This is a genomic window from Cupriavidus sp. FW305-3-2-15-C-LB2 (genome assembly GCF_058787575.1).
In genome coordinates, this window is sequence record NZ_JBYSZW010000043.1 from 1 (window position 1) to 57,095 (window position 57,095).

General features: G+C 67.8%; 51 protein-coding genes (1 of these 51 running past the window's edge). 30 read left to right on the forward strand and 21 right to left on the reverse strand.

Features of this window, described 5'->3' with window-relative positions:
* The 4 genes from AC3WRR_RS25820 to psrA form a co-directional block, all read right to left on the reverse strand.
* A partial coding sequence (locus AC3WRR_RS25820) for an acetyl-coenzyme A synthetase N-terminal domain-containing protein (RefSeq protein WP_492298521.1) occupies positions 1–212 on the reverse strand: 212 nt, incomplete at its 3' end.
* Between the two features lie 204 nt (positions 213–416).
* A complete protein-coding gene (gene phnY / locus AC3WRR_RS25825; RefSeq protein ID WP_010813478.1) occupies positions 417–1,862 on the reverse strand; it encodes a phosphonoacetaldehyde dehydrogenase in 1,446 nt (481 codons plus the stop codon).
* 85 nt (positions 1,863–1,947) lie between these two features.
* On the reverse strand, positions 1,948–3,252 hold the full coding sequence (locus AC3WRR_RS25830) for an MFS transporter (RefSeq protein WP_010813479.1): 1,305 nt from the start codon (positions 3,250–3,252) through the stop codon (positions 1,948–1,950).
* Between the two features lie 79 nt (positions 3,253–3,331).
* Entirely contained in the window at positions 3,332–4,423 is a 1,092-nt protein-coding gene (psrA, locus tag AC3WRR_RS25835) for an iron-containing alcohol dehydrogenase PsrA (RefSeq protein ID WP_492298523.1), read from the reverse strand.
* Positions 4,424–4,667: 244 nt separating this feature from the next.
* Here psrA and AC3WRR_RS25840 point away from each other — a divergent pair, with 244 nt between their 5' ends.
* Positions 4,668–5,534, forward strand: coding sequence for a LysR substrate-binding domain-containing protein (locus AC3WRR_RS25840; RefSeq protein WP_492298525.1), 867 nt, complete (start codon positions 4,668–4,670; stop codon positions 5,532–5,534).
* 172 nt (positions 5,535–5,706) lie between these two features.
* Here the strand turns inward: AC3WRR_RS25840 and AC3WRR_RS25845 are convergent, their stop codons facing one another.
* Together AC3WRR_RS25845 and AC3WRR_RS25850 are read right to left on the reverse strand one after the other, a co-directional pair.
* Positions 5,707–6,543, reverse strand: coding sequence for a DUF2182 domain-containing protein (locus AC3WRR_RS25845; RefSeq protein ID WP_492298526.1), 837 nt, complete (start codon positions 6,541–6,543; stop codon positions 5,707–5,709).
* Positions 6,544–6,551: 8 nt separating this feature from the next.
* On the reverse strand, positions 6,552–7,328 hold the full coding sequence (locus AC3WRR_RS25850) for a DUF899 domain-containing protein (RefSeq protein ID WP_010813483.1): 777 nt from the start codon (positions 7,326–7,328) through the stop codon (positions 6,552–6,554).
* A gap of 98 nt (positions 7,329–7,426) precedes the next feature.
* On the opposite strand from AC3WRR_RS25850, the gene AC3WRR_RS25855 reads away from it, so the two are divergent.
* The 6 genes from AC3WRR_RS25855 to AC3WRR_RS25880 all read left to right on the forward strand — a co-directional run bounded on the left by AC3WRR_RS25855 (position 7,427) and on the right by AC3WRR_RS25880 (position 12,163).
* Positions 7,427–8,647 carry a hypothetical protein gene (locus AC3WRR_RS25855; RefSeq protein ID WP_010813484.1) on the forward strand — a complete coding sequence of 407 codons (1,221 nt, stop codon included), beginning with the start codon at positions 7,427–7,429 and terminating at the stop codon, positions 8,645–8,647.
* Between the two features lie 34 nt (positions 8,648–8,681).
* The gene (locus tag AC3WRR_RS25860; RefSeq protein WP_492298528.1) at positions 8,682–9,350 is read left to right on the forward strand and encodes a Vgb family protein; all 669 of its coding nucleotides are present in this window, start codon (positions 8,682–8,684) and stop codon (positions 9,348–9,350) included.
* Positions 9,351–9,459: 109 nt separating this feature from the next.
* Positions 9,460–9,654 carry a lipoprotein gene (locus AC3WRR_RS25865; protein ID WP_010813486.1) on the forward strand — a complete coding sequence of 65 codons (195 nt, stop codon included), beginning with the start codon at positions 9,460–9,462 and terminating at the stop codon, positions 9,652–9,654.
* Between the two features lie 124 nt (positions 9,655–9,778).
* Entirely contained in the window at positions 9,779–10,312 is a 534-nt protein-coding gene (locus AC3WRR_RS25870) for a hypothetical protein (protein ID WP_010813487.1), read from the forward strand.
* 110 nt (positions 10,313–10,422) lie between these two features.
* A complete protein-coding gene (gene serA / locus AC3WRR_RS25875; RefSeq protein ID WP_011616822.1) occupies positions 10,423–11,640 on the forward strand; it encodes a phosphoglycerate dehydrogenase in 1,218 nt (405 codons plus the stop codon).
* A gap of 175 nt (positions 11,641–11,815) precedes the next feature.
* Entirely contained in the window at positions 11,816–12,163 is a 348-nt protein-coding gene (locus AC3WRR_RS25880) for a hypothetical protein (protein ID WP_011616821.1), read from the forward strand.
* Positions 12,164–12,228: 65 nt separating this feature from the next.
* Here AC3WRR_RS25880 and AC3WRR_RS25885 read toward each other — a convergent pair whose 3' ends face one another.
* Positions 12,229–13,233: a Bug family tripartite tricarboxylate transporter substrate binding protein gene (locus AC3WRR_RS25885; RefSeq protein ID WP_492298529.1), complete on the reverse strand. Its 1,005-nt coding sequence runs from the start codon at positions 13,231–13,233 to the stop codon at positions 12,229–12,231.
* A 332-nt stretch (positions 13,234–13,565) separates the two neighbouring features.
* On the opposite strand from AC3WRR_RS25885, the gene AC3WRR_RS25890 reads away from it, so the two are divergent.
* Positions 13,566–16,271, forward strand: a complete 2,706-nt coding sequence (locus AC3WRR_RS25890; RefSeq protein ID WP_492298530.1) for a winged helix-turn-helix domain-containing protein — start codon at positions 13,566–13,568, stop codon at positions 16,269–16,271.
* A gap of 40 nt (positions 16,272–16,311) precedes the next feature.
* Here the strand turns inward: AC3WRR_RS25890 and AC3WRR_RS25895 are convergent, their stop codons facing one another.
* Both AC3WRR_RS25895 and kbl read right to left on the reverse strand, forming a co-directional pair.
* On the reverse strand, positions 16,312–17,268 hold the full coding sequence (locus AC3WRR_RS25895) for an L-threonine 3-dehydrogenase (protein WP_010813492.1): 957 nt from the start codon (positions 17,266–17,268) through the stop codon (positions 16,312–16,314).
* Positions 17,268–18,467 (reverse strand): glycine C-acetyltransferase, encoded by a 1,200-nt coding sequence (kbl, locus tag AC3WRR_RS25900; RefSeq protein WP_010813493.1) that lies wholly within the window; start codon positions 18,465–18,467, stop codon positions 17,268–17,270. The genes AC3WRR_RS25895 and kbl overlap by 1 nt, the downstream gene beginning before the upstream one ends.
* Positions 18,468–18,571: 104 nt before the next feature.
* Between kbl and AC3WRR_RS25905 the strand changes: the two genes are divergently transcribed.
* Entirely contained in the window at positions 18,572–19,168 is a 597-nt protein-coding gene (locus tag AC3WRR_RS25905; RefSeq protein WP_010813494.1) for a helix-turn-helix domain-containing protein, read from the forward strand.
* 35 nt (positions 19,169–19,203) lie between these two features.
* Here the strand turns inward: AC3WRR_RS25905 and AC3WRR_RS25910 are convergent, their stop codons facing one another.
* Genes AC3WRR_RS25910 through AC3WRR_RS25945 form a run of 8 tightly spaced genes read right to left on the reverse strand, consistent with a single transcriptional unit; the run spans position 19,204 to position 27,918 of the window.
* On the reverse strand, positions 19,204–20,373 hold the full coding sequence (locus AC3WRR_RS25910) for a xanthine dehydrogenase family Fe-S subunit (RefSeq protein ID WP_454749140.1): 1,170 nt from the start codon (positions 20,371–20,373) through the stop codon (positions 19,204–19,206).
* 9 nt (positions 20,374–20,382) lie between these two features.
* Complete coding sequence (locus tag AC3WRR_RS25915) at positions 20,383–21,210, reverse strand: FAD binding domain-containing protein (protein WP_010813496.1); 828 nt, start codon at positions 21,208–21,210, stop codon at positions 20,383–20,385.
* Between the two features lie 3 nt (positions 21,211–21,213).
* A complete protein-coding gene (locus tag AC3WRR_RS25920; RefSeq protein ID WP_492298532.1) occupies positions 21,214–23,610 on the reverse strand; it encodes a xanthine dehydrogenase family protein molybdopterin-binding subunit in 2,397 nt (798 codons plus the stop codon).
* Positions 23,611–23,643: 33 nt separating this feature from the next.
* The gene (locus AC3WRR_RS25925; RefSeq protein WP_010813498.1) at positions 23,644–24,270 is read right to left on the reverse strand and encodes an N-carbamoylsarcosine amidohydrolase; all 627 of its coding nucleotides are present in this window, start codon (positions 24,268–24,270) and stop codon (positions 23,644–23,646) included.
* A gap of 2 nt (positions 24,271–24,272) precedes the next feature.
* Positions 24,273–25,328: a 2,5-dihydroxypyridine 5,6-dioxygenase NicX family protein gene (locus tag AC3WRR_RS25930; RefSeq protein ID WP_010813499.1), complete on the reverse strand. Its 1,056-nt coding sequence runs from the start codon at positions 25,326–25,328 to the stop codon at positions 24,273–24,275.
* Positions 25,329–25,344: 16 nt separating this feature from the next.
* Entirely contained in the window at positions 25,345–26,172 is an 828-nt protein-coding gene (locus AC3WRR_RS25935) for an alpha/beta fold hydrolase (protein ID WP_062804643.1), read from the reverse strand.
* A 9-nt stretch (positions 26,173–26,181) separates the two neighbouring features.
* A complete protein-coding gene (locus AC3WRR_RS25940; protein WP_492298534.1) occupies positions 26,182–26,934 on the reverse strand; it encodes a maleate cis-trans isomerase family protein in 753 nt (250 codons plus the stop codon).
* Between the two features lie 21 nt (positions 26,935–26,955).
* A complete protein-coding gene (locus AC3WRR_RS25945) occupies positions 26,956–27,918 on the reverse strand; it encodes an amidohydrolase family protein (protein ID WP_010813502.1) in 963 nt (320 codons plus the stop codon).
* A gap of 439 nt (positions 27,919–28,357) precedes the next feature.
* Here AC3WRR_RS25945 and AC3WRR_RS25950 point away from each other — a divergent pair, with 439 nt between their 5' ends.
* The 10 genes from AC3WRR_RS25950 to AC3WRR_RS25995 all read left to right on the forward strand — a co-directional run bounded on the left by AC3WRR_RS25950 (position 28,358) and on the right by AC3WRR_RS25995 (position 38,368).
* Positions 28,358–29,962: an MFS transporter gene (locus tag AC3WRR_RS25950; RefSeq protein ID WP_010813503.1), complete on the forward strand. Its 1,605-nt coding sequence runs from the start codon at positions 28,358–28,360 to the stop codon at positions 29,960–29,962.
* Positions 29,963–30,127: 165 nt separating this feature from the next.
* A complete protein-coding gene (locus tag AC3WRR_RS25955) occupies positions 30,128–31,345 on the forward strand; it encodes an ABC transporter substrate-binding protein (RefSeq protein WP_058698605.1) in 1,218 nt (405 codons plus the stop codon).
* Positions 31,346–31,352: 7 nt separating this feature from the next.
* On the forward strand, positions 31,353–32,159 hold the full coding sequence (locus AC3WRR_RS25960) for an ABC transporter ATP-binding protein (RefSeq protein ID WP_058698595.1): 807 nt from the start codon (positions 31,353–31,355) through the stop codon (positions 32,157–32,159).
* Complete coding sequence (locus AC3WRR_RS25965; RefSeq protein ID WP_010813506.1) at positions 32,156–32,893, forward strand: ABC transporter ATP-binding protein; 738 nt, start codon at positions 32,156–32,158, stop codon at positions 32,891–32,893. Before AC3WRR_RS25960 ends, AC3WRR_RS25965 begins: the two co-directional genes overlap by 4 nt.
* Before the next feature lie 11 nt (positions 32,894–32,904).
* Positions 32,905–33,789, forward strand: coding sequence for a branched-chain amino acid ABC transporter permease (locus tag AC3WRR_RS25970; protein ID WP_010813507.1), 885 nt, complete (start codon positions 32,905–32,907; stop codon positions 33,787–33,789).
* Positions 33,789–34,835, forward strand: a complete 1,047-nt coding sequence (locus AC3WRR_RS25975; RefSeq protein ID WP_011616808.1) for a branched-chain amino acid ABC transporter permease — start codon at positions 33,789–33,791, stop codon at positions 34,833–34,835. Before AC3WRR_RS25970 ends, AC3WRR_RS25975 begins: the two co-directional genes overlap by 1 nt.
* 82 nt (positions 34,836–34,917) lie before the next feature.
* Entirely contained in the window at positions 34,918–35,223 is a 306-nt protein-coding gene (locus AC3WRR_RS25980) for a non-heme iron oxygenase ferredoxin subunit (RefSeq protein WP_010813509.1), read from the forward strand.
* Positions 35,224–35,234: 11 nt separating this feature from the next.
* On the forward strand, positions 35,235–36,515 hold the full coding sequence (locus AC3WRR_RS25985) for an NAD(P)/FAD-dependent oxidoreductase (RefSeq protein ID WP_010813510.1): 1,281 nt from the start codon (positions 35,235–35,237) through the stop codon (positions 36,513–36,515).
* A gap of 12 nt (positions 36,516–36,527) precedes the next feature.
* Positions 36,528–37,817, forward strand: coding sequence for an aromatic ring-hydroxylating dioxygenase subunit alpha (locus tag AC3WRR_RS25990; RefSeq protein ID WP_492298537.1), 1,290 nt, complete (start codon positions 36,528–36,530; stop codon positions 37,815–37,817).
* Between the two features lie 35 nt (positions 37,818–37,852).
* Positions 37,853–38,368, forward strand: coding sequence for an aromatic-ring-hydroxylating dioxygenase subunit beta (locus tag AC3WRR_RS25995; protein WP_011616805.1), 516 nt, complete (start codon positions 37,853–37,855; stop codon positions 38,366–38,368).
* A 41-nt stretch (positions 38,369–38,409) separates the two neighbouring features.
* On the opposite strand, the gene AC3WRR_RS26000 is transcribed toward AC3WRR_RS25995, so the two are convergent.
* Entirely contained in the window at positions 38,410–38,883 is a 474-nt protein-coding gene (locus AC3WRR_RS26000; protein WP_010813513.1) for a MarR family winged helix-turn-helix transcriptional regulator, read from the reverse strand.
* Positions 38,884–39,015: 132 nt separating this feature from the next.
* Positions 39,016–39,690, reverse strand: coding sequence for an ankyrin repeat domain-containing protein (locus AC3WRR_RS26005; protein ID WP_454749137.1), 675 nt, complete (start codon positions 39,688–39,690; stop codon positions 39,016–39,018).
* Between the two features lie 257 nt (positions 39,691–39,947).
* On the opposite strand from AC3WRR_RS26005, the gene AC3WRR_RS26010 reads away from it, so the two are divergent.
* The 11 genes from AC3WRR_RS26010 to AC3WRR_RS26060 all read left to right on the forward strand — a co-directional run bounded on the left by AC3WRR_RS26010 (position 39,948) and on the right by AC3WRR_RS26060 (position 54,337).
* The gene (locus AC3WRR_RS26010) at positions 39,948–40,415 is read left to right on the forward strand and encodes a nucleoside deaminase (RefSeq protein ID WP_010813515.1); all 468 of its coding nucleotides are present in this window, start codon (positions 39,948–39,950) and stop codon (positions 40,413–40,415) included.
* Between the two features lie 363 nt (positions 40,416–40,778).
* The gene (locus tag AC3WRR_RS26015) at positions 40,779–40,988 is read left to right on the forward strand and encodes a hypothetical protein (protein WP_010813516.1); all 210 of its coding nucleotides are present in this window, start codon (positions 40,779–40,781) and stop codon (positions 40,986–40,988) included.
* A 66-nt stretch (positions 40,989–41,054) separates the two neighbouring features.
* Positions 41,055–41,750, forward strand: coding sequence for an intradiol ring-cleavage dioxygenase (locus AC3WRR_RS26020; protein ID WP_010813517.1), 696 nt, complete (start codon positions 41,055–41,057; stop codon positions 41,748–41,750).
* A 389-nt stretch (positions 41,751–42,139) separates the two neighbouring features.
* Entirely contained in the window at positions 42,140–43,183 is a 1,044-nt protein-coding gene (locus AC3WRR_RS26025; protein WP_010814223.1) for a TRAP transporter substrate-binding protein, read from the forward strand.
* Between the two features lie 25 nt (positions 43,184–43,208).
* Complete coding sequence (locus AC3WRR_RS26030) at positions 43,209–43,838, forward strand: TRAP transporter small permease subunit (RefSeq protein WP_011616803.1); 630 nt, start codon at positions 43,209–43,211, stop codon at positions 43,836–43,838.
* Entirely contained in the window at positions 43,835–45,754 is a 1,920-nt protein-coding gene (locus AC3WRR_RS26035; RefSeq protein WP_011616802.1) for a TRAP transporter large permease, read from the forward strand. The genes AC3WRR_RS26030 and AC3WRR_RS26035 overlap by 4 nt, the downstream gene beginning before the upstream one ends.
* 44 nt (positions 45,755–45,798) lie before the next feature.
* Positions 45,799–47,265, forward strand: coding sequence for an MFS transporter (locus tag AC3WRR_RS26040; RefSeq protein ID WP_010814226.1), 1,467 nt, complete (start codon positions 45,799–45,801; stop codon positions 47,263–47,265).
* Positions 47,266–47,783: 518 nt separating this feature from the next.
* A complete protein-coding gene (locus tag AC3WRR_RS26045; protein WP_010814227.1) occupies positions 47,784–49,166 on the forward strand; it encodes an HlyD family secretion protein in 1,383 nt (460 codons plus the stop codon).
* A gap of 27 nt (positions 49,167–49,193) precedes the next feature.
* Positions 49,194–50,546: a hypothetical protein gene (locus AC3WRR_RS26050; protein ID WP_058698591.1), complete on the forward strand. Its 1,353-nt coding sequence runs from the start codon at positions 49,194–49,196 to the stop codon at positions 50,544–50,546.
* A 2-nt stretch (positions 50,547–50,548) separates the two neighbouring features.
* A complete protein-coding gene (locus tag AC3WRR_RS26055) occupies positions 50,549–52,510 on the forward strand; it encodes a glycosyltransferase (protein ID WP_010814229.1) in 1,962 nt (653 codons plus the stop codon).
* Positions 52,511–52,549: 39 nt separating this feature from the next.
* Positions 52,550–54,337, forward strand: a complete 1,788-nt coding sequence (locus AC3WRR_RS26060; protein ID WP_492298539.1) for an efflux transporter outer membrane subunit — start codon at positions 52,550–52,552, stop codon at positions 54,335–54,337.
* A 28-nt stretch (positions 54,338–54,365) separates the two neighbouring features.
* On the opposite strand, the gene AC3WRR_RS26065 is transcribed toward AC3WRR_RS26060, so the two are convergent.
* Together AC3WRR_RS26065 and AC3WRR_RS26070 are read right to left on the reverse strand one after the other, a co-directional pair.
* Positions 54,366–55,583, reverse strand: a complete 1,218-nt coding sequence (locus AC3WRR_RS26065; RefSeq protein WP_492298541.1) for an acetyltransferase domain-containing protein — start codon at positions 55,581–55,583, stop codon at positions 54,366–54,368.
* A 2-nt stretch (positions 55,584–55,585) separates the two neighbouring features.
* Positions 55,586–57,095: the 3' portion of a TonB-dependent siderophore receptor gene (locus AC3WRR_RS26070; RefSeq protein WP_492298543.1), read on the reverse strand. It continues 674 nt past the right edge of the window; only the last 1,510 of its 2,184 coding nucleotides appear in the window; its start codon lies off the right edge, out of view; it ends in the stop codon at positions 55,586–55,588.

A 57,095-nucleotide genomic window follows, 5' to 3' on the forward strand; every position in this document is an offset into this window, starting at 1 on the left:
GGTGCGTTGCTTTGGTCCAGCACCTTGGTGAAGGGCTTGGTCCAGTGCAGCAGCTCGCGCGCGTGGCGCGCCCAGAAACCTTCATAGTCACGCTCGGCTTCGTCGCACAGCGCCTGGTAGACGTCCATGCCGGGGATCGCGGCCTTGGCGCTGGCGTGGCGGGATGGCGGGAACATCCGCCCTTCGTGCACAACGGATTGAATGCTTGTCATGAAAGCTCGGAAACAGGGATGCGGCGCAGGACAGCGCCGCCTGAAAACAAAGCAGCCGCCTGCTCAGGCGGCCAAATCCGGGGTGGCGGTGCCGGAGACCCCACCTGGCCCCGGCTACCGGAGACACCAGCAGAAACTACGCGCCGGGGCAGGCAGCGCAGGGACGAACTGCGCTGCCGCCCCCGGCGCACGGGCCACCGCCGCTTACCACGGCAGCGAATACGTCTTGGTATTGGTAAAGCTCTTCATCGCCTCCAGCACGCCTTCCTTGTAGCCCAGTCCGGAATCCTTGATGCCGCCGAACGGCGTCAGCTCCAGGCGATAGCCCGGCACCTCGCGCACATTGACGCTGCCGACCTTCAGCTCCCGCACGAAGCGCGTGATGTAGTCGAGCCGGTTGGTGCAGACCGACGACGACAGCCCGTACGCAGTGCCATTCGAGATGCGGATCGCATCTTCAATGTCCCTGAAGCGGATCACCGGCGACACCGGCCCGAAGGTCTCATGCCTGGCCACGGTCATTTCGGGATCGACATGATCGAGCACCGTCGGCGAGTACAGCGCACCGCGGCGGATATTGCCGTAGCGCAGCGTGGCCCCGGCGGCAATCGCTTCATTGACCACCGCCTCGAACTGGATCGCCGCGGCTTCGTCGATGACCGTGCCCATGTCCACCTTCGGGTCCATGGGGTCGCCATAGTTGAGCGCTTCGGTCTTCGCCACCAGCAGGTCGACAAAGCGGTCCGCCACCGACTCATGCACCAGCATGCGCTTGATCGCCGTGCAACGCTGCCCGGAGTTCTTGTACGAGCCGCTGGCGGCCAGCGTGGCGGCCTCTTCCAGGTCGGCGTCTTCCATCACGATGATCGGGTCATTGCCGCCCAGCTCCAGCACCTGGCGCTTGTAGGTGGCCGTGGCGGCGATGTACTTGCCGATCGGCACGCCGCCGGTGAAGGTCACCAGGTCCACGTCCGGGTGCGTCAGCATCTCGTCGGCGATCTCGCGCGGGTCGCCGGTGATGACCGACAGCATCTGCGGCGGCAGCCCGGCCTCATACAGGATATCGGCCAGCAGGTAGGCCGCCAGCGGCGTCTTCTCGCTGGGCTTGAGCACCATGCGATTGTTGGTGGCCACCGCCGGCGCCACCTTGTGGATCACCTGGTTCAACGGGTGGTTGAACGGCGTGATCGCGGTGATCACGCCCAGCAGCGGCTCGCGCAGCGTATAGACCTTGCGGCTCTTGCCGTGGTGGGTCAGGTCGCACGAGAACACCTGGCCGTCGTCGACCAGCGCCTGGTTGGCGGCAAACAGCAGCACGTCGGAGGCGCGGCCCACCTCGTACAGCGAATCCTTGCGGCACAGGCCGGATTCCAGCGTGATGGTGCGCGAGATCTCGTCCAGGCGCGAGGCGATGATCTCGCCGGCGCGCATCAGGATCTTGTAGCGTTCATAGCGCGTCAGCGTGGGCTGGTAGTCGCGCGCGATGCGGTAGGCGCGGCGCACTTCGTCGAGCGTGGCCTTCGGCACGGTGGCGATGACTTCGCCGGTGTACGGATAGGTCACCTCGATCACGTCTTCGCGGTAGATCTTCTCGCCGGCGATGCGCAGCGCTTCGTGGCGGATTTCGGCAATGGCTTGCAATGCGGTCATGAGCTTGCCCTCTCGGGTCTTGAGCAGTGTGTGGAAGGAGATGCAGCCGTCGCGGGCGGGCCGGCAAGGCGCCGGCCCGGCGCGCTCAGCGGCGGATGAAGGCCGCGATCACGGCGCTGATGATGCAGCTGGTTGCCACGATCGGGAACACCAGCGAGGTATTGCCGGACTGGTCCAGGATGCGGCCGATCAGGGGTTCGCCCAGGCCTGCGAGCAGGTACGAGAAGAAGTTCAGGATACCGGTGGCGGTGCCGGCCCGCTTGGCGCCGACCAGGTCCGGGCACAGCGCCCAGAAGGACGAGGCGGGGCCGTACACGAAGAAGCCGGCAAGGAACAGCGCGACGATCGCGCCCATGCCCGTGGGCAGCTGGTACATGATCATCGAGGCAATCGCACCCAGCACCATGTAGAGCATGATGGCCTTGCTGCGGCTGGAGCCGAACAGGCGGTCGGAAATCCAGCCGTTGGACAGCGCGCCGAAGGCCATGCCCACCGGCAGCGCCACCGAGATCCAGGCCGGGTCGATCAGGGTCTCGGCGCTCTTCCAGTTCTTGCCCAGGAAGTGGACCGGCACCCAGACGATCAGGCCATAGCGCGCGGCATTCTGGAAACCGATCGACAGGCCCGCGATCAGAAGCCGCGGGTTGCGCAGCACGGCCTTGTAGCGCGACCAGGAGCTTTCGCCGGCATCGGTCTCGACTGCGGTGGCCTTCTCCGCACCCTCGGCCTTGGCAACGCCGGTATCGGGCGACTTGAAGCCAAGGTCTTCCGGCCGCTCGCGCACGATCAGGAAGAAGGTGATGCCGCCCACCAGCATCAGCAGCACCGGCAGGCGGAAGATCCAGCGCCAGTCCAGGTGCAGGATATTCACGACCACGATCGAGGTGACGAACGACAGCACCGAGGCGCAGCCGGCCGCGAACACGTAGAAGCCGTAGACTTTGCCGCGCTCTTCGGCGCCCCACCAGTTCGACAGCAGCCGGCTGCCGGGCGCCCAGCCAAGGGCCTGGAAGTAGCCGTTGATGCCCCAGGGAATCGCCAGGCTCTTGAAGCCGACGGCGAAGCTGACCACCCAGTTGGCCGCGCACGACAGGATCGCGCCGGCGGTCATCACGCGGCGGCCGCCGAACTTGTCACCCAGGTTGCCGTTGATGGCCTGCCCGATGGCGTAGCACCACAGCAGGCAGGTGGAGGCCCAGCCCAGCGCTTCTTTGGAAAACCCGAATTCCTGCTGGATGCCGGGAATGGCGAAGCCAAAGGTCTGCCGCCCCGTGTAGAAGAAGAAGTAGCAGAACATCGCGGCCAGCAGCATGCGCCACTGGGCGCGCCGGAACGAATGCTCGGCTGGAGCGACGAACGCCCCTGCCTGGATGCGATCGGCAGTTTCCATTTTTTTCTCCTCTTGTATTGTCGGCCCGTATTGCGGGCTCGTGTTGGCCGGCTGCACCCGTCGGCCGGGGGTCGTGCCACTAGGCCGGCACAGCGCCGATGAAGTTCTTGCCCCGGGCGCCGTCCAGCGCACGCGCGATCATGGCGCCGGCCTCGTCGTCGGAGACGCCGTAGTCGGCAAACTCGGTCTTCACGCCCAGGTCCTGCAGGAAGGCGCGCAGCCGCTGCTGCCCGTCGCCCAGCACCGGCCCGAACAGCCGCTGCAGCGTGCGGTCGCGGTCGGGCCGGCGTGCCCACGCCTTTTCAAGTACCATCGGCAGCGTGAACGAGCACGCGATGCCGTGCGGCAGGCCATGGCGCAGCGTCATTTCGTAGGAGATGGAGTGCGCAAGTGCCGTCTTGGTATTGGAGAACGCCAGTCCGGCCTTGAGGGCGGCCAGCGCCATGCGCTCACGCAGGCCAATGTCGTCCAGGTTGCGCACCAGTTCCGGCAAGGTGTCGAAGATGTCCTCCACCGCCGAAATCGCGAAGGTGTCGGAAACCGGGTTGGCGTTGACGTTCCAGATCGATTCCAGCGCGTGGGACAGGGCATCGAGCCCGGTGGAGATCGTGGTGTCCCGCGGCACCGACATCATCAGCTCCGCATCCACGATGGCCGCTTCGGGCCAGGTTGCCTGCAGGTGAAGCGAGTACTTCTTCTGGTTCGCGGCGTCCCAGATGGTGGCCCAGGGCGTCACTTCGCTGCCGGTGCCGGCAGTCGTCGGCACCGCGATCAGCGGCTTGACCTGCGCCGGCGTGAACGCCTTGCCGGTCGCCAGCAGGCTGATCAGCGAATCGAACCGGCCCGACCTGGTCCCTACCATCAACGCCTTGGCGGTATCGATCGCGCTGCCGCCACCGACCGCAACGATGGCGTCGCAGGCGTCGGCGGCTTCCCAGAAGCGGTTGTACAGGCCGGACAACTGGGCGACATCCGGGTTCGGCTGCACGTCTTCGATCAGCCCGGCAAGGTCTGCGCCCAGCAGGGCTTCAAGCCGCGCCACCAGTCCCAGCGCACGCGCTTCGGGAAAGGTCACGACGACGACGCGCCGGCCGTGCAGCAGGGCCGGGAGCCGGTCAAGGCTGCCAGCCCCGCAATGGATCGACACGGGGTTGTGGTAGGCATGGTTCATGGGGTCTCCTCACTTCTTTTCTGGGTAGCCTGGGCGGCGGCTTGAGCCGCGTTTCCTGGTGGCTGAAGTTTGGGAGACGCCAAACCCCCGGTCCAATCGCATCTTTGACGGCGAGGTGCGCCAAAACCGATGGATCGCCGGCACGCTGCCGGCCTCGGGGAAACCCTGTACGCAACGGCACGCGTCTGTGGGAGACTCGCCGCACACGCCGCGCAGAACGGCGGCCAGCTCCCATCGAGACCCCATGTTCCACCAGTACTACAAGTCGATCCGCTGCTTCCATGCGGTCGCCCGGACGGGCGGCTTTACTGCCGCGGCGCAATACCTGCATATCGGGCAGCCGACCGTGACCGACCAGATCAAGGCGCTGGAGACGCGCTTCGGCGTGGAGCTGTTCCTGCGCGCAGGCCGCACCGTGCGCCTGACCGACACCGGCGAGCGGCTCTACGCCATCACCCAGGGCTTGTTCGGGCAGGAAGCAGAGGCCATGCAGTTCCTGCAGAGCGCGCACAAGCTCAAGACCGGGCTGGTGCGCGTGGGCGCGGTGTCACCGCCGATCGCGCTGGGGCTGGCGCGTAGTTTCCGTTCCACCCATGCTTCGCTGGAACTGACGGTCACCATCGGCTCGGAAGCCTCGGTGCTGCGCTGCCTGCAGGATTTCGATATCGACGTCGGCATCCTGGCCGAGCCCGATCCGGTCGATGGCCTGCATATCGCGCCGTATCGGAGAGAGCGCATCGTTGCCGTGATGCCGGCCGGCCATCCGCTGGCCGCGCGCGCTTCGATCACGGTGCAGGAGGTCGCCGGCGAAGCCGTGATCCTGCGCGAGCCGGGCTCGAAGACCCGGCTCCGGGTTGAACGCGCGTGCGCACAGCATGGCGTGGCGCTGAACTGCGTGATGGAGATCAACAGCCGCGAGGCCATCCTGCATGCAGTGGCCAATGGCATGGGCATCAGCTTCGTCACGCAGATCGAATGCATCCCGCTGCCGGGCCTGCAGGTGGTGCCGGTCGACGAGCCGCTGCTGTCGATCGATTACTCGCTGTGCTGCCTGGAGGTGCGCAAGGAGCGGCCGCTGATTGCGGCGCTGTTCGCGGTCGCGCTGGGCTAGTGTCCTGTTCCGCGGATAGCTTGCCAACGTGAAATCGTCCAGTTGGTCGTCAGGCTAGGCGCGAGGAGGCGCCATAGCCGTAGCTATGGCAACGACGAGCAGCGACGCATGGCGGCCAACTGGGCGATTTCATGGCAAGGTATCTGCGGAACAGGACACTAGTACCCCGCCGTCATCCGCCCCAACCTGCCTGCACAAGCGTAGCCACGCCCACGCCGACCAGGACGGCCCCGGTAAGCCGTACCGCAAGCCTGGCCACGCGCGCACCTGCCGGCACCCATCGTTCGAGCGTCATCGCCAACATCACCGCTGCCATCACGCGCAGGTCCATCACGCCCATGACGAGCAATGCCGCGGTCAGGCCCGCACAGCACCGGGTGCAGTGCAGGCCCAGCCGCAGGCCATGGCGCCACGCCGAGCCGGCATCCGCCGGCAGTGCGCGCGTGCGGCCCGCTGCGTTGGTGCAGCAGGCAAGCTGCCGTGCTTTCCACGGGGTGAACTGCAGCACGCCTGCCATCACCAAGACCACCGCCGTGGCGAGCGGAACCGCGCGCGCCAGGCCCTGCGCCTGCACGGCTATCGCCGCCAGCGCAGCGCCAACCGGGAAAACGGCGAGGCCCACCATGCCCCACACGAAGAAGTAGCCGGCGCCCGCCAATACCGTCGACATGCCCGGGCGCACCTGCCCTGCCGTCGCCAGGGCCTGGCGGTAGCGCCACAGCATCGGTGCCAGTGAGGGCAGCATCATCGGCACCATCATGGCGATCCACATGCCGAGGAAGGCCATTGCCGTGCGGGCCCAGGTCTGGCCGCACATCCGCATCCACGCCATCGACATGGTCCAGCCGCCGGGCATCGGCATCGCGCTCATCGCCGGCATGGATGCATGCAAGGCGAGTGTCGCCGCCCCGCCGGCGATGAATAGCACGGCCACGATGCCAAAGAAGGCAAGGCGCGGGCCGGCGCCGCGTGAGCGCGCCAGCCTGTGCGTGGTGAGTACGATGGACATGGAATGCCTCAGCCCTGCTCGTATTCATCGTGCCGGCGCCACCAGACCCCGGCCTCGTTGCGTCCGCGCGGTGCGCGATCCAGCCACTGGTACATGCCCCACAGGCCATCCAGCCCGCGCGCATAGGTGGAATAGGTGTGGTACACAACGCCATCTTCCAGCGCGAAGGCGCTCATGCCCGGTCGGTCGCGCTGGTACGTTGCGGCATCGGTGCCGCACATGGCAGCAAACTGGGCCTCGGCCGCTGCGCCGCCGGCCTCCAGTTCAGGTCGCCAGGCGAATGCCGCCTCGCGCCGGTAGTTGTAGTCGATATCGCCCTGGCGTTGTTGCGCTTCGCTGAACCAGACGTTGAAGTCCGTGTTGAAGTCACTGCCCTGCGACGATGCCCACGGGAAGGTCCAGCCCATGCGCCGCTGGTACGCCTGCAATTTCGCCAACGGTGCCCGCGACACCGCGGCCAGCGTGACGTCGTGATGCGCCAGGTGGACGGCAAAGCCGTCAAACCCGTCCGCAATCGCGGAGCAGGACGGGCACCCTGCCTGGTAGTCCGGGCCGAACATGAAGTGGTAGACCAACAGTTGCGAACGTCCCTGGAACAAGTCTGCCAGCGAGGCGCTGCCCGCCGCGGTCTCGAACCGGTAGGGCTTGTCGATTCGAACCCACGGCAAGGCCTGGCGCTGCCGTGCCAGTTCATCGCTGCGTCGGGTGAGATCCTTCTCGGCCTCGAGCAGTTCACGCCGCGCGGCCAGCCATGCTTCACGGGTTCCGGTGCTGTGTGTGGTCATCGTGCATCCCTCCGTTGGTTGGTGTTCGTGTGCTAGATTAGGCGCCGGCTTCCAACGGTGGGAGTGACAAGTGTGGCGGGATTTCTGGCGGGATTCGGATGGACTCACGCATTGCCGCCGCGGCGCTCGCGCTTGCCGCGGGTGATCCGCTTGGCGCGCTGAACCGGGTTGCCCTGCGCGACGATCCGCCGGCGCTGGCGTTGCGCGGCATCGCCATGGCGCAACTGGGCGACTTTATCCGCGCCCGGGCACTGTTGCGCAGCGCGGCGCGCGCCTTCGGTCCGCGCGAAGCCGTAGCGCGCGCCAGGTGCGTGGTGGCCGAAACGGAAATCGCCTTTGCCTCGCGCGACCTGGGCTGGCCGGCAAAGACGCTGGACCGTGCGCGCGCCACCCTTGAAGCGCACGGCGACTGGGTCAACGCCGCCCATGCGCGGTATCTCGCGATCCGGCGGCTGCTGCTGATCGGCCGCATCGACGACGCCGAGCAGGCGCTTGCCGGGCTTGACCCCACTCCCTTCCCGCCCGCATTGCGCACAACCCATGCCCTGATCGTGGCGGGCATCGCGATGCGGCGCGTGCAGACCCGGCCGGCGCGCACCGCGCTGGCACAGGCCGCGCACGCGGCGCAGCGCGCCGGCATTCCATCCTTGCGCGCCGAGGTCGAAAGCGCGGCCCAGGCGCTGCACAGCCCCGCGGCACGCCGCATCGCGCGCGGCGAGGAACGGCCGCTGCTGCTTGAGGAAGTCGAAGCGCTGCTGGCATCGAAAGCGCTGGTCGTGGACGCGTGCCGCTATGCCGTGCGCTGCGCAGGCACCACGGTCCCGCTCGCCAGGCGGCCGGTGTTGTTCACGCTGGCGCGCGCGCTGGCCGAGGCCTGGCCCGCCGACGTGCCCCGGGACACGCTGATCGCGCACGCCTTCCGCACCAGGCACGCCGATGCATCGCACCGCGCGCGGCTGCGTGTCGAGATCGGGCGGCTGCGCGCGGTGCTTGGCGCATTTGCCGGCGTCACGGCAAGCGGGCGCGGCTTCGCGCTGGTGCCGCACCGCGCGCGCGAGGTGGTGGTGCTGGCGCGGCCGGTGGAAGAGAAGCACGCGGCAGTGCTCGCCTTGCTGGCCGATGGCGAGTCATGGTCCAGCTCCGCTCTCGCGCTGGCGCTGGGTGCCAGCCAGCGCTCGGTGCAGCGGGCACTGGAAACGCTGGCGGCAGCCGGCAAGATCCAGTCCCTTGGCCACGGGCGTGCGCGCCGCTGGATGACGCCGCCGGTGCCGGGATTCACGACGACCTTGTTACTCCCCTCGCCGCTGCCGGTTGACTAGCATGTAGCCATCCCCAAACCAAAAGGATGACAGCATGAAACGATCACAAGCCGAAGTGCTTCGCGAGTATGGTCCCTTCCCCGGCGTCGAGAACGTCCACGGTGTCAGCTATGACGGCCAGCGGGTCTGGTTTGCCAGCGGAGACAAGCTCAATGCCCTGGACCCGGTCACCGGCAGGACGCTGCGCTCGCTCGATGTCGCCGCCCATGCCGGTACTGCTTTCGACGGCCAGCACCTGTACCAGATTGCCGAGGACCGGATCCAGAAGATCGATCCGCAAAGCGGCCGCGTGCTGGCCACGATCCCCGCGCCGGGCGGCGGCGGCGACTCGGGGCTTGCCTGGGCCGAAGGCACGTTGTGGGTGGGCCAGTACCGGGAGCGGAAGATCCACCAGGTCGATCCGCAGACCGGTGCGATCCTGCGCACCATCACGTCCGACCGCTTTGTCACCGGCGTCACCTGGGTCGATGCCGAGCTCTGGCACGGCACCTGGGAAGGTGACCAGAGCGAGCTGCGGCACATCGACCCGCAATCGGGCGCGGTGCTGGAATCGGTCACCATGCCGGCCGGCGCGAGCGTGTCGGGGCTGGAGTCCGATGGCGGCGAGCAGTTCTTCTGCGGCGGCGGCAACAGCGGCAAGATCCGTGCGGTGCGCCGGCCCCGGCCAGCCGGGAAGCGCCCCGCCGGCGGCGCGGGCAAGTAGCCGGCATTCACCCTGAGCGGACCCGTTTTCACTATTCCTTACAGACAAAGGCGCTGCCACCATCTATTCTCCTGTCGCAAACGGAATCCCCCACAACAAGGAGAATGCGATGAAATCCGCTCTGGCCCTTCTGGTCGCCTGCAGCGCACTGCTGGGTGGCTGCGTGGTAGCCCCTTATGACACCTACGGCAGCGGCCCCCAGGGCTGCCCGCCGGGGCAGGCAAAGAAGGGCAACTGCCGCGTCGACCCGTACGGCAACGAGTCCTTCTGCCCGCCGGGACAAGCCAAGAAAGGACGCTGCTGAGCCAGCGCCGGCGCAGCACTGACCGGCCGGCCCCGGCTGCCCCCGGCACCAGCCGGTGTTGCACGGGCCGGCCTGGCGGACGGAGAATGGCCGGATGCGGGCATCTCGTCCGCAGGAGAGCGCCATGCAATCACGCACGCCATCCCGGTGTATCGGCGAACTGTGCGTCGCCGCTGTCGTGCTCGGCTCGCTCGGAGCCTGTGCGACCTTGCAGCCGGAACAGACCGGCAAGCAAATGATCGGCAGCCCGGAAAGTGCCGTACGCAGTACATTCGGATCCCCCACCGAGACCTACCGCCTCGCCGACGGCACCAGCCGCTGGATCTGGTCGCGCCAGCCCCTTGGCCATCAGGTCTATGCCGCCGATTTCGACGCCGGCGGCAAGCTCACCAACTATCGCCAGATGCTGACCGAGACGGAGATCTACCGCGCCCAGGTCGGGACCTGGACCAAGAAGGACGTGCAGGAGCACTTTGGCCTGCCGCGCGAGCCCATCCAGTACTACCCCCTGATGAAGCGTGAAGCCTGGTCCTGGCGCATGTACAAGGATGGCTTGCAGACCGCGCATTTCAGCTGCTACTTCGATGATGCCGGCGTGCTGCGCCAGACCATGATCATCGTCGACCCGCTCGGCGGCGACGCGCGCCACTCGCGCTGAAGCGACGCCAGCGAGGCAGCCGGTGCCATTGCCGGCAGCAGGGACTCCCCGGTCCACGGGCTTTTTTGCGCGCAGAATGGTGGCGATGCGGCAAGCGCCGCCAACCCTCCATGCGGAAAACAAACGTGACCACTGCGATCCTGCTCGAGAACATCCACCAGAGCGCCAATGCCCGGCTGGCTGAAGCCGGCCTGCAGGTCGAGCGCCGTACCGGCGCCCTGGCCGGTGCCGAACTGCGCCAGGTGCTGGCCAGCCACGACGTGGTCGGCATCCGCTCTGCCACCCACCTGCGCGCCGACGACATCCGCAGCGCGCCCGAGCTGCTCTCGATTGGCTGCTTCTGCATCGGCACCTCGCAGGTGGACCTGGAAGCCGCCACCACGGCCGGGATCCCGGTGTTCAACGCGCCCTTCTCCAACACCCGCTCGGTGGCCGAGCTGGTGGTGTCGGAAGCGGTGATGCTGCTGCGCCGGATTCCGGAGAAGAACACCCTGGCACACGCCGGCAAGTGGGCCAAGGGCGCCGCCGGCGCGTTCGAGGCGCGCGGCAAGACCATCGCCATCGTCGGCTACGGCAATATCGGCTCGCAGGTGGGCGTGCTGGCCGAATCGATGGGCATGCGCGTGGTCTACTACGACGTGCTGGCGCGGCTCTCGCACGGTTCCGCGCGCGCCGCGGGATCGCTGGAAGAGGCGGTGTCGCAGGCCGAAGTGGTGACCCTGCATGTGCCAGCCACGCCGCGCACGCGCAATATGATCGATGCGCGCATCCTGGCCGCCTGCAAGCCGGGCGCGATCCTGATCAATGCCTCGCGCGGCAGCGTGGTGGACATCGCCGCGCTGGCCGCGGCGCTGCGCGAGAAGCGCCTGGGCGGCGCCGCCATCGACGTGTTCCCGGAGGAGCCGAAGACCAACAACGATCCTTTCGTCAGCGAACTGCAGAACATGCCCAACGTACTGCTGACCCCGCACGTGGGCGGCAGCACCGAAGAGGCGCAGGAGAATATCGGCACCGAAGTGGCGGCCAAGCTGGCGCACTTCCTGGCCACCGGCGGCACCATCGGCGCCGTCAACTTCCCCGAGGTCGATCCCGGCCCGCTGCACGCGCCGGCGCGGCTGCTCAATGTGCACGGCAACGCGCCGGGCGCCCTGGCGGCACTGAACACGCTGCTGGCGCAGGAAGGCGTGAATATCACCGGCCAGCACCTGCAGACGCGCGGCCACACCGGCTATGTGGTCACCGACCTCGACCGCGTGCCGTCAGACCAGCTGATGCAGGCGCTGCGCACCCATGCAGGCTTTGCCCGCTCGCGGCTGATCCTGCGATAGGGCAGCGGCCGTCCCCAGGCTCAATTGTCACAGAAGTGTCATAACTCTTAAGAATGTTCTGAAACCGTCGCTATGATGAATATGGCCCACGCGCGGATCCGTGGGCCTGCACTGTGCCGGTTCTCAGAGGCGCCCTGTCTCGGCGCCACGCTGACAATAAGAGAGAGGGGTAGTCATGAAAACGGTCGAACTCAGCAGGAAGGCCGCCGGCGTTGCCGGCCGGCTGGTCGCAGTGGGCGTTCTGGCAGCCGCGGGTATCGGCACCGCTGCCGCGCATACCGGCACCATTACGTTCCTTGGGGGAATCTCGTACCCGTCCTGCGGCTTCCGTCCGTCCGCCGGACAGTTGCAGGCGAGCTGCCAGCAGCCGTCGGGGCAGATCGTCTCGGCGCCGTTGCCGTTGTCGCCTGCCCGGATGACCGGGCAAGCCCGCATCGGCGTGGCAAGGCTGGACGTCGAGCCCGCCCGTGCCGGGCAACGCGGCACGCCGGACGCGTACGTGGTGGTAGTGACCTACCAGTAAACGCGCGGCAGGCAGGCGCCCGCACCAGCCGGCCCTGCCTGCCGCCATGCCCTGCCGGGGCCGCATCAGTCCAGGCGGATATTGGACGCCCGGATCGCTTCAGCCCAGTAGGTCTGCTCCACCTTCACGACATCGGCAAAGGCCGCGGGCGAGCTTCCCTTGACGATGATGCCGAGATCGACCAGCCGTGTGTGCAGCTCGGGGTTGGCCAGCACGCGGTTGACGTCGGCGGACACCTTGTCGACCACGGCGCGCGGCGTCGCCGCCGGCGCGAACAGGCCCAGCCAGCCCTGGCGCTCCAGCCCGGGCACGCCCGCCTCCTGGAAGGTCGGCACCTCCGGCAGCAGCGGCGAGCGCGACTGCCCGGCCACGGCGACCACCTTGAGCTTGCCGGCGCGCGCATGCGTGCGCGCGGTGACCGCGGCCACGACGCCGGCGGGCAGTTGTCCGCCAAGCAGGTCGTTGACCAGCGGGCCCTCGCCCTTGTAGGGCACGTGGGTCAGTTCAACCCTGGCGTTGCGGCCGAAGACCTCCATCTGCAGATGCCCGCTGGAACCCAGCCCGTAGCTGCCATACGGCAGCGGCTTGCCCAGCTTGCGGATGTAGTCGATCAGTTGCTTCACGTTGGCCGCCGGCACGTCGGGCTGCACCACCAGCGCCAGGTTGGAGGTCGCCAGCTCAGAGATCGGCGCGAAGTCACGCACTGCGTTGTAGTTTGCCTTGCTGTACAGCAGCGGCGCCTGGACCAGGCCGGTCAGCGCGAACAACAGCGTATAGCCGTCCGGCTCTGCCTTGGCCACCATGTCCGCGCCGATCATGCCGCCGGCACCCGGCCGGTTGTCCACCACCACGGCCTTGCCCCATGCCTTGGCCAGGCCGTCCGCGACCATGCGCGCGACCACGTCGCCGGTCCCGCCCGCGGCGTATGGCATCACGACGCGCACCGTGCGTGCCGGGAAATCCACCCCCGCACCACCCTGCGCGCGCGCACCCAGCCCAACCCCTGCCAGCGCCGCACCCGCGACGCCCAGACCCATTTGCTGCAGAACCCTGCGCCTGCCTTGCTGCATACCTTGTCTCCTGTGTCTCGTCTCCGGCAGCCGGCCTCTTGCCGTGCCGGCATCCCGCCGTGTCATACCCGGCCAGCCTCTGCGGGCCGCTGCCGGAAGCGCGTGCGGGTCAATGTAGGAGGCTCGGGCACCGCTGTCGTCCATCGAAGGGAGGAAATTCGGCAAGCCGGCAGAATCGTCCAAACGAACTAGGACGCAACACTCAGGGCCGTGGAACAATCGCCCGGACCTGATGCCCTCCCGCCAAAATATTCCCAATACAGCACTTATGATCTTGTCTGCCACAGGCGGGCCAGGGTGGCGGTGACGGGCATCGCCCCCAGGAGAGTGCATTGCATCCCTTTGCCAACCACGCCGTGAGCGGCGGCCCGCTGCCGACGGTGCTCGCCTCCAAGCTCGCGCCCCCCGTGGCGCACCCCGCCACGATCGGCCGGCCGCACCTGGTCGCGCGCATGGCGCAGGACCGCGCTGCGCGCGTGATCCTGGTGCGGGCCGCGGCCGGCTTTGGCAAGACCACGCTGATGCAGCAATACGCGGAGCATTGCGCAGCGCAGCAGCAAGCCACGGTGTGGCTGCGCCTGGATGCGGGCGACAATGACCTGCAACGGCTGCTGGTCCACCTGGACGCCGGCCTGGACGCGCTGCGCGGCGGCAAGCGGCGCGGCGCGGCAGCGCCGGAGCCGGCCAGCGGACCGCGCCTGGCGCAGCGCATCCTGGGGCTGGTGGGCGCCACGGCGCAGCCGTTCGCGATCATGCTGGATGATTTCGAGACCTTGCAGAGCCTGCCGGCGCTGGACCTGGTGCAGCAGCTGATCGAGGCGATGCCGCCCTGCGGCATACTGGTGATCGGCTCGCGCACCGCGCCGGAAATCGGCCTGGGCCGGCTGCGCGCGCGCGGGCAGTTGCTGGAGATCCCGCCCGCCGCCCTGCATTTTTCCGTCGACGAGGCCGCGCAGCTGCTGCGCAGCCGCTGCGGCCTGCCGCTGCGCGACAGCGACATCGCCACGCTGCATCGCCGCACCGAAGGCTGGGCCACCGCGATATACCTGGCCGCGCTGTCGCTGCAACAGTGCAGCGACCACGCCGCCTTCGTCGCGGTGTTTTCCAGCACTCACCTGGAGCTGGGCGAATTCCTCGCCGAGGACATCCTGGCGCGGCAGTCCGACGCGTGCCGCGCCTTCCTGCTGGAAACCAGCGTGCTGGGGCAGCTGAGCGCGCCGCTATGCGACGCCCTCACCGGCCGCGCCGACGCGCGCGCGATGCTGGATCACCTCGAACGCGCCAACCTGCTGCTGTTCCCGCTCGATGCCGAACGCACGTGGTACCGCTACCATCGGCTCTTTGCCAGCTTCCTGCAGCACCGGCTGGCCGTGCAGGCGCCGGAGCGGGTCGCGCCGCTGCACCTGGCCGCCGCGCACTGGTACCTGGAGCACGGCTACCCGATCCCCGCAGTGGACCACCTGCTGCAGGCGGGCCGTCATGACGAGGCGCTCAGCGCCATTGCCAGCCAGTCCGACTCGCTGCTGGGCACGGGCCGGGTGCGCCTGCTGTTGCGCTGGTTCGAGCAGATCCATCCCGCAACGCTGGCGCGGCAACCGGCGCTGGCGCTGACGCGCGCGTGGGTGCTGCTGCTCAATCGGCGCCACGCCGAAGCCATGGCCGCACTGGCGTCATTCCAGCCCGAACTTGAGCAACCCGGCGACGACAACCAGCGTGCGCGCCTGGGGGTGGAAGCACAGACCATCCACTGCGTGCTGCTGGCCATGACCGACCAGGTCGAGGCCTGCCGCGATGCCGCCGGCGCGCACCTGCGCCGCCTGGCGCCCGACGAGCCCTTCCAGTACCGCATCCTGGCCAATTCGCTGGCCTACGCGCTGATCTGCACGCACCGCTACGACGAAGCGCGCAGCGTGCTGTCGCGGGCGACGCTGCGCGCGCAGCAGCCCCAGCCGGTACGCAGCCTCAGCGACACGCTGGAGGGCGTGATCGACCTGGTGCAGGGGCGCCTGGGCAACGCGCTGGCGCGCCTGCGCGCCGCGTCCGGCGACAGCCCGGGCAGCGACGTGTTCTGGGCACTGGCGCTGTATGAGCACGATGCGCTGGAAGAGGCCGGGCGCCTGCTGGCCAATGCGCTGCCCTATAGCAAGGGCAACGGCCCGCCCGATTCGCTGATCGCCTGTCACGTGCTGAGCGCGCGGCTTGCGCTGGCGCGCGGCGACCGCGGCCAGTGGCTGCAGCGCCTGGCTGAACTGGAGCAACTGGGACAGCAGTCCGGCACCGCGCGCATCGTGTGCTCGGCCTGGCTGGAGCGGGCCCGCGTCGCCACGCTGGAAGGCAAGCTGGAAACCGCATCGCAGGCGTTGCAGGCGGCCGACCTGTACGGCGGCTGGGAAGCGCTGGACGCCACCGGCCATGCCAACGACATCGACCGGCCTTCCATCGCGCGCTGCCGGCTCGACATAGCGCGCGGCAATATCGCGCCGGCGCTGTCCGCGCTGGATGCCGCCATCGACGCCGCACTGGCACGCCAGCGCTACTGGCGCCTGATCCGGCTGCGCGTCCTGCGCGCCACCGCGCTCGACGGCATGCAGCAGCGCGATGCCGCCCTGCAGGAAATGACCGAAGCCCTGCGCCTGGCCAGCCATGAAGGCTTCCTGCGCTCCTTCCTGGAAGAAGGCGAACGCGTTGCCGTGCTGCTGCGGGCCTGGGCAGGTGTCCATCTGGCACAGGCAGCAGCGCTTGGCGTGGCCGAGCCCTTTGTCGCCAGCCTGCTCGAGCGGCGTACCGACGCAGGCTCGACCAAGCCGGCCGCAGAACCGCCGGCGGAACCGGCGCACCAGCCCGACCCGCTGACCGGGCGCGAACTGGAAGTGCTGCGCATGCTGTCCGCGGGTTACCGCAATCGGGTGATCGCGCAGAAGCTGTTCCTGTCCGAGCTGACCGTCAAGTCGCACCTGCGCCGCATCCATGCCAAGCTGGGCGCGCAAAGCCGTACGGAAGCGGTGGCTCTGGGGCGCGCGCGCGGCCTGATCCCGTGAGCCACTGCGCGCACGCGCTTCCCATTGGGGCCATAGCGCTTCAGCCCGCCAGCGTGGCCTTCAGGTTGGCAAGCATGTCCGCGACCATCTCCTTCAGTCCATACTGGGCCTTCCACCCCCAGTCCGCGCGCGCGACCGAATCATCGATCGAATCCGGCCAGCCCTGCGCAATCGCCTGGCGATAGTCGGGTTCATAGCGGATCTGGAAGCCCGGCACCTGCTCGCGGATGGCCGCGGCGATCTGCGCGGGCGTGAAGCTCATGCCGGCGATGTTGTAGCTGCCGCGCTCGCTCAGCTTGTCCGCCGGGGCTTCCATCAGTTCGATGGTGGCGCGGATCGCATCGGGCATATACATCATCGGCAGGGCTTCGTCTTCCTTCAGGAAGCAGGTGTAGGGCTCGCCCGTCACCGCCGCATGGAAGATGTCGACCGCATAGTCGGTGGTGCCGCCGCCGGGTGGCGTCTTGTGCGAGATCAGGCCCGGATAGCGCACGCTGCGCACATCCACGCCGTGGTTGGCGTGATACCAGCGGCACCAACCCTCGCCCGCCTGCTTGGAGATGCCGTAGACCGTGGTGGGCTCCATCACGGTCTTCTGCGGTGTCTGTCCGGCAGGCGTGGTCGGGCCGAAGGCTGCAATCGAGCTTGGCCAGAACACCCGCTCCAGCCCGGTCTGCCGCGCCAGCTCCAGCACATTGAGCAGGCTGGTCATATTGAGGTTCCAGGCCCACTGTGGCGCCTTTTCGCCGGTGGCGGACAGCGCGGCGGCCAGCAGGTAGACCTGGGTGATGCCATGGCGCTCGACCACGGTGGCCAGCTCGCCGCGGTCGGTGGCGTTGAGCATCTCGTGCGTCAGGTGCACATGGCGGCCGGTGGGCACCACGTCGGAGGTGATCACGTTGGTGCGCCCGTAGCGCTCGGCCAGCGCCAGTGCCAGTTCAGACCCGATCTGGCCGTTGGCGCCGACAATCAGGATCTTCGGTTTGCCAGCTTCCATCAGATCAGCCCCAGTTCACGGCCAGCCTGGCCGAAGGCATCCAGCGCCGCCTGCAGCGCGGCCTCGTCATGCAGCGCGCTCATCTGCACGCGGATGCGCGCCTGGCCCTTGGGTACCACCGGGTAGAAGAAGCCGACCACGTACACGCCCAGCTCCAGCAGGCGCTGCGCCAGTTGCTGCGCCTTGTCGGCGTCGTAGACCATGATCGGGATGATCGGGTGGTCGCCCGCCTTGACGTCGAAGCCCAACCGGTCCAGTCCCGCGCGGAAGAACCTGGTATTGCCCTCCAGCCGGTCGCGCAGCTCGGTGCTGGCTTCCAGGATATCGAGCACCGCGATCGACGCGCCCACGATGGCCGGCGCCACGGTGTTGGAGAACAAATACGGCCGCGAACGCTGGCGCAGCAGTGCCACCACTTCCTTGCGCGCGCTGGTGAAGCCGCCGGAGGCGCCACCCAGCGCCTTGCCCAGCGTGCCGGTAATGATGTCGATCTTGCCGAACACGCCGCGCGCCTCATGCGTGCCGCGCCCGCGCTGGCCCATGAAACCGGTGGCATGGCATTCATCTATGCCCAGCAGCGCGCCGTACTCGTCGCAGATCGCGCGCATCTCGTCGAGCCGCGCCACGGTGCCGTCCATCGAGAACACGCCGTCGGAAAACACCAGCGTGTAGCGCGCGCCGTCGGCCCGCGCCTGCTCCAGTTGCACGCGCAGGTCGTCCATGTCGTTGTGCTGGTAGCGGTAGCGGCGCGCCTTGGACAGGCGGATGCCGTCGATGATCGAGGCATGGTTGAGCGCATCGCTGATGACCGCGTCTTCCGCGCCCAGCAGCGTTTCGAACAAACCGCCATTGGCATCGAAGGCCGAGCCATAGAGGATGGTGTCCTCGGTGCCGAGGAAGGCCGACAGCCGCGCCTCCAGCGTCTTGTGCAGGTCTTGCGTGCCGCAGATAAAGCGCACCGAGCTCAGCCCGAAGCCATGCGTGCGCAGCGCTTCATGCGCGGCCTCGATCACCTGCGGGTGCGACGACAAGCCAAGGTAGTTGTTGGCGCACAGGTTGATGACCTCGCGGCCGTCGGTGGTGCGCACCCGCGCACCCTGCGGCGTGGCGATCACGCGCTCGTTCTTGAACAGCCCCGCCGCGCGGATGCTTTCGAGTTCGGTACGGATGGATGCATAGAATGCCTCGGCATTCGACATGGCTTGGCTCCCGTTGGTGTGCGAGGGATATGCTAGGATTCGATCGATAAATCGAACACGTTCTGTATATCGAACATTTTGCGCAATATAACGAACATTAATCCATGACGCAAGCCCTCGCCCAGACCCCGCAGGCCGATGGCCCGCCCGCCGTCGGCATGGCGCTGCAGGCGCTGCGCCAGCAGCAACGGCTGTCGCTCGATGAACTGTCGCGCCGTGCCGGGGTTTCCAAGTCGATGCTGTCGCAGATCGAACGCAACCTGGCCAACCCCACTGTGGCGGTGCTGTGGCGCCTGGCCAATGCGCTTGGGGTGAACCTGACGGACTTCCTCGCCGGAGGCGCCGCTGAGCGCCCCGCCGGCGGCATCACCGTGGTCCAGCCGCACGCGATCCCGTCGCTGAAAAGCCCTGATACCCGCTGCGACCTGCGCATCCTGGGCCCGATCGACCTGGCCGGGCGCTTCGAGTGGTATGAGCTGACCATCCAGGCCGGCGGCGTGCTGGCCTCCGAGCCACACGAGGCCGGCACCCAGGAACACCTGTCTGTGCTGAGCGGATCGATGACAGTGCGCGCGGGTGCCGATGAAAAGAAGCTGAGGCACGGCGAGACCGCGCGCTATGCGGCCGATGTCGCACATGCGATCTCCAATGGCGGCAAGACCACTGCCACCGCACTACTGGTTGTAGTGCATCCGGGCTGACGCGGGCAAGGGTTGCGACAGCCCGGAGGGCGGGTTCAGCGGGCGCCGAACCACCGTTTGACCCGCTCCCACAGCACGCCGAAGAACATCGCCGCGGGATTGAGGCGTACCGCCTGGTTGCGTTCGGCATCGCTCAGCGTCGGGTCCATCCGGCGCGCCACCGACTTGCCGAAATCCGCAATCATGCGCCGCACGAAATCGCGCACCAGCCCCGACCGCGAGAACTGCGCCAGCGGCCCCTGCAGCGAATACTGCAGGTCGACCGCAACCTCGGTCTCGTGCGCGGCAAGCGCCTTCAGCTGGTAGGCGATGTCGCCCGCGGCCTTGGAATTGCTGAGCGAGTCCTGCCCCGCCCCCTTCAGCACGCCGCGCTTGTTCGCGTCGTCGCGCTGCAGGCGCGCGGCGCCTTCGAACCTGGCGGACATCGGGCCGAACTTGATGGCGATATGGCCCTTGACCTTCTCCCCCTCCATTTCAGTGAGCACCGCACCCGGCAGGCAGCCTGCCACGGCCGGCAGGTCGGCCATGAAGGCCCATACCGCGTCGAGCGTATAGGGGACGGTGAAGCCGCCTTCGATGCGCGACCAGCCCTTGCGGTCGGCTGACCGTTCCGCCTCGACGCCGGTGCCCGCGGCCAGGTGAGGCAGCGTGCCGAGCGCTTCGTCCGCAACGGCAAAACCGGTGAACGGCGCTTCGGCCGGCGCCGCGCCCGCGGCGTGCCGCGCAATCACGCCGGCTGTCGCGCGGCGTGCGTCCAGCACCGAGCGGATGGCGGCGACGATTCCCATATAGCCGGTGCAGCGACACAGGTTGCCCGACAGCTCGTGACGGATGGTGGCGTCGTCGGCGTCGGGCAGGCGCAGCACGATGTCGCGCGCGGTCGCCAGCATGCCCGGCGTGCAGAAGCCGCACTGCAGCGCGTGGTGCTGGTTGAACGCCGCGCGCAGGCCGGCCATCACGGCATCGTCCTGGTAGCCTTCGACGGTGACGATGTCGGCGCCCTGGCAGGCAGCCGCGAAGGTGATGCACGAACGCACCGGCTTGTCGTCGAGCAGCACGGTGCAGGCGCCGCACACGCCGTGCTCGCAGCCGAGGTGGGTGCCGGTCAGCCGGTGCGTGTCGCGCAGGAAGTCGCCCAGGTGCGTCCGGTCCGCGCACGCGCCGGAAACCCGGCGGCCGTTGACATTGAATTCGATGGTCTGCACGGGCGCTCCTCAGTTCAGCATTTGCGTGACGCAGCGCATCACGACGGTACGGTAAAGCTTGCGGTCGATGGCGTCCTTGCCGGGCGCGGCCTGCGCCACCGCTTCGTCCACGGCACCGGCGGTGAGCGCCGCGGCGCCTTGCGCGGCGACCGCGCGCGTGAGGCCGGGCAGCACCACCGGCGGTCCGTCCAGCGCGCCGAGCACGATGCGTGCGAAGCGGCGGCTGGCATCGAAGTACGCGGCGCAGCTGGCTTCGGCAAACTCGCCGGTCTTGCGGCACAGCTTCTGGTAGCCCCAGCGGCTGTGCGCGGTGGCGTGCGGCACGCGCACGGCGGCGATCAGCTCGCCATCGGCCAGCACCGTGGTGTAGGCGCCGATCATGAAGGCTTCCATGGGCACCTCGCGCGTGCCGGTGCCTGATGCAATCTCGATGCGCGCACCCAGCGCGGTCATCACCACGACCCAGTCCGCGGCCGGGTCCGCATGGGCCAGGCTGCCGCCAACGGTGCCGCGGTTGCGGATCGCGCGGTAGGCAATGCCGCCCGCCACGGCCTGCAGCATGGTGCCCTGCAGCGGCGCGAACACGCCGTCCTCGATCTGCGCATGGGTCACGCAGGCGCCGATGCGGATGCCATCGGGGGTGGACGCGACTTGCCGCAGTTCGGCCAGCCCCGACACATCGACCACCGTGTCAGGACGGGTCAGCCGCAGGTTCAGCATCGGGCCGAGCGACTGGCCTCCACCCATGGTCTTGGCCACGTCGGTGCCCGCGCCAAGGCGGGCCAGCGCGTCCGGCAGCGAGCCGGGCGCATGATAGGAAAAGGCGACGGCTTTCATCGGTCAGGCTGCCTTCTTGCTCTGTGCGCCGGCCACTGCCGCATCCAGCGCTTCAAGGATCTTTCTCGGGGTCAGCGGCGTCTCCTGAAGTTCGACGCCGAAGCCGCGCAAGGCGTCGTTCACCGCGTTGAAGATCGCCGCCGGCGGTGCGATGGCACCGCCCTCGCCCATGCCCTTGGCGCCGAATTCCGTATGCGGCGACGGCGTCTCGAAATGATGGATGCGGATCGACGGAATCTCGGTCGGCCCGGGCAGCATGTAGTCCGCCAGCGTGGAAGCCAGCGGCTGCCCGTTGCCGTCATAGCGCATCTCTTCGAACATCGCGGTGCCGATGCCCTGCGCCACGCCGCCATAGGTCTGGCCCTCGACCACCATCGGATTGATCATGGTGCCGCAGTCCTCCACCACCACGTAGTCCAGGATCTCGACATGGCCGGAATCGGTGTCGACTTCCACCGCGACCGCATGCGTGGCGTAGGTGAAGCTGCCGGTGTCGACCGCGGGCTTGAAGCCCATGGTGACCTCCAGCCCTTGCGCATCCACATCGGGCGGCAGCAGGTGGGGATTGATGTACCAGGCGTCGGCAATACGGCCGATGTCGATGGCGTCGGCATCGCCCGCACGAACCGCGCCGGCTGCAAACGTTACCGCCTCCACCCGCTGCCCCAGCATATGCGCGCCAATCTTCTGCAGCCGCGGCAGCAGCGCCTTGCACGCCCGCGACACCGCGCCGCCCGACATCACCAGCGAGCGCGAGGCATAGGTACCGGTGGAGAACGGCGTGAGTCCGGTATCGCCGTGCACCAGCTTGATCCGTCCGATGTCGATGCCCAGGATCTCGTGGGCAATCTGCGCGAAGGTAGTCTCCATGCCCTGCCCGTGCGAGTGCACGCCGACGCGCACCTCCAGCCCGCCGTCCGGCGTGATGCGCACCGTCGCCGAGTCGAAGCCGGGGATCACCGGCGTGCCCCAGGCCGCGAACACGGAAGTGCCGTGCGCCGACTGCTCGGTGTAGGTGCCAAAGCCCACGCCGACATAGCGGCTGCCCTGCGGACCCGCCTGCTGCCGCGCGCGGATCGCGGGCAGGTCGATCATCTCCATCGCCTGGCGCACGCTGGCCGGGTAGTCGCCGCCGTCGAAGTGCTTGTTGGTCACGTTGACGTAAGGCATGGCCTGCGGCGGCACCAGGTTTTCAACGCGCACTTCCCACGGCTCGCGTCCCACCTCGCGCGCGATCGCGTCGATCATCAGCTCCATGGCGAAACAGACGCCGGTCCGGGCCACACCGCGATACGGCACGAAACCCGGCTTGTTGGTGGCCACGCAGGTAGTCTCGCAGCGGTATCCGTCGAAGGCATAGGGACCGGGCAGGTTGCCGATCGCCTGCCCCGGCTCCAGCCCGATGGTGAATGGCCAGACCGAATAGGCACCGCCGTCGATGGCAATGTTCGCGTCCAGCGCCAGCAGGCGGCCGCGCTTGTCGGCAAAGGCGGTAAGCTCGTAGTGATGCTCGCGCGAGTTGGCGCCGGCGGTCAGGTGCTCGCGCCGATCCTCGATAAAGCGGAACGGCCGCTTGTAGGTCAGCGCCAGCCAGGCGATACAGAGCTCTTCCTGCTGCAGCACGCATTTGTAGCCAAAGGCGCCGCCAACGTCCGGCGAGATCACGCGCACGCGCGCCTGGTCCAGGTCCAGGCAATGGCTCAGGATGGTCCGGATCATATGCGGCACCTGGGTGGCGCTGTACACCACCAGCTGGTCGAACTGGTGGTCCCAGTAGGCCAGCACCGCCTTGCCCTCCATCGGTACCATGCACTGGCGCGCCAGGTTGACCTTGCGGTGAACGACGACGGAGGCCTCGCGCTGGCGCGCCTCGAAGTTCTTGTCGAGATTCAGCGTCAGGAAGGTGTTGTCGCGCCAGTGTTCGTGCACGCGCACCTCGCCTGCGAGCTGGCGGGCCTGCGCCACGTCCGTCAGCGCGGGCAGCTCGTCGAACTCGGCCACCACCTGCTCGGCGATGTCCTCGGCTTCGGCGCGCGTGGGGGCAAAGGCCATGGCAACGGGCTCGCCGACAAAGCGCACCTTGCCGCTGGCCAGCGGCGCCTGAGCCGACGGCTGGTAGGACGGGAACGCCGAATCCGCGACGATGTCCCGCGCCGCCGCCATGTCCTCGCGCACGATCACCGCTTGCGCGTGGCGCGCGGGCTTGGTCACGGACAACAGCCTGGCATGCGCCACGGGGCTGCGCAGGAAGGCCACCTCCTGCAGGTCCGGCATGGCGATGTCCGCGACAAAGCGGCCCTTGCCGTGCAGGTGCCTGGCGTCTTCCTTGCGCGCCACCCGGGCTCCCACGCCCTGGCCGCGCCCTCCTTCCGAATGATCCGGTTCCATCGACGATGTCATTGTTTTATCCGTCCCGATGATTCATGCAAGCGCTCATTCGCGCACCCCGATGGCCGCCAGCCCTTCCGCGCGTGTGGTGACCGTCGCATATTTCTGCTCCATGTCGAACAGGTTGGCCTGGTGCGGTCCAAGCGCGCGGTCGCCGACGCAATCCGACAGCACCAGCGGCCGCAAGCCGTACTGCATGGCGTCCACCACGCTGGCGCGCACGCAGCCGCTGGTCACCGCGCCGGCCACCACCAGCGTGCGCACGCCGCGCTGCGTCAGCCAGGCGGCCAGCGACGTACCGAAGAACGCCGACGGCACGGTCTTGCGCACCACCAGCTCGCCCACCCGCGGCGCCAGTTCTTCGACGATGGCGCTGTTGCGTTCGCGCTCCTTCAGCGACAGCATGTTCGGCACCTTCATGGAAAAGATGTTGTGGTCCGAACCATCGTCCGCAAAGACGATGCGGCTGTGCGCAATCGCCCAGCCTTCGCGCCGTGCCACGGCCAGCAGCGGCACGGTGTTGGCGATGGCCTCGCGGATATTGCCGCCGCCGAACACCTCCGGGTCGGCAAAGCCGTTGACGAAATCGACCACCAGCAGCCCGAACGGGCCCGCCAGTTCCAGGTCGTTGCCGAAGCCCTGGCGCTGGTACGCGCCGATCTCCTTGTGCATGGCTACTTCTCCTCCGGGTAGCGGAACCCGTCCATGACCTTGCCGCGGCTCACCACATCCACGCCGTCCAGGCGCACGGTGCAGTTGCGCACGGGAATATCGATATGGCAGGCCGTGGTGCGGCTGCCGCCGGCTTCGTTATTGGGGCCGAGTGAGAACAGGAAGTTGCCCTCGAACGCGCGCGCGTCCATGCCGATGGTGGCCTCGCGATCGTACAGCCCCAGCGTGGACCAGTGCGCGCGCGGCTGCAGCCCCCAGCCGATATGCGAGATGGCATAGGCCTGCGGGTCGTTGAAGGAGGCCATGTACTCGCTCAGCAGTTCGGCGTGCAGGCCGCCTTCGATGCGCGTGGCAAAGCCGCCCTCCACCGTCAGCATGACCGGCTCGGTGACGTAGGTCTTCTGCGGCAGCAGGATGTCGCCGCGCTCCAGCACGATGGTGCCATTGGCAGCGCCCTCGTTGGGCCAGGTCAGCGCGAAGCCGCTGGGCCAGTGGTCCCAGCGCCCGGGCTCGTCGACAAAGCCATACTCGCTGATGGCCGGGAACTCGCCCAGCGGGCAGCGCAGGTCGGTGCCGGCCGGCGACACCACATGCATCTCCTTGGCGCGGGCCAGCCGCTCGGAGGCGGCCTTGACGCGCTCGCGGTCGGCCTCGCAAGGCACCAGGCGCGTCAGCACCTCGGGCGGCTCGGCGGCCAGCAGGATTTTGGTGCCGCCCTTCAGGATGTCGTGCTGTTCGGGGGAGAACAGCAGCGTCATCAGGTCCAGCACCAGGTCGCTTTCCCTGAGCGCGGCAATCGCGGCCCGGTTGCCCGTGAGCGGGGTCGTGCCCAGGTAGGCCAGCGCGTCGCGGCTCAGCGCCTTTTCGCCGTTGACGGGCGGCAGGTCGAGCCGGTTGACGATGGCACCCATCGCCTGCGTGGCGATCAGCGCAGTGGAGAGCGTCTGCGGGTGGGTCGCGGCGCTGGTCAGGATGGTGACGGTCTGCCCCGGCTCCAGCCGCGACAGCTTCAGCACCTTGCGCCAGGCCTCGATCATCTGGTGGTCACTTACCGGCATGTCGCCTCCTTGCTTGTCATTGCGTCAGCGGCGCGCCGAGGAAATCCCCAAACGCCGCGTAAAAGCCCGCTTCGTCATCCCACGGGATCATGTGGCCGGCCCCGGCAACGTGGCTGACCAGCACCCCCGGCAGCAGCGTGCGGATCTCCGCCACGTCTTCAGCGCGCACCACGTCGCCACGCCCGGCGGTCATCAGCAGCGTCGGCACCTTGACCCGGGGCAGATCCGCATGGATGTCGTCGCGATGGAAATCCTCAAAGCTGCGCACCACGGCGTCTTCGTTGCAGGTATGCAGCCATTCGGCGCGCAGGCGCAGCTGCTCGTCGGTCCAGGTCGGGCAAAAGCGGCGCATGCCTTCCACATCGGTGCCCTGGCGCGACAGGCGGATGGAATCCACATACCACGGCAGTTGCGCAGGATACGCGCGGCGCCCGGGCCCCGACACCGGCGGGTCGACCAGCACCAGTCTGGCCAGGCCGCCAGGCCGGCCCGCCGCGGCGCGCACGCCGATGCGCGCGCCCATCGAATGGCCAACCACGCTGTGGCGGCGCAGGCCAAGTGCCTCGGCAAAGGCCACCACGTCGCGGGCCTGGGCGTCGAGGCTGTAGTCCATCCCGGCCTCGGCCGACGACAGGCCACGCCCGCGCACATCCAGCACATAGGTATCGAAGCTGGCGCCAAAGCGCTCGCCGACGAAGCCCCAGGTGATTGCCGGGCTGGTGATGCCCGGCACGATGATCACGGGATCGCGCGCGGCGCGTTCACCGTCGTTTCCACCATAGCGCAGGAAGTGCTGGCGAATGCCGTTGGCATGGACATGCCCGCCATAAAGGAAGGTGGTCATGGCAAGCCCTCAGTAGGCGCCCGACAGCAGCGCGCCGGCGCCCGGCACGACCGGCTCCAGGTCCAGCGCCTTGAGCATGGCGTAGGTCGTGGCAATGGCCGCGGTGATGACCGGCCTACCCGTCATCGCCTCTACCTTTGCCACTGCCGGCAGCGACGGCATCTGCACGCAGGCCGACAGCACGATGGCATCGACATCCGCCAGGTTCATCTGCGACACGATGCCCGGCAGCCGCGCCGGATCGTGGCGGCCGACCTCAAGGTTGTCCGGAATCTCCAGCGCACGGTAGTCCACCACCTCATAGCCTTCGTTGCGGATGTAATCCACCACAAGCTCGGTCAACGGCTTCAAGTATGGCGCGACCACGGCGATGCGGCGCGCGCCGATCACGCGCAGCGCATCCACCAGCGCACCGGCGCTGGTGATCACCGGCGCGTCGCCGCCATTCTCGATGGTGTGGACCTTCAGGCGCTGCTCCGACTTGCGGTGATAGCCGTGGCCCATGGCCATGATGGCGACCAGGCAGGCGTAGCCGAGCACGTCGACGCGGGCGTCGCTAAGTTCCACCGCGCAGCGGTCGGATTCGGCATCCATGGCGGCCAGCTCTTCCTTGACCACCTTCTTCATGCGCATGCGGCTGGAGTGGAAGGTGAAGCGCTCCGGACGGATCTGCTGGCGCGCCAGCAGCATCGCGGGAATCTCGGTTTCCATGGTCGTGTTCGAGCTGGGAACGATCTGGCCGATGCGAAAGACTTTTTGCATGAGGGTCCTCGGGTTGTACGGTTACAGCTTGAGCAGGCGTTGCGCGTTGCCGTGGCAGACCAGCGCGCGCATGGTGTCGTCGAGCGGCGCGTCCTCGATGAACTTCGCCGCGACTTCGGTGGATTCGTAGGGATAGTCGACCGAGAACATCACGGCCTCAGCGCCGAGCTCGGCAATGGCACCGGCCAGCGCACCGTGCGAACACACCCCCGAAGTGGTGATGACGATATTGGTGCCGATGTATTCCGAAGGTGAGCGCTCCAGCCGGACGCCGTGCGAATAGACCGCAAAGCGGCTGTCGAAGCGCCAGCGCTGGTACGGCAGGCCCTCGCCCATATGGCCGAGGATGAGCTTCAGGCGCGGGAAGCGGTCGAACACGCCGCCGAACAGCAGCCGCAGCGCATGCGATGCGGTCTCGACGCCCCAGCCCCACGCCGCGCCGGTCAGCTCGGGGTGGCCCGCCAGGACCTGCGGCTGAACCAGCGCGTCGGTCGGGTGCAGGTACATGGGCACGTCCAGCGCCTGCATGCGCTCCCAGAAAGCATCGTATGCCGGGTCGTCGTAGTAGCGCCCGTGGGTATGGCCGTTCACCAGCGAGCCCTTGAAGCCAAGCTCGCGCACGGCGCGTTCCAGCTCGCGCGCGGCCTGTTCCGGGTCGTGCATGGGCAGCGCGGCAAAGCCGGCAAAGCGCGTGGGGTGGCGTGCGATCTGCGCGGCCAGGAAGTCATTGCTCTCGCGCGCCCGCGCCACGGCGAGGCCGGCATCGGGCTCGCCCTGCACGCCCGGACCCGTCTGCGACAGCACCGTGATGTCGATGCCGGCGCGGTCCATCTCGGCAAGGCGGTCCTCGTCGAAATCGGCGAGGCGGCGGCCCAGCTCGGCAAACACCGCCGGATCAATATGCTGCGTGAACGCCTTGGAATAGGCCTGAAATCCCGGCGTCATGAAATGCTCTTCGAGGGCGATCTTCTTCACTTTGGTCATGCTGGTGGGGGCTCCTGATTGGTGAAATCGCTTCGCTGCGGGCGTGTGCTGCATGGCATGCGGTGTGCACCGATGCAATTGATCAGTACACTGATTAGTTTCGGATTCTAGTCAGCGAATTTCCAAAAGTCTAGAAACGGCGCGGAGGGTTAACACCTATAACGATGACCATAGGTGCTCAGTACACTGAGCTCAGATGCTCAGTATGCTGACGATATTAAAAGGCCATTTAAATAGGCGATTTCGGGCATTCCGGCACATTGTGGACTGGCCCGCATTTTGCTCAGCATACTGCGTTTCTCATCAGCATACTGACTGATGCACCGGAAGGATGCGGCGCTGCACTGCGCGAGGGACCGACAGGCCCTGGCCAGCGGCGCCGGCACCGCCGGGACGAGCAGACATATAGAGACAATAGCTAGACCAAGGGACCCCCGCCATGACGATCAGCCTGACTCGCAGCGAGACACGCGCCCCCGCATCCGGCATGACAGCCGAGGAGCGCAAGGTCATCCTTGCCTCTTCCTTCGGCGCCCTGATGGAGTGGTACGACTTTTACATCTACGCCGCACTGGCGGTGTATTTCGGCGCACTGTTCTTCCCCAAGGGCAATGAGACTGCCGCCTTCCTGGCCAGCCTGGCCACCTTCGGCGCAGGCTTCCTGATACGGCCGGTGGGCGCGCTGCTGTTCGGCCGCCTGGGCGACCTGATCGGGCGCAAGTACACCTTCCTGGTCACCATCCTGCTGATGGGTGTTGCCACCGTCGGCGTCGGCGTGCTGCCCACGTATGAGCAGATCGGCATCACCGCCACGGTGCTGCTGGTGTTGCTGCGGCTGCTGCAAGGCCTGGCGCTGGGCGGCGAGGTCGGCGGCGCGGTCACCTACGTGGCCGAGCACTCCCCTGTGCACAAGCGCGGGCTGTACACCAGTTCGCTGCAGACCACGGCAACGCTGGGCCTGCTGTCCTCGTTGCTGGTCGTCTACCTGCTCAAGACCTTCCTGACCGAGGCCGAGTTCCGTGACTGGGGCTGGCGCATTCCCTTCATCGTGTCGCTTGTGATGCTGGTGATCTCGGTCTACATCCGCGGCAAGCTGCATGAATCGCCGGTCTTTGCCCGGATGAAGGCTGCCAACACCACCTCGAGGGCGCCGATCCGCGAGAGTTTCACCAACTGGAAGAACCTCAGGTCGGTGCTGCTGCTGTTCGTAGTGGCGGCGGGCCTGGGCGCCATCTTCGGCACCGGCCACTTCTACTCGATGTTCTTCCTCAACAAGACGCTGCACGTGCCGCTCGAAACGGTCCACATGCTGATCGGGATCGCGCTGGTGGTGGCCACCCCCTGCTACCTGCTGTTCGGCTGGCTGTCCGACCGCATCGGCCGCAAGTACATCATGATGGCCGCCTGCCTGCTGGCGGCGGTGTGCATCCAGCCGGTGTTCAAGGGCCTGACGCACTATGCCAATCCGGCGCTCGAACAGTTCCAGCAGCAAGGCGCCGTGCAGGTGACGGCCGGCGACTGCAAGGCGCGCCTGTTCGGCGAGCCGGTGTCCGCCTGCGACAAGATCCGCGGCTACCTGACCGACCTGGGCGTGGGCTACACCTTCGTGCCGGCCAGCAATCCGGCGCAGGCTGAAGTACGCATCGCGGATCGCACGCTGCAGGGCTTTGACCGCGACGCCATCAAGAGCGCGCTGGTGGCGGCCGGCTGGCCCGAGCGCGCGGACCCCGCCAAGATCAACACGCCGATGGTATTCGTGCTGCTGCTGGTCCCGATCCTGTTCCTGGCGATGGTGTACGGGCCGATGGCGGCCTTCATGGTGGAACTGTTCCCGGCCCGGGTGCGCTACACCTCGCTGTCGCTGCCCTTCCACCTCGGCGCGGGCTGGGTCGGCGGCATGCTGTCCTTCGTGGTCACGGCCATGAACGTGGCCAGCGGCGACGTCTACTTCGGCCTGTGGTACCCGGTGATCATCGCCGGTCTGGCCTTTGTCATCGGCATGCTGTTCGTGCCGGAGACGCGCGGCCGCGATCTGGCCACCTGAGCGGCACTACGGGTGAAGCTGAAGGGCGGATCTCTCCGCCCTTTCTTCCGGCAAACTATTCAGCATACTGAGTTTATCCGCGCTACCCGCGGCGCAGCGATGGCGCCGCGGTCTGCCGACGCAGCAACCATTCCAATCTTTCGCGTAGACAACCTGGAGCCCCTGATGTCCACCTCTCGCATCCTCCGCACCCTCGCTGCGTCCTCCGCCCTGCTGGGCCTGGCCGCCGCCACGCCCGCACTGGCCGACGCCAATGGCGTAAAGATCGGCGTCATCACCGACATGTCCGGCTCCTATGCCGACCTCTCCGGCAAGGGCTCCGTGCTTGCCGCGCAGATGGCCGTGGAAGAGTTCGGCGGCAAGGTCCTCGGCAAACCTGTGACGGTGCTTTCCGCCGATCACCAGAACAAGGCCGATATCGCCTCGTCGCTGGCGCGCCGCTGGTTCGATACCGATGGCGTCGACATGGTGATCGACTTTCCCAACTCGTCGACCGCGCTGGCGGTGCAGGAGGTGGCGCGGCAGAAGCAGAAGATCGACATCGTCTCGACCGGCGGCGCCATGGCGCTGACCAACCAGAACTGCTCGCCCACCGGCTTCCACTGGGCCTGGGACACGTATTCGGTGTCTTACCCGCTGGTGCGGCGCATGATCGAACAGGGCCGCAACAGCTGGTACTACATCACCGTGGACTACGCCTTCGGCCAGTCGCTGGAGGCAGATTTCCGCAAGGCCGTGGACGCAGGCGGCGGCAAGAACGTGGGCGCCACCCGGCATCCGCTCAACGCCAGCGATTTCAGCAGCCCGGTGGTGGCCGCCTCGGCTTCCAAGGCCAAGGTGGTGGTGCTGGCCAACGCCGGCAACGACATGATCAACGGGGTCAAGGCAGCCGGCGAGTTCGGCCTGATCAAGGCGGGCCAGACGGTGATCACGCCCTCCACCTTCATCACCGATATCAAGAGCCTGGGCCTGAACGCTGCGCAAGGGCTGACCTATGTCGACCCGTTCAAGCTCGACCTGGATGGCAAGTCGAAGGACTTCGTCGAGCGCTACTACAAGCGCCACAAGGCCTATCCCACGCATGGCCAGATCGGCGTCTATTCAGGCGTGCTGCATTACCTGAAGGCGGTGGAAGCCGCCAAGACCGTGGAAGGCCCGGCCGTGGCGGAGAAGATGCGCGCGCTGCCCGTCAGCGATGCCTTCGTGCGCAATGGCAAGGTGCGTGTCGACGGCCGCATGGTGCATGACATGTATCTGGCCCAGGCCAAGACCCCGGCCGAGTCCAAGGGCCCGTGGGACCTGGTCAGGTACATCGGCACGATCCCCGGCGACGAAGCCTTCCGGCCGCTGTCCGCCAGCGAATGTCCCCTGGTGAAGAAGTGAGCGCGCCATGCCTGACACTGATGTAATCCTGCAGACGCAGGGACTGACCAAGGCGTTCAAGGGCTTTACCGCAGTCAGCGATGTCAGCCTGTCCGTGCGGCGGGGCTCGATCCACGCGCTGATCGGCCCCAACGGCGCCGGCAAGACCACCTGCTTCAACCTGCTGACGAAGTTCCATGCGCCCTCATCAGGCTCGATCCACTTCAACGGCACCGACATCACCGCGCTGCGGCCGGCCCAGATCGCCCGCATGGGGGTGATCCGCTCGTTCCAGATCTCGGCGGTGTTTCCGCAACTGACGGCGCTGGAGAACGTGCGCATCGCGCTGCAGCGCCGGCTCGGGACCTCCTGGCATTTCTGGCGTGGCAGGCGCTCCCTGTCGCGGCTGGACGGCCGCGCCATGGAACTGCTGGATGCGGTCGGCCTGGCCGGCTTCGCACACCTGGGCACGGCGGAGCTGGCCTACGGGCGCAAGCGCGCGCTGGAACTCGCCACCACGCTCGCGACCGACCCGGAGCTGATGCTGCTGGACGAACCGACGCAAGGCATGGGGCATGAAGACGTGGAGACCGTCACCGCCCTGATCAAGCGCGTTTCGGCGGGGCGGACGGTGCTGATGGTGGAACACAACATGAGCGTGGTGTCGTCCGTCGTGGACCGCATCACGGTGCTGCAGCGCGGCGCGGTGCTGGCAGAAGGGACCTATGACGAGATCTCACGCAATCCGCAGGTAAGGGAAGCCTATATGGGAACCACCGACGAACCCGAAGACCGCCACGCAGCCGCGGCGGCGCTGAACGCGGAGGCATCATGACAAGGACGGCCTCCCCTGCCCTCGAACTCCGCGGCCTGCACGCCTGGTATGGCGAGTCGCACATCCTTCACGGCGTGGACCTGACCGTCAACCCGGGCGAGGTGGTGACGCTGCTCGGCCGCAACGGCGCCGGACGCACCACCACGCTGCGCGCCATCATGGGCCTGGTCGGCATGCGCAAGGGTTCGGTGCGTGTGCACGGCCAGGAAACCATCGGCATGAAGACGCACCGCATCGCACCGCTGGGCCTGGGCTACTGCCCGGAAGAGCGCGCCATCTTCGCCAGCCTGTCCTGCGAGGAGAACCTGCTGCTGCCGCCGCAATTCGCCTGCACCCCGGGGGCGGTCGGACTGCGCGAGCCCATGACGCTGGGCGAGATCTACGAGATGTTCCCCAACCTGCACGAGCGGCGCAAGAGCCAGGGCACGCGCATGTCGGGCGGCGAGCAGCAGATGCTGGCGGTGGCCCGCATCCTGCGCACTGGCGCCAGCGTGCTGCTGCTCGACGAGATCTCGGAAGGCCTGGCGCCCGTGATCGTGCAAAAGCTGGCGAAGATGATCGCCATGCTGCGCGGCCGCGGCTACACCATCGTCATGGTGGAGCAGAACTTCCGCTTTGCCGCGCCGCTGGCGGACCGCTTCTTCGTGATGGAGCACGGCCGCATCGTCGAGGCCTTCGGCGCCGATGAGCTCGAACGAAAGATGCCCACGCTCAGCGCCTTGCTGGGCGTTTAAGGAGACTTTTCATGGAATTGTTTGGAGTGCCCCTGCCCGCGCTGCTGAGCCAGTTACTGCTGGGGCTGGTCAACGGCTCGTTCTACGCGATCCTGAGCCTGGGCCTGGCCGTGATCTTCGGCCTGCTCAACGTGATCAACTTTGCGCACGGCGCGCTGTTCATGCTCGGCGCGGTGCTGGCCTGGATGGGCCTGAACTATCTCGGGCTCAACTACTGGCTGATGCTGGTGCTGGCACCGGTGCTGGCCGGGGCGCTCGGCGTGGTGCTTGAGCGCACCATGCTGCGCCACCTCTACCGCTTCGACCACCTGTACGGGCTGCTGCTGACGCTGGGCATCTGCCTGCTGATCGAAGGCGCGCTGCGCTCGATCTATGGCGTCTCAGGCCTGCCCTATCCCACGCCTGAAGGCTTGTCTGGCGTGAGCCAGCTGGGCTTCATGGTGCTTCCCAACTACCGCGCATGGGTGGTGCTGGCGTCGCTGGCGGTGTGCTTTGCCACCTGGTTCATGATCGAGAAGACGCGACTGGGCGCCTACCTGCGCGCCGGCACCGAGAATCCGCGCATGGTCGAGGCCTTCGGCGTCAACGTGCCGCTGCTGGTGACGCTGACCTACGCGTTCGGCGTGGGCCTGGCCGCGCTGGCGGGCGTGCTGGCCGCGCCGGTGATGCAGGTCTCGCCGCTGATGGGCCAGAATCTGATCATCACGGTCTTCGCCGTGGTGGTGATCGGCGGCATGGGGTCGATCCTGGGCTCGATCTTCACCGGACTTGGCCTGGGTGTCTTCGAGGGTATTACCAAGGTCTACTACCCCGAAGCCTCCGCGACGGTGGTCTTCGTCGCCATGGTGTGCGTGCTGCTGGTGCGCCCCGCCGGGCTCTTTGGAAAGGAAAAATGATGGCAAGCGGAAAGCGTGCAACCTTCGCCTACGGACTGCTGCTGGCGGTCCTGCTGCTCGCGCCCTGGCTGGGCGCCTACCCGGTGCTGGTGATGAAGCTGCTGTGCTTCGCGCTCTTTGCCTGCGCCTTCAACCTGCTGCTGGGCTACACCGGGCTGGTGTCGTTCGGCCATGCGGCCTTCTTCGGCGGCGCCGCCTATGCCTGCGGCTATGCGATGAAGTTCCTGCAGCTGACGCCGGAGCTTGGCCTGCTCGCAGGCACCGCGTTCGGTGCCCTGCTCGGCCTGGTGTTTGGTGCACTGGCAATACGCAGGCAGGGCATTTACTTCGCCATGATCACGCTGGCGCTGGCGCAGATGTTCTATTTCTTCTGCCTGCAGGCGCCCGCGACCGGTGGCGAAGACGGCCTCCAGGCGGTGCCGCGGGGCGACCTGTTCGGCGTGCTGCCGCTGGCGTCGGACCACACCATGTACTACGTCGTGCTGCTGATCACCGCCGCGGCCTTCCTCGGCATCATGCGCATCGTCAACTCGCCGTTCGGGCAGATCCTGCGTGCGATCAAGGAGAACGAGCCGCGTGCCATCTCGCTGGGCTATGACGCGGACCGCTTCAAGCTGCTGGCGTTCGTGCTGTCGTCGGCGCTGGCCGGGCTGGCGGGCGCGCTCAAGACCCTGGTGCTGGGCTTTGCCACGCTCACCGACGTGCACTGGATGATGTCGGGCACGGTCATCCTGATGACGCTGGTCGGCGGCATGGGCACGTTGTCGGGCCCGCTGGTCGGCGCGCTGGTGATCGTGGCGCTGGAAAACAAGCTGGGCGACGCCGGCAATGCGCTCGCGGCCATGACCGGCATCGGCTGGTTCGAAACGCTGGGCGAATCGGTCAGCATGGTGACGGGGCTGATCTTCGTGGTGTGCGTGCTGACGTTCCGCCGCGGCATCATGGGCGAGATCCTGGCGCGCTGGCAGGCCCGCCCGTCGCTGCAGGCCGGCGCGCCCGCGGTGGGGCCAGCCGGATCCGGCGCGGCCAACCCGGGCCAGGGTTAACCAGAATACTGCGAGCATAAAACATCAGTACACTGATCTTATATATTCAGCATACTGACAAATCAAATTCACGGAGATCGCCATGGCATGGATTGAAATCGACGCCGTCCACGGCCTGCGGAACGACGAGGTAATGCCGCTCACGCTGGGGGACCGCCAGCTCGCCGTCTATCGCAGCGACGACCAGTACTTCGTCACCGACAACGTCTGCACGCACCAGTACGCGCTGCTGTCCGACGGCTACCTGGAAGACGGCTGCATCGAGTGCCCGCTGCACCAGGCCCGCTTCGACATCCGCTCCGGCAAGGCGATGTGCGCGCCTGCCACCAGCGACATCCGCACCTACCCGGTCAAGTTCGAAGACAGCCGGGTGTGGGTCGAGCTTTGAAGGAGCCGAGCATGCCACAAGACACGCCCATCCTGATTGTCGGCGCCGGCCAGGCAGGCGCGATGGCCGCTGCCGAACTGCGCAGGCTCGGCCATCGCGGCCGCATCGTCATGGCCGGCGGCGAACGCCATGCACCGTACGAACGCCCGCCGCTGTCCAAGTCCGTGCTCGCCGATGCCGCGCAGGACGGCAAGATCGGCGTGCACCCCGCCGGCTTCTATGCCGGGCAGGAGATCGAGCTGCGGCTTGGCACCACGGTCACCGCGCTGGACCCCGCGCACAGCGTGGCGCACTGCGCCGATGGCGAGGCCATTCGCTACGCCGCCTGCCTGCTCGCCACAGGCGGCAATGCGCGCGTCCTGCCTACGCTTCCCCCGGGCACGCCCCGCGTGCACTACCTGCGCACGCTCGACGACGCCGCCCGCCTGCGCGATGCCATGCAGCGCGCGCGCGAAGTGATCGTGATCGGCGGCGGCTTCCTTGGCCTGGAAACGGCCTCGACCGCGGCCGGCCTCGGCCTCCGGGTCACGCTGATCGAAAGCGCCGACCGGCTGCTCGGCCGCGCGCTGCCGCCTGAGCTTGGCAGCTGGCTGGCGCAGCGCGTGCTTGCGCAAGGCGTCGAGCTGCGGCTCGGCTGCGGCATCGCGGCCCTGGTGCCGCAGGCCGATGGCGTGCAGGTCAGGCTTGCGGACGGCGCGGCGTTGCAGGCGCCGCTGGTGGTGGTCGCGATCGGGCTGACGCCCGAGGTGGCGCTCGGCGCCGCCGCCGGCCTGGCGCTGGACCCCGCCAACGGCGGCATCCAGGTCGACCAGCAGGGCCGCACCAGCGCGGCCGGCATCTATGCCGCGGGCGACTGCTGCAGCCAGTACCAGCCCCGGCTCGGCGCCCACATGCGGCTGGAATCCTGGCAAAGCGCCAACGAGCAGGCGCGCATCGCCGCCGCCGCCATGCTGGGCGTGCAGGCCGAACCCGCGGCGATGCCGTGGTTCTGGACCGACCAGTTCGGCTGCAACGTGCAGATGCTCGGCGCGGCCACTCCCGATACCCGCTATGCCTGGCGCGGCATCGCCGCCAGCGACGCGCCCTGCCCCAGGTTCATGCTGCTCGGCACCCGGCACGGCCGGCTCAGCCACGCCATCGCCATCAATGCCGGCGGCGACCTGCGGCCGCTGCGCGCGCTCTTCGGCCATGCCGTCGAAGACCTGCTGCCACGGCTGTGCGATGACGCCATGCCGCTGCGACAGCTGGTGCGCGACCTCCCTACGGCAGCGGCCAGCCCCGCTACACTCTGAAAGGACTCCCACATGTACCAGACACAAGCTGTGATCCAGCACACGCTGGGCAAGAAAGACGCCGACCTGGCCGACTGCCGTTGGCCCGAAGACAGCCTGCACTACATCCCGGACTGGGTCTACACCAGCAAGGAGGTGCATGACCTCGAGCTGCAGAAGATCTTTCGCGGACGCTCCTGGAACTACGTCGCGCTCGAAGCGGAGATCCCCAACGCCGGCGACTACAAGCGCTCCTATGTCGGCGCGACGCCGGTGGTGGTGTCGCGCGCCGAAGACGGCTCGGTCAACGTCTTCGAAAATCGCTGCGCGCACCGCGGCGCCGAGTTCTGCCGCCACAGCCAGGGCAATGCAAAGGAATTCGTCTGCCCCTATCACCAGTGGTCCTACGACCTCAAGGGCAACCTGCAGGGCGTTCCGTTCAAGCGCGGCGTCAATCGCGCGGGTGGCATGCCCAGGGACTTCCGCAACGAGGACCACGGCTTGGTCAAGCTGAACGTGGCCACGCGCAACGGCGTGATCTTCGCCTCGTACGCGGCGGACATGGAAAGCCTGGAAGACTACCTGACGCCGGAGATCCTCAAGGACTTCGACATCGTCTTCAACGGCAAGCCGCTCAAGGTGCTCGGGTACTACAAGAACGAACTTCCGTGCAACTGGAAGATGTACCACGAGAACCTCAAGGACCCGTACCACGCCACGTTGCTGCACTCCTTCCTGGTGGTGTTCGGACTGCTGGTGGCGGGCAACGAAAGCGCCATGATCGCCGATCCCGTGCACGGGCGGCACGGCACCATGGCGTCGGCGAAGAAGGAAGACAAGTACGCGGCCGTCAGCGACGAGAACAAGAAGGAGATGCGCTCATACCATGAAGGCATGCGTCTGGAGGACGAACGCTTCCTGGAATATGTGAAAGAGTTCGATTCGCCTTGGTCGGTGACGATGCAGACGATCTGGCCGAACCTGATCGTGCAGCGCGAAATGAACACCCTCGGCGTGCGCCAGATCGTGCCCAACGGGCCGGACAGCATGCTGATGCTGTGGACCATGTTCGGCTACGAGGATGATACCGAGGAGATGACGCAGCACCGCCTGCGCCAAGGCAACCTGATGGGCCCCGCTGGCTTCCTGGGGTTGGAAGACAACGAGGCGATGAAGTTCGTGCAGGAAGGCGTGCGCCGCTCCAGCAGCGACCTCAATGTGCTCAAGCTGGACCCGGACCAGGTCGGCACCTCCAACTCCCTGATCTCCGAATCCGCCATCCGTGCGATGTACCAGTACTACCGCGGCGTGATGGGGTTCTGAACGGCGGCTAACGGGATTCCCAGAATATGAAACCGATGAACTATTCCCTCTATCGCGAGAGCGCCCTCGGCACCGCGCGCGCCATTGAACTGCGACTGGAGATCGAGGCCTTCCACGCGGAATACTGCGCGGTGCTCGACGCCGGCCTGGTGGAGCAATGGCCCCGCTTCTTCACCGAGGATGCGCTCTACCGGATCACCGCGCGCGAGAATGCCGAGCGCAACCTGCCGGTGGGGCTGGTCTACGCCGAAGGGGTGGGCATGATGCGCGACCGCGCCGCTGCGATTGCCAATACCCAGATGTTCGCGCCGCGCTACAACCTGCACCTGGTGACCAACACGCGGGTCAGCGACGAAACCGCGGACGGCGATATCGTGGCACAGGCCAACTACATGCTGCTGCAGACACTGGTGGAGGGCCCCACCACGATCCACCTGGCGGGGACCTACTACGACCGCTTCCGCCGCCAGGGTGGCAGCCTGCTGCTGCGCGAGCGGCAGGTTGTCTACGACACCACCATCATCGCCAACGACCTGGTCTACCCGGTCTAGCGCGCGTTGGGGCGCGGGGGGCCTTGCGCCCGCCGCCGGGCTCACATGCTGCGCAGCACGGTGCGGCTGTACTGGTTGTTGGCTTCCACCAGCGTCGCCAGCAGGTCCATGAACACTTCGCGCTGGGCGGGCTTCAGCGGCGCCAGCATGCGCTCCTGCGCACGCGCCATGTCGCCACGCAGCGCCGTGACCACGCTCTTGCCTTCCCGCGTCAGGTGGACGTGGCGGGTGCGCCGGTCGGCGGGGTTGTCGCGGCGCTCTACCAGCCCGCGCTCCTCGAGCCGGCGCACGACGTCGGCGGTCGTGGTCCGGTCCAGGCCGACCTCTTGCCCGAGCGAAGTCTGGTCCAATCCCGGCAGCACCGACAGCACCGTCAGGATGGCATATTGCACGGGCGTGATATTGGGCGACTTGCACTCCTCGAAGAACATCGCGACGTGGATCTGGTGCAAGCGCCGCACCAGGAAGCCCGGGCGGGCCCAGAGCAATTCCTTTGCCGGATCGGCTTCCGGCATGGCATCCGCCACCTCATGACTGCCACTCGTTGCGTTGCGTTTTGCTCTCGCAGACATCGCTCTCACCATTTTGTATGCACACTGACAGTATATATGAGGCAGGCGAGAGCGAGCCGCCTTGCGGCGCAGGGTTCAGCGTGCGCCGGCGGCGCTGAGAATCTGTTCGATCTGCGTATAGCCGCGCTGGCGCGCATGCTGCAGCGGCGACACGCCGTCGCCGTCGGCCAGGTTCACGTCGGCGCCCGCCTTGACCAGCAGGCGCACGATCTCGGTATGGGCCTGCCCGCCGTTGCCAAGGATGATGGCCTCCAGCAGGGCCGTCCACTTGAGCTTGTTGACATGGTTCACCGCCACGCCGGCCGCGATCAGCGTGCGCACGGTCTCGACATGGCCGCGCTCGGCGGCGGGAATCAGCGCGGTGCCGCCGTAGCGGTTGGTGCTGCGCAGGTCCGCGCCATGGGCCAGCGTCAGGCGCAGGATCTCGTTGTAGCCGCGCGCGCCGGCGTACAGGTAGGGGCTGTCGTGGATGGCATCTTTCGCGTTCACGTCGGCGCCGGCATCGACCAGGACCCTGGCCGCCTGCACGCGGTTGTGGTGCGTGGCCAGCAGCAGCGCCGTGCGTCCCTGCGCATCGCGGTCATCGATGCTGGCGCCCTGGCCAAGCAGTGCGGTGACCTGCGCGGCGTTGCCGCTAGCCGCGGCCTCGCGCAACTGTTGTTCGGGCGGGCCGCCGGCGGCGGCGGCTGGGGTGGATATCAGCATGGCAATGACCAGGGCAAGGCAGATGGACAGGCGCGCCGCCAGCATGTTCTTTCCTCCGTGCGGATGCGTCGGGTGTAAGGGGTGTCGATGCGGTCCGGTGCATTCTGTCATGCCGGCCACGCCGCGCGAAGTTATGGATTCGAATGCACGCCAGTGCCATCGCCAATAACCGGTGCTGCACGCGCAAGGCCCAAATACGCCCTATAACAACCCACGCCACCATGCCCGCGCACGCTGGCCTATAGTCCCGAGGCCCGAACCATCGTCCGCCTGCACGGGCCAGGCCTCAAGGGAGACAACGCGTGTCCACGACAGAAGCCTATCTGCTTGATTCCATCCGCCTCGCCATGGAGAACGTGCGCGAACGCAATACCTGGCCCTTTGGCGCCGTGGTCGTCAGGGACGGCGAGGTGCTGGCCCGCGCGGTCAACCAGGTAGACGCCACCTGCGACCCGAGTGCACACGCCGAAATGCAGGCCGTGCGCGCCGCCAGCCGGGCACTGGGCAAGCCGGACCTGAGCGGCTGCACGGTGTACGCCAGCGGCTACCCCTGCTCGATGTGCCTGTCGGCAATGTATCTGGCCGGCGTGAAGGCGGTCTACTACGCCTACTCCAATGAAGACGGCGAACCCTACGACCTGTCCGCGGAGCGCGGTTATATCGAGCTGGCCCGGCCGCTGGAGCAACGGGAGATGACGCTGGCCTATGTACCGGCGCGCGACGAGGGCATCGACCTGTACGAGGCGTGGCGCGAGCAGCAGGACCGATAGACGCCGCGATGCGGCGCAAGCGGTGCAATGGGCGGTAGGCTGCCGCCCAATTCCACAGTACCGGCATGGCCATCACATTGTCATCGTGACAGGCTGATAATGAGCGGCGGATGACGATCACGGCGTGCGACGCCCGGTCACATGTAACCGCGAGCGGTTGCACGGAACCGCGTGCTGCCGGCCTCGTCAAACCAATTAGTCGCCGGAGACAGGATGCCGCGCCGCAGCATTTCACCGCGGCGCAGCACGCATGGGCGGCATGTGCCGCATCGTCTCCAGGGCTTCTGACAATCTTCCCGCGTTTGGCGCTGCTGCGCCGCGCAGACTCCCAGCAAACGCCCCCCTCTAGCCAAGGAGACGAACGTGCTGAGCCCGCATGAATTTGCCACGCTGCTATTGCTGAGCGACGGCCCCGATTCTCTCGATTCCAGCGATTCCCGCCAGATCGACCCCATCGACCTGAAGGCACTGGTCGAAAAGCAACTCGTACAACTTGAGATCCTGCACGGCCGCCGGCAGGAGCCGCGCATTACCAGCCACGGCTACTCGATGCTCAAGGCGATGGGACGCTGACGTCTCGGCGCCGGCGCGGCAGCACCACGCGCCGCAAGGCGCACCCGGATCACCTCGGAGCCCACCATGACAGTGCGCCCGGCAATTGGCGCCGACAGCGCGGCAGCCACCGACGCGGCGCGCCGCCGCTTCCTGCATGAGTTGGGCGGCCTGCTTGCCGCTGCCGGCATCGCGCCCGCGGCGGCAGCAGCCACCCCCGCCGCCTGCCTGCTGACGCCCGCCGCCACCGAAGGCCCCTTCTACCTCGACGACGCCCTGGTGCGCACCGACATCCGCGACGACCGCCCTGGCCAACCCTTGCGGCTGTGCATCCGGGTGGTGGATGCCGGGCGCGGCTGCGCGCCGGTGCCGGGTGCGCTGGTCAGCATCTGGCACTGCGATGCCGACGGCAGCTACAGCGGCGAGGGCCGCGGCAACCGCCAGGCGCGTTTCCTGCGTGGCGTCCAGCCCACCAGCCAGGACGGCGTGGCCACGTTCACGTCGATCTATCCCGGCTGGTACGCGCCACGCGCCATCCATATCCACTTCAAGGTGCTGCTGGGGCGGTCGGAAGCCCTGACCAGCCAGCTGTACTTCAGCGATACCCTGAACCGCGAGGTGCTGGGCAGCCACCCGGCCTACCGCGCGCACGGCGTGCCGTCGCGCGCCACCACGCAGGACCCGATCGCGGGACCCCACCCGAACCAGATGCGCGTGCGCCAGGCTGCCGATGCAGCGGGGCTGCTGGAGGCCGAGTTCACGGTCGGCATCACCCGCACCTGAGCGCCCAGCCCCGGATCCGCGGCATCGGCGGGCCCCGCCACGAAGTGCGCGGGCCCACACCGCGCGGGTAATCCCTAGATTGTGGTTCCCTGTCCCTTTCCTACCATGAAGGGAATCACGGGCCACCTGCACGCCCGCTCCTGCCGCGCGGCCACTGGCCCGGCATGCTCCAGATTTCCCGACTTTTCCGATGTTCGCGTCAGTGGCGAGTTGTCTCGGCCCCCATGGCCGGCGCTCGCGGGTAATCCCACACATAGCAAATGGAGGCGGTCATGGCATCCAGGACAAGGAAAGCAGGCGCAGCAAAACCTGAAGTGGAAACCAAGCCAGGCGTTTCCCGGCGCGGCTTCCTTGGGGGGGCCGCCGGTGCGGCCGCGGGCGCCGCGGCAATGGGCTTCCCGGCCATCGTCAAGGCGCAAGGCCCGGTCACGATGCGCTGGCAGAGCACCTGGCCCACCAAGGACATCTTCCACGAGTTCGCCGGCGACTTCGTCACCAAGGTGAACAATATGTCGGGCGGCGACCTGAAGATCGAGCTGCTGCCCGCGGGCGCGGTGGTCAAGGCCTTCGACCTGATCGACGCGGTCAGCAAGGGCACGCTGGACGGCGGCCATGGCGTGATCGCGTACTGGTATGGCAAGAACTCGGCGCTGGCGCTGTGGGGCTCGGGCCCGGCCTGGGGCATGGACCCGAACATGCTGCTGGCCTGGCACAAGTACGGCGGCGGCAAGGAGTTGCAGCAGGAGATCTACCGCAGCCTCAACCTGGACGTGGTGTCGTTCCTGTATGGCCCGATGCCGACCCAGCCGCTGGGCTGGTTCAAGAAGCCCATCACCAAGCCGGAAGACTTCAAGGGGCTGAAGTTCCGCACGGTGGGGCTGTCGATCGACATCTTCACCGGCCTGGGCGCCGCGGTGAACGCGCTGCCGGGCGCGGAGATCGTGCCGGCGATGGACCGCGGGCTGCTCGATGCGGCCGAGTTCAACAACGCCAGCTCCGACCGCGCGCTGGGCTTCCAGGACGTGTCCAAGGTCTGCATGCTGCGCAGCTTCCACCAGCCCTCGGAGCAGTTCGAGATCCTGTTCAACCGCAAGCGCTATGACGCGCTGCCGGCCAAGCTCAAGGCGCTGATCGCCAACGCGGTGGAAGCGGCGTCCGCGGATATGTCGATCAAGGCGATCGACCGCTATTCCAAGGACTACCAGGCGCTGCAGAAGCAAGGCGTGAAGTTCTACGCGACCCCCAACTCGGTGCTGCAGGCGCAGTTGAAGGTATGGGATGAGATCGTGGCGCGCAAGGAAAAGGAAAACCCGATGTTCAAGAAGGTCAATGATTCGATGAAGGCCTTCGCCGAGCGCGCCACGCGCTGGCAGAACGACACTAACGTCGATTTCCGGCTGGCAACGAGCCACTACTTCTCCAAACGCACCTGAGCCGCACCACTCCGGGGGCCATACCGTGCAACGCCTGCTGCTTGGCATCGACCGCATCAGCACCTTCGTCGGCCAGGCCGGCGCGTGGCTGATCATCGGGCTCACGCTGATGATCAGCTACGAGGTGTTCTCGCGCTATGCGCTGGGCACGCCGCACGCCTGGGTGTTCGATGCCAGCAATATGCTGTACGGCACGATGTTCATGCTGGCCGGCGCGTATACCCTGGCCAAGCGCGGCCACGTGCGCGGCGACATCCTCTATGGCTTCCTGCCGCCGCGGATGCAGGCGTCAATCGACCTGGTGCTCTACCTGGCCTTCTTCTTCCCCGGTGTGATCGCGCTGGCCTGGGCGGGCATCGATTTCTTCGAGGTCTCGCTGGCACAGGACGAACACTCTTCCATCGCCGCCGACGGTCCGCCGATCTATCCGTTCAAGGCAGTGATTCCCGTGGCCGGCGCGCTGCTTTTGCTGCAGGGCGCGGCCGAGACCATCCGCTGCATCCTGTGCCTGGCGAACGGCAGCTGGCCGCCGCGCGAAGGCGATGTCGAGGAAGTCGATGTCGAGCAGCTCAAGGAGATGGTGCAAGGCACCCCTACCGCTGAGCTGGCCGAGTCACCGCCGCCGCGCGACGACCAGCCTGGAGCCGGCCGATGAGGAAAGAACTGTGGTTCGGCATTTCCCTGATGGTGCTGATCGTCGGCGCCGTGGCGTGGTTCATGCCCGCGCCGGCGGACTGGACCAACGGACACCTCGGCCTGTTGATGCTGGCGCTGATCGTGGTGGCGATCATGCTGGGCTTCCCCACCGCGTTCACGCTGATGGGCATGGGCGTGCTGTTCTCCTGGCTGGCCTACCGCCACGCCGACCCCACGATCGCGGTGCAGCAGACGCTGGACCTGATGGTGCAGCGGGCCTATGCCGTCATGACCAACGACGTGCTGATCTCGATCCCGCTGTTCGTGTTCATGGGCTACCTGGTCGAGCGCTCCAACCTGATCGAAAAGCTCTTCCGCAGCCTGCACCTTGCGCTGGCGTGGATTCCCGGCTCGCTCGCGGTGGCCACGCTGGTGACCTGCGCGATCTTCGCGACCGCCACCGGCATCGTCGGCGCCGTGGTCACGCTGATGGGCCTGCTGGCCTTCCCCGCCATGCTGCGCGCGGGCTACAGCACGTCGCTGTCGGCCGGCGCGGTCACCGCGGGCGGTTGCCTGGGCATCCTGATCCCGCCGTCGGTGCTGCTGATCGTCTACGGCGCCACCGCGGGCGTGTCGGTGGTTCAGCTCTATGCGGGCGCGTTCTTCCCGGGCCTGATGCTGACCGGGCTCTATATCCTCTACCTCCTGATCCTGGCCAAGCTCAAGCCCGCGCTCGCGCCGCCGCTGCCGGAAGCCGAGCGGGTGGTGCCGCTGCCGCCGGTGGCGCGCACGCTGGAAGCCCGCGGCGCCACCCATGCCTTGCCTGCGCTCGGTGCCGGCCTGATGCGCGCGCTCAAGGGCCCGCGCAATGCCGACCTACCGACGGCAGTGTTCGCGCGCCAGCTGGGCATCGTGCTGCTGCCGGCGATCGCCGTGGTATTGGTGATGGGAACGATATACAGCGTGGTCACCGCGCCCGCCGCCAGCGTCGCGGTGGAGGCACCGCTGTCGATGGGAGGCGCCGAGGAAAGCAGCGCATCACTCGACGACCTGCAGGCGCCGCCAGTGGAAGAATCCGCTGCGCCCGCAGCGCCGGCCGCTCCCGCCGCTACCACCCCTGCACCGACGACCGCAGCGCAAGCCGGGGCGCAGCCAGCGCCAGTGCCGGCGGCGGCTGCAGTATCCGCACCCCGCTGGTTCTGGATCACGCTGGCGGCCGTGGCGGCGGTGCTGGTGTACTTCTACTGGCGCTTCAGCTTCGCGCGGCTGGAAATCTTCAAGATGCTGCTGTCGTCGTTCTTCCCGCTGGCGCTGCTGATCCTGGCGGTGCTGGGCTCGATCGTGTTCGGGCTGGCCACGCCGACCGAAGCCGCGGCGGTGGGCTCGCTCGGCGGCGCGCTGCTGGCGGCAGCGTACCGGCAGCTGAACTTCCGCGTGGTCAAGGAATCGGTGCTGCTGACGGCCAAGACCAGCGCCATGGTGTGCTGGCTGTTCGTGGGCTCGTCGATCTTCTCTGCCGCGTTCGCGCTGCTGGGCGGACAGGCGCTGGTCGAGCAGTGGGTGCTGTCGCTGAACCTGTCGCCGGTGCAGTTCATGATCCTGGCGCAGCTGATCATCTTCCTGCTCGGCTGGCCGCTGGAATGGACCGAGATCATCATCATCTTCATGCCGATCTTTATCCCGCTGCTGGATAACTTCGGCATCGACCCGCTGTTCTTCGGGCTGCTGGTGGCGCTGAACCTGCAGACCGCCTTCCTGTCGCCGCCGGTGGCAATGGCCGCGTTCTACCTGAAGGGCGTGGCGCCGCCGCATGTCACGCTGAACCAGATCTTCCTGGGCATGCTGCCGTTCATGGGCATCCAGCTGATTGCGCTGGTGCTGCTCTACGTCTTCCCCGGCATCGGCCTCTGGCTGCCCACGGTGCTGTACCGCTGAACGCTGCGGCACCCGTTTGCACCCGTTTCCTATACTGGTTGGCAATGCCAACCGATACCGCCCTCGCCAGCCTTCCCGTCGACACCGCATTCCGCACCGACATTCCGGGGCGGCTGGACCGCCTGCCATGGTCGCGCTGGCACTGGCGCGTGGCGATTGCGCTGGGCGTCGCCTGGGTCCTCGATGGCCTCGAAGTCACGCTGGTGGGCTCGGTCGGCGCCGTGCTGGAGCGCCCCGATACGCTGGGCCTGACCGCGACGCAGGTCGGCTGGTCAGGCTCGCTCTATATCGCCGGCGCGGTGCTGGGGGCGCTGGTGTTCGGGCGCATGGCCGACCGGCTCGGGCGCAAGCGGCTGTTCCTGGCCACGCTCGCGGTCTACATGGTGGCGACGCTGGCCACCGCGTTCTCTCCCGGCTTTGCCTTCTTTGCGGCCTGCCGCTTTTTTACCGGCCTTGGCATCGGCGGCGAATACGCGGCCATCAATTCCGCCATCGACGAACTGATCCCGGCGCGCGTGCGCGGGCGCGTCAACCTGGCCATCAACGGCAGCTTCTGGCTGGGCGCGGCACTCGGCGCCGGGTTGAGCCTGGTGCTGCTCGATGCGCGCGTGTTCGGCCCGGTCTGGGGCTGGCGCGTCTGCTTCGCGCTGGGCGCGGTACTGGCCGTGGCCATCGTGCTGGTGCGCAAGCATGTGCCGGAGAGCCCGCGCTGGCTTGCCACCCATGGCCGGCTGGAAGAGGCCGAGCGCGTGATCGCCGCGATCGAGGCCGAGGTGCGCGCCCGCCATGGCCCGCTGCCGCCGGTGGCACCGGATTGCGTCGCGGTGGCGATGCGCCGGCGCGCCGCGCCGGGCGTGGGCGAAGTCATGCGCCTGCTGTTGCGGCGCTTCCGCCGCCGCAGCATGATCACGCTGGCGCTGATGGTGGCGCAGGCCTTCTTCTACAACGCAATCTTCTTCACTTATGCGCTGGTGCTGACACGCTTCTATGCCGTGCCGGAAGCGCGCGTGGCGCTGTATATCTTTCCCTTTGCGTTGGGCAACGCGCTGGGGCCGCTGCTGCTTGGCCCGTTGTTCGACCACATCGGGCGCCGGCGCATGATTGCCGCCACCTACGTGCTGTCCGGCATCGGGCTGGCACTGACCGGCTGGGCCTTCGTTGAAGGCTGGCTCGATGCGCGCGGCCAGGCGCTGTGCTGGTCGGCGGTGTTCTTCCTGGCCTCGGCCGCGGCCAGCTCCGCCTACCTGACCGCCAGCGAAGTCTTCCCGCTGGAAATGCGCGCGCTGGCGATCTCGGTGTTCTACGCCGTGGGCACCGGCACCGGCGGCTTTATCGCGCCGGTGCTGCTGGGCGCGCTGATTGAAAGCGGCAGCCGCGAAGCCGTGGCGGCAGGCTACGGCTTCGGCGCGCTGCTGGTGATCGTCGCCGGGCTGCTGGCATTGCGCTTCGGCATCGACGCCGAACGGCGGCCGCTGGAGCACATCGCGCCGCCACTCGCCGCCGACGATTAGCCGCGTCACGGCAGCGCGCGTCAGCTGCCATCGCTGCCGGATTCAACTCCTTCACCAGCGTCAAAACCCCGTCAATGTGTGCTGCATTCGTCGTGCAACGGCATGCCATGTTACTGCCGTATTAAGCAGTGCTACAGCCTCCCCTTACACATTTTTACAGCAAGCGACGGGGCAACTGACTAGCCTTTAACTCACACGCGGTGGCCTGAGTGCATGAATCTTTGCGTCAGCGGGCTGCCACTTCTTGGCCATTGACTGGCCATTGTTCAACTCTGCCCGGATGAAGCCGGGCAAATCCAGGGGCCGCTTGTCGGCCCGAATGCAAGGCGCGCCGATACGGCCTGGCCACATCGAGCGTGCTGCAGACAACAAGCTGAATTGGGGACATGCAAGCCGGGCACCGCGCGACAGCCCTTGCGCGACGCTACCCGCTTGCGTGGAATTTTCGCTCATCCGGCATGCACCCTGTGCATGCCGGCGGGGACGCTTTTTGACTTTGCTTGCCGGAGAACAACACCATGGCCGACCAGCGCAATAATCCACCACCCAGACAACACCCGCTGACACCGGCTCCGCTGCGCCAGCCCCACGGCGACGGCCTGGTGCAACGCCCGCAGCCCGTTACCGTGCCGCTCTGGCACATCGTGCCGCGCATGGCGGGCTACGGCGTGGTGCTGTTCATCATCTGGGCCGTACTGACAATCATGTTTCCAAATGTGTTTACGCGCTCGTCGGAGCGGGCCGTGGTGAACAGTCCGGTCAGCCTGGTGACTTCTCCCGTGGAAGGCATCGTGACGAAGCAGATGGTGGCCGCGGGCCAGTCGTTCTCGGCCAACCAGGCGCTGATGATCGTGCAGAACCCGAACATCGACCGTTCGCTGCTGGTCGACCTGACCGGCAAGAAGCTCGACAACCAGCAGCGCCATGACTCCGCCCGCGCGCGGCTGGAAAGCAACCGCCGGCTGATGGCCGCCACCGAGCAGGACCTGCAGCGCTACAACAGCGCTGCGCAACGCGAGCACGGTGCGCGCGTGCGCGCCCTGGAGGCGCGCCTGGCATCGGCCCGGGCACAGGAAGACCAGCAGCAGGAAGTGGTCAACCGCAACCAGAACATGCAGTGGGCCGGGGCCGTCAGCGAGGCCTACACCAATGCCTCGCGCTACCAGCTGTCGATGCTTTCCAATGCCAAGGCAGCGGCCAAGGCCGAGCTCGATAACGCAGTCAGCGTGAGCGAGGCCGCGCGCAACAAGGTCTATGCCTCATCCACCGACGGCCCCAGCGCCACGCTGGCCCAGCGGCGCCAGGTACTGGGCGCGGAATCGGCACAGCTGACGGCAGAGCTGGAACAACTGGAGGCCTATGGCAAGTCGGTGGACGAGATGATCGCCACGGAACAGGAACGCCTCGACCGGCTTTCGAACCTGGAGATCCGCTCGGCCGAACCCGGCACCATCGAAGACCTGATCGCGCAGCCCGGCATGCGCGTGGCCGCCGGCGCCACCCTGGCGCGCGCTAGCAACTGCGCGCAGACGCGCGTGGTTGCGGTGTTCCCGCGCAGCCTCAGCGACAACCTGCTGCCCGGTGCACGGCTGAACGTGAATGTCGACGGCGTGCCCACGGCGTTGCCGGCATCGGTGGCAGAGGTACTGCCGCGCGCGCCGGACGGCGACCAGGCGCGTTACTTCGTGCCCTTCCCGCCGATCGAGAAGAACGAGATCTATGTGATCGCCAAGCTCGACCGCCCGCTGGGCAACGTGCCCGGCAAGGCTGGCGGGGCGTCAGGGGCAGCAGCACGGGCAGCGGCAGGGCCAACCCAGTCCGGCCATTGCGGCATGGGCCGCTGGGCGCGCGTGACGCTGAACCAGAGCTGGCTGGGCCAGCTGCGGGCATCGCTGATATAACCGCCGACGCAGGCAAAGGAGACCCGGATGCGACTGCCGATCCCGACTGCACGCCTGCCCCGCCTGGTTGCCGGCGCGCTGCTTCCCGCCGTGCTCGCGCTGGCGCCAGGCGCGGCGCGCGCTGCCGAGCCTGCCCAGCAGACCCTGCTGGCCGACGGCTGCAAGACCCTGGCCGAGCGCGTCAGCCGTGAAAGCGGCAACGGCCCCTTGTTTCTCGCCAGCTATGAGCCGGCGCCGGGCGGCGGGCCGCTGGCCCCGGCGCTGCGCAATGCCGCCTTCGTCTACGACAACGCGCTGGCCGGCATCGCGCTGGTGGCCTGCAAGCGTCCCGCCGAAGCGCGCCGCATTGCCGACGCCGTGCTGCAGGCAACCCGCCAGGACCGCCACTTCCGCGATGCGCGCCTGCGCAACGCCTATCGCGCCGGCCCGCTGCCGGCCGGCGCGGTGCCCCTGCCAGGCTGGTGGGACGAGCCCAGCAAGCGCTGGTTTGAAGATGCCTACCAGGCCGGCACTGCCACCGGTAACGTGGCCTGGGCCGCGCTGCTGCTGCTGGCCGTGCATGAGGCCACCCGCGATGCGCGCTACCTGGATGGCGCCGCCGCGCTGATGGGCTGGGTGCATGCCACCGTGCCCGACACGGGCGCGCCCGCCGGCTACATCGGCGGCTTCTTCGGCCATGAGCCGAAGCAGACCCGCCAGGGCTGGAAATCAACCGAGCACAACGTCGATACCTATGCCGCCTTCAGCTGGCTCGCCAGCCAGCGCAACGATCCGCGCTGGCGCGACGGCGCGTCGCGCTCGCGCGGCTTTGTCGGCGCCATGTGGCAGGCGCGCGAGGGCCGCTTCATCATCGGCACACGCGACGATGGGCGCGCGCCAAACGCCGGCCCGTCCGCGCTGGATGCGGTGCTGTGGCCGCTGATCGCGATCCCGGACCCGCCGCAGGACTGGCGCCGCAACCTGGCGTGGGTGGAGGCCAAGCACCGCGCCGGCGCGGGCTACGGCTTCAAGGGTGGCCCCGACGGCATCTGGACCGAAGGCACCGGGCAGGCCGCGCTGGTGCTGCAGGCCGCCGGGCAGGCGCAACAGGCGCAGCCACTGTGGCAGCTGCTGCTGTCGCAGCGGGCGCCGTCCGGGATGCTCTACGCCACGCCCGAGGCGCGCATCAGCACCGGGCTGTCGATCGGGCCCACCTCGACCACGGAGGACTTCCACTACTTCCACCTGCCCCACCTGGGCGCCACTGCATGGGCCGTGCTGGCCGCGGCGCGCTGGAACCCCTTCCGTCCGGGCGGATGCCTGGAACCGTCCTGCCCGCCGCCGGCCATTGCGGCCGCGGCACCTGCAACCGCCCCTATCAACACCGCCGCCAAGGAGTGACGATGTTCGCCCTGTTTCTGGAAAACCAGACGCTGCTGGTCATCAACGGCGGCGTGCTGCTGGCGATGGTGCTGCTCTCGATGCTGTGCCGGCAAGACCGGCCGGCGGACCGCGTGCTGTTCGGCGGCGTCACCGCCTTGCTGCTGGCGGTATACCTGACCTGGCGCGTCCGCGAAACGCTGCCCGACTGGCAGATGAACTTCGCCAGCGTGTGGGCCCATGTGTTCTTTGCCTTCGAATGCATGACGCTGGCCTATACGCTGCTGTCGATCGTGGTGCTGGCGCGCACCAGCAACCACACCCCCGACGCCGACGCGGGCGAGGCCGCCTTGCGCCGCGCGAAGCAGGTGCCGCCGGTGGACATCTTCATCGCCACCTACAACGAAGGCCTGGACATTTTGGAGAAGACCATTGTCTCGGCGCTGGCGATCGACTATCCCGACTTCCGCGTCTGGGTGCTGGACGACACCCGCCGCGACTGGCTGCGCGAGTTCTGCGAACGGGTCGGCGCGCACTACGTGACGCGCCCGGACAACGCCCACGCCAAGGCCGGCAATCTCAACAACGGCCTGCGCCACAGCGCCGCGGCCGGCGGCGCGCCCTACATCCTGGTGCTGGACGCCGACTTCGCGCCGCATCGCAATATCCTGCTGCGCACCGTGGGGCTGTTCAGCGATGCGCGCGTGGGCGTGGTGCAGACACCTCAGTTCTATTACAACGCGGATCCGATCCAGTACAACCTGCGCGCCACCGAATGCTGGGTCGATGAGCAACGCGCCTTCTTCGACGTGATGCAGCCGGCCAAGGACGCCTGGGGCGCGGCGTTCTGCATCGGCACCTCGTTCGTGGTGCGGCGCGACCTGATCGACCTGATCGGCGGCTTCCCCACCGGCACGGTGACCGAGGACATCCACCTGACCTACCGGCTGCTGCCGCACGGCTATATCACGCGCTGGCTCAATGAGCGCCTGAGCGTGGGCCTGTCAGCCGAAGGCCTGCCCGAGTACATCAGCCAGCGCAGCCGCTGGGGGCTGGGCACGATCCAGGTGGCGCTGACCGCGGACGGGCCGCTGCGCGGGCGCGGCTACACCGGGATGCAGCGGCTGCACTACGTGCACGGCCTGTTGCACTGGCTGTCGCGGCCATTCACGCTGATGCTGCTGGCAGGGCCGCTGCTGTACTGGTACCTCGGAGTCTCCACCCTGTATGGCGAGCCGCTGCAGTTTCTCGCCTACGGCCTGCCGGCGCTGGTGGCGTACTGGGCGTACAGCATCTGGATCACCGGCCAGCGCGCGCTGCCGATCTTCACCGAAGTCACGCAGATCGTGGCGGCGCTGGCCGTCACCGCATCGCTGGTGAGCGCGATGTTCAAGCCGTTCGGACGGCCTTTCAAGGTGACCAACAAGGGGCTGGACCGCTCCAAACTGGTGATCCACGGCAAGTTCGCTGCACTGTACGCGGGGCTGCTGGGCTTCTCCGCGCTGGGACTGGGCCGCGCCCTGGTGGTGGACCCCGATGCGCAAGGGCTCGCCTTCAACACCATCTGGACCGGGGTGGCGCTGATGCTGTACCTGGCCTCGCTGCTGGTCTGCGTGGAACTGCCGCGCCCGCGCAAGGAAGAGCGCTTCCCGCACCGCGCGGCAGCGCTGCTGCGCGTGGATGGCAAGGAATACCGCGTGACCACCAGGGATCTTTCCTGCAACGGCGTTGCCGTCACCACGCCGCTGGCGCCGGCCATTCCAGCCGGCACCGAGGGCGCGCTGTGGCTGGCGCAGGCCGGCTGGATCCCGTGCCGCGTGGTGCGCCGCGACGGCCAGTTGCTGGGCATCGCCCTGAACGCCGGCATGGCGGCGCGCCACGCGCTGATCCGGCTGCTGTTCACCGATCCCGCACACAACATTGCCCGGCAGGGGCAGCCCAAGCTGGCGCTGTCGCGCTTTGTGCGGCGCGCGCTGCTGGGCTGAACCATGCCAGATAACAATCCCCACTCTCCGGAACCATCCATGCGAAGCCTGCCACGCCCCCGTACCCTGCCCCCGCCGCGCCTGCTGCTGCCCGGCGCACTCGTGCTGGCCCTTGCTGCCTGCACGCTCGAACCGCAGTACCAGCGCCCCGACGCGCCGGTCCCGTCGGCGTGGCCGGAGGGCGCTGCCTACCGCACCCCGCAGGCCGGTGCGGCGCAGCCGGGCCAGCCGGCTCAACCCGCCGGCCCTTCGGCCGCGGACCTGGGATGGCGCGATGTTTTCGTCGACCCGCAACTGCGCCAGCTGATCGAACTGGCGCTGGCCAACAACCGCGACCTGCGCATGGCCACGCTTGCCATCGACGAAGCGCGCGCGCTGTACCAGATCGAGCGCGCGGCGCAGTTCCCCACGGTGGAAGGCAATGCCGGCATGGTCTCGCAGCGGTTGCCGCAACGGCTGCGCGCGGCGGGCCAGTCGCCGCAGATCACCACCTACAACGCGGGCATCGGCTTTACGGCGTTCGAGCTTGATTTCTTCGGCCGGGTGCGCAGCCTCAAGCATGCCGCGCTCGAGGAATACATGGCCACCGAGGAAGCGCGCCGCAGCGCGCAGATCAGCCTGGTGTCCGAGGTGGCCAACGCCTACCTGACGCTGCTGGCCGACCGCGCGCTGCTGAAGCTGTCGCAGGACACGCTGAAGACGCAGCAGGACGCGGCGGAGATGGTGCGGCGCGGGCGGCAGGTTGGTGCGATGGCGCAGCTGGACCAGCATCGCGCGCAAACCCAGGTGCAGACCTCGCAGGTCGGCGTTGAGCAATACACGCGGCAGGTGGCGCAGGATGAGAACGCGCTGTCCTTGCTGATCGGCGGCCCGTTGCCGAAATCCGTGACCGATGCCGGCGCGGCAACGGCCAACGCCAACGCCGCCGCGCGAGATCCGCTGGACGCGCGCACCCTGGTGAGCGAGTTCCCCGAAGGGCTGCCGTCCAGCGTGCTGGTGCGCCGCCCCGACATCCTCAACGCCGAACACCGCCTCAAGGCGGCCAACGCCAATATCGGCGCGGCACGCGCGGCGTTCTTCCCGCGCATCTCGCTGACCGGCGCGCTGGGCGTGGCCAGCAGCAGCCTGGCGGGGCTGTTCTCCGGCGGCATGGCATGGGTGTTCGCGCCGCAGCTGACCGTGCCGATCTTCGACGCCGGCCGCAACCGGGCCGGGCTGGATGCGGCCAACGTGCGCAAGGACATCAACATCGCCAACTACGAGAAGACCATCCAGACCGCGTTCCGCGAAGTGGCCGACAGCATGGCGGCACGCGCCACCTACGAGCGCCAGGTGCAGGCGCAGGAAGCGCTGGTGCGCGAAGGCAGCGAGACCCGGCGGCTGTCGGAAATGCGTTTCAAGAACGGCGTGGACGACTACTTCGGCGTGTTCGACGCGCAGCGCCAGCTCTACACCGCGCAGCAGGCGCTGATCACGTACAAGCTGGCCGGCCTGACCAGCCGCGTATCGCTGTACAAGTCGCTCGGCGGCGGCTGGCGCGAGGTGACCGAGGCCGCCCCGGCGGCCAATGGCGGCGCACGCCAGGCACCCGCCGCGCGGCCGCAAGCCGCGGCACAGCCCCAGGCGGTGGCACGGCCTCAAGCCGTGGCGCAGCCGCAGGCCGTGGCGCAACCTCAGGCCGTGGCACGGCCCCAAGCCGCCGCACAGCCTCAAGCCGTGGCACCGGCTCAGGCAGCAGCCCAGCCCCAGGCCGCAGCGCAACCTCAGGCTCCGGCGCAATCCCCGGCGGCGGCACAGCCGGCACCCGTCGCGGCCACGCCGCGCTGAGCCGGGACGTGCGGGACCCAGGCGCTGGTCAGAAGTACTTCAGCCAGCGCCAGTCCCGCCGCCTTGCTTTCAGCGCCGCGAACCAGCGCACCGCCGGCCACAGCGCCAGGGCGAGCACGGCCGCGCCCAGCCACAGCTGCCAGACGTGGTCGAGGCCGAACACCTTGCCCTGGTTCAGGCCCCAGCGGTGCACGCAAACCTGGTACAGCCCCTGCAGCACGTAGAGGTGCAGCAGGTAGAAGAACATCGGCACGGCGCCGAACACAGCCAGGCGCCGCGCGATCCAGCTGCCCTGCGCTCGCTCCAGCCACACCAGCAGCAACCAGCCCACGCCCAGTGTCAGCAGCAGGAACAGCAGCGACGGCGGGTATTTGGTGACGTTGAGGAAGCTCATCGCGGTATGCAAGGCGTCGCTGCCCGCCAGCCATTTCTGCTCCTGCCCGTAGCCGTTCAGCGCGCGCAGCACCGCAAAGCCTGCCAGCGCCGCCAGCCCGCATCCAGCCAGCCGCCGCTGCCGTACCGCGGCAGGCACCGTGACGGCAAACCACGGCCCCGCCGCATAGCCCAGCGCGATCACGCCGATCCACGGCAGCACCGGGTATGAGGTACGCACCCTGAAACCATCAGCCACCTCGATCCAGGTGCGGTCGTGCAGGATGGCCCAGGGCACGTGCCAGGCGCTGTCCACCGGGAAATGCAGCGGGCTCAGCAGGTTGTGGCCGGCAACCAGCGCAATGCCCGCGGCAATCAGCACCGCCCGCGGCAGCCACACCAGTGCCGCCAGCGCCATCATGCTCAGGCCGATGGCCCAGATCACCTGCAGGTAGATCACCTGCGGCGGCAAGGTCCCGGTCCAGGCAAAGCCGACCAGCGTCACCTCCAGCAGCACCAGGAACACGCCGCGCCTGAGCAGGAAGCCGCTGACGGCGCGCCGGTCGTTCCCGGCGGCACCGTAGAGCCACACCGATATGCCGGCCAGCCAGATGAAAACCGGTGCGCACAGATGCGCGGCGAGCCGGCTGAAGAAAAGTGCCGGAGAGGTCGTGGCGACATCCATGGGATCGGCCACCTGGACGTGCAGGAAGAACATGTCCCGTACGTGGTCCAGCAGCATGATCAGGATCACCAGTCCGCGCAGAGCGTCGATGGACAGCAGCCGGCCGCCGGCCGGCCGCGCGACCGCGGCAGAAGGGAAATCTGTCGGAGAAGACAGGGGCGCGGCAGTGCGCGCCTTGGCTGGCAGCATCGTCAATAGCTCAGTTGCACGCCCAGCCGCACACTGCGGCCCGCGCCCGGCGCAATCCACAGGCTGCTGTACGAACTGGCGTAATAGGTCTTGTCGAACAGGTTGCCCACGTTGAGCGACACGCGCACGTTGCGGCTGTATTGCCAGTAGCCATGCAGGTCCACCAGCACATAGGCCGGCAGCGAGAAGCTGTCCTGCACATCGCCCGGACGCCGCCCCACATAACGCAGGCCGGCACCAACGCCATAGCGCTGGCCCACCGGCGCGGCATCCTCGTACACCGCCAGCACGCTGCCGCTGGTGCGCGGCACGTTGGACAGCGGCGTGCCGGCGGCCAGGCGCGTGTCCTGCGTGATCTCGGCATCGGTCAGCGCAAAACTGCCCGATACGCGCCAGTGGGTGCCAAGCTGCCCGGCCACATCCAGCTCCAGGCCGCGGCTGCGCGCTTCGCCGGCGGCGATATAGAAGGAGGGATCGGACGGGTCGGTGGCCAGCACATTGCGCTTGCGGATCTCAAAGATGGCCAGCGTGGCGCCGCTGCGGCGGTCCTCGCTGTCGAACTTGATGCCGGCCTCCACCGCGCGGCCGCGCTCGGGGTCGAACGGCAGCCCCGCGGCGTCGGCGCCGGCATTGGGACGGAATGACTGGCTGGCATTGGCAAACAGCGACACGTTCTGGCTGGCCAGGTAGCTCACGCCCACGCGCGGCGACACTGCGTTCTGGTGCTGCGTGGTGCGCGTGCCGCGCAGGTGGTTGTCCAGCGACTGGTCGAAGGCGTCGAAGCGCACGCCGGCCAGCACGCGCCAGCGCTCGCCCAGGCTCAGCTGGTCCTGCGCGTAGGCGCCGAGATTGCGCTGGCGCTCGTACGTGTCCATGTTCCACGGCATCGGCGGCGCCGGCTGGCCATAGGCCGGGTCGTAGATGTCGATCGCGTACGGCGCCGCGGCGCTGGGGTTCTTGCGCAGGATCGCCATGGTATTGCCGAAGCGGTAGGCATCCACCCCCATCAGCAGTTCATGCCCGACCGGGCCGGTGCTGAACTTGCCGGTCACGCTGGCCTGCAGCGAGACATCGTCCGACTGGAAGTCACGGTAGCGGCGCTGGCGCCAGAGCGTGCGGCCGTCGGCGGCCAGTGAAGTCGCCTCGCTGCTATGTCCCGTCAGTGCGCCGCCGCGGTAGGACAGGCCGAGCCTGCCCTTCCAGTTCTGACTGAACTGGTGCTCCACGCTGAGCTGGTGCGACTGGCTGTCCAGCCGCATGTCGCCGTCGCCGGGCTCGCCCAGGAAGCGCGAGCGCGGGATGCGGCCCAGCTGGCCGTTGACGGCCACCACGCCGCGGTCCATCGGCGTGGTGTAGCGCTGGAATTCGGCCGCGTACTGCAGCACGGTGTCGTTGCCCAGGGTCCAGGTGAACGACGGCGCCACCAGGTAGCGCTGGCTGTTGATGTAGTCGCGCGTGCTGCCCTGGTGGTCGGCCACGGCGATCAGCCGGCCGGCCACGTTCTCGCCAAGC

Excerpts from the sequence above, each read along its gene's own strand:
- AC3WRR_RS26020 (WP_010813517.1), top strand. The coding sequence starts at position 41,055 with ATGACAGTGCGCCCGGCAATTGGCGCCGACAGCGCGGCAGCCACCGAC.
- AC3WRR_RS25860 (WP_492298528.1), top strand. The coding sequence starts at position 8,682 with ATGAAACGATCACAAGCCGAAGTGCTTCGCGAGTATGGTCCCTTCCCC.
- AC3WRR_RS25935 (WP_062804643.1), bottom strand. The coding sequence starts at position 26,172 with ATGACCACCTTCCTTTATGGCGGGCATGTCCATGCCAACGGCATTCGC.
- AC3WRR_RS26025 (WP_010814223.1), top strand. The coding sequence starts at position 42,140 with ATGGGCTTCCCGGCCATCGTCAAGGCGCAAGGCCCGGTCACGATGCGC.
- AC3WRR_RS26000 (WP_010813513.1), bottom strand. The coding sequence starts at position 38,883 with ATGCCGGAAGCCGATCCGGCAAAGGAATTGCTCTGGGCCCGCCCGGGC.
- AC3WRR_RS25990 (WP_492298537.1), top strand. The coding sequence starts at position 36,528 with ATGTACCAGACACAAGCTGTGATCCAGCACACGCTGGGCAAGAAAGAC.
- AC3WRR_RS26050 (WP_058698591.1), top strand. The coding sequence starts at position 49,194 with ATGCGACTGCCGATCCCGACTGCACGCCTGCCCCGCCTGGTTGCCGGC.
- AC3WRR_RS25985 (WP_010813510.1), top strand. The coding sequence starts at position 35,235 with ATGCCACAAGACACGCCCATCCTGATTGTCGGCGCCGGCCAGGCAGGC.
- kbl (WP_010813493.1), bottom strand. The coding sequence starts at position 18,467 with ATGTCGAATGCCGAGGCATTCTATGCATCCATCCGTACCGAACTCGAA.
- AC3WRR_RS25865 (WP_010813486.1), top strand. The coding sequence starts at position 9,460 with ATGAAATCCGCTCTGGCCCTTCTGGTCGCCTGCAGCGCACTGCTGGGT.
- AC3WRR_RS26035 (WP_011616802.1), top strand. The coding sequence starts at position 43,835 with ATGAGGAAAGAACTGTGGTTCGGCATTTCCCTGATGGTGCTGATCGTC.
- AC3WRR_RS25955 (WP_058698605.1), top strand. The coding sequence starts at position 30,128 with ATGTCCACCTCTCGCATCCTCCGCACCCTCGCTGCGTCCTCCGCCCTG.
- AC3WRR_RS25850 (WP_010813483.1), bottom strand. The coding sequence starts at position 7,328 with ATGACCACACACAGCACCGGAACCCGTGAAGCATGGCTGGCCGCGCGG.
- AC3WRR_RS25970 (WP_010813507.1), top strand. The coding sequence starts at position 32,905 with ATGGAATTGTTTGGAGTGCCCCTGCCCGCGCTGCTGAGCCAGTTACTG.
- AC3WRR_RS25855 (WP_010813484.1), top strand. The coding sequence starts at position 7,427 with ATGGACTCACGCATTGCCGCCGCGGCGCTCGCGCTTGCCGCGGGTGAT.
- AC3WRR_RS25830 (WP_010813479.1), bottom strand. The coding sequence starts at position 3,252 with ATGGAAACTGCCGATCGCATCCAGGCAGGGGCGTTCGTCGCTCCAGCC.
- AC3WRR_RS25885 (WP_492298529.1), bottom strand. The coding sequence starts at position 13,233 with ATGCAGCAAGGCAGGCGCAGGGTTCTGCAGCAAATGGGTCTGGGCGTC.
- AC3WRR_RS26060 (WP_492298539.1), top strand. The coding sequence starts at position 52,550 with ATGCGAAGCCTGCCACGCCCCCGTACCCTGCCCCCGCCGCGCCTGCTG.
- AC3WRR_RS25905 (WP_010813494.1), top strand. The coding sequence starts at position 18,572 with ATGACGCAAGCCCTCGCCCAGACCCCGCAGGCCGATGGCCCGCCCGCC.
- AC3WRR_RS25845 (WP_492298526.1), bottom strand. The coding sequence starts at position 6,543 with ATGTCCATCGTACTCACCACGCACAGGCTGGCGCGCTCACGCGGCGCC.
- AC3WRR_RS25925 (WP_010813498.1), bottom strand. The coding sequence starts at position 24,270 with ATGCACAAGGAGATCGGCGCGTACCAGCGCCAGGGCTTCGGCAACGAC.
- AC3WRR_RS25840 (WP_492298525.1), top strand. The coding sequence starts at position 4,668 with ATGTTCCACCAGTACTACAAGTCGATCCGCTGCTTCCATGCGGTCGCC.
- AC3WRR_RS25915 (WP_010813496.1), bottom strand. The coding sequence starts at position 21,210 with ATGAAAGCCGTCGCCTTTTCCTATCATGCGCCCGGCTCGCTGCCGGAC.
- AC3WRR_RS25950 (WP_010813503.1), top strand. The coding sequence starts at position 28,358 with ATGACGATCAGCCTGACTCGCAGCGAGACACGCGCCCCCGCATCCGGC.
- AC3WRR_RS26045 (WP_010814227.1), top strand. The coding sequence starts at position 47,784 with ATGGCCGACCAGCGCAATAATCCACCACCCAGACAACACCCGCTGACA.
- AC3WRR_RS25870 (WP_010813487.1), top strand. The coding sequence starts at position 9,779 with ATGCAATCACGCACGCCATCCCGGTGTATCGGCGAACTGTGCGTCGCC.
- psrA (WP_492298523.1), bottom strand. The coding sequence starts at position 4,423 with ATGAACCATGCCTACCACAACCCCGTGTCGATCCATTGCGGGGCTGGC.
- phnY (WP_010813478.1), bottom strand. The coding sequence starts at position 1,862 with ATGACCGCATTGCAAGCCATTGCCGAAATCCGCCACGAAGCGCTGCGC.
- AC3WRR_RS25960 (WP_058698595.1), top strand. The coding sequence starts at position 31,353 with ATGCCTGACACTGATGTAATCCTGCAGACGCAGGGACTGACCAAGGCG.
- AC3WRR_RS25965 (WP_010813506.1), top strand. The coding sequence starts at position 32,156 with ATGACAAGGACGGCCTCCCCTGCCCTCGAACTCCGCGGCCTGCACGCC.
- AC3WRR_RS25895 (WP_010813492.1), bottom strand. The coding sequence starts at position 17,268 with ATGGAAGCTGGCAAACCGAAGATCCTGATTGTCGGCGCCAACGGCCAG.
- AC3WRR_RS26005 (WP_454749137.1), bottom strand. The coding sequence starts at position 39,690 with ATGCTGGCGGCGCGCCTGTCCATCTGCCTTGCCCTGGTCATTGCCATG.
- AC3WRR_RS25920 (WP_492298532.1), bottom strand. The coding sequence starts at position 23,610 with ATGACATCGTCGATGGAACCGGATCATTCGGAAGGAGGGCGCGGCCAG.
- AC3WRR_RS26040 (WP_010814226.1), top strand. The coding sequence starts at position 45,799 with ATGCCAACCGATACCGCCCTCGCCAGCCTTCCCGTCGACACCGCATTC.
- AC3WRR_RS26055 (WP_010814229.1), top strand. The coding sequence starts at position 50,549 with ATGTTCGCCCTGTTTCTGGAAAACCAGACGCTGCTGGTCATCAACGGC.
- AC3WRR_RS25940 (WP_492298534.1), bottom strand. The coding sequence starts at position 26,934 with ATGCAAAAAGTCTTTCGCATCGGCCAGATCGTTCCCAGCTCGAACACG.
- AC3WRR_RS25930 (WP_010813499.1), bottom strand. The coding sequence starts at position 25,328 with ATGCCGGTAAGTGACCACCAGATGATCGAGGCCTGGCGCAAGGTGCTG.
- AC3WRR_RS26065 (WP_492298541.1), bottom strand. The coding sequence starts at position 55,583 with ATGCTGCCAGCCAAGGCGCGCACTGCCGCGCCCCTGTCTTCTCCGACA.
- AC3WRR_RS25945 (WP_010813502.1), bottom strand. The coding sequence starts at position 27,918 with ATGACCAAAGTGAAGAAGATCGCCCTCGAAGAGCATTTCATGACGCCG.
- serA (WP_011616822.1), top strand. The coding sequence starts at position 10,423 with ATGCGGAAAACAAACGTGACCACTGCGATCCTGCTCGAGAACATCCAC.
- AC3WRR_RS25880 (WP_011616821.1), top strand. The coding sequence starts at position 11,816 with ATGAAAACGGTCGAACTCAGCAGGAAGGCCGCCGGCGTTGCCGGCCGG.
- AC3WRR_RS25975 (WP_011616808.1), top strand. The coding sequence starts at position 33,789 with ATGGCAAGCGGAAAGCGTGCAACCTTCGCCTACGGACTGCTGCTGGCG.
- AC3WRR_RS25980 (WP_010813509.1), top strand. The coding sequence starts at position 34,918 with ATGGCATGGATTGAAATCGACGCCGTCCACGGCCTGCGGAACGACGAG.
- AC3WRR_RS25995 (WP_011616805.1), top strand. The coding sequence starts at position 37,853 with ATGAACTATTCCCTCTATCGCGAGAGCGCCCTCGGCACCGCGCGCGCC.